Here is a 57,671-nt window from a genome sequence, read left to right on the forward strand (position 1 = left end):
CGATATAAAAAGACTTCCGATGTGGCTTCTTCACGATTCTATTTTGCGAGCGGGGAATGATGCTATTTTCACGTGTTAGAAACATAAAATTGATAGCATGTGCGACGTAAATAGGAACGATTGTGAAAGCGACAATAAAGAATATTTGGCTCAGTGTCAACGAAATTCCTGCAACGACTGGAGCTGCGGGCGCCCATAGTTGTTCTGTTAAAATAGTCGGAAATAGGAAAATCAAAAAGGCGATGAAAATCAGGGCAGTGGCTACAAGCGACATCAAAACGAAAATTGTTACTATACGCCACGTTTGCCAGCGAGTTATGACCCAGCTACGCTTAATTGCTTGGAAAATCGTGCATTCTCCAGTGAGAAAAATCGCCAGCGAGAATAATAGTCGGATATTAATGTAAATCACGACGGCGATGAAACTAAAATAAAGAATCGCACCCGATGTGGATTTCAATAACTCGTTCACGATAAAATTGGGAATGTAGATCCCGTCAGTTAATTCAGAATGCAATCCCATCCCTGCAATTGGTACAATCAATACGAAATATAACAGGAAAATAATAAATTGATAAGACAACAAATATTTCGATTGCCGCAAGATTTTGCGCAGAATCATTTGAATCGTGAATGGAATCTGTTGCTGATGGTAGTAGGTGATAAGAATTAAAACAGATAATTCAATGTATATAAAAAACAAAGCTAACAATCCAAAAATAACAGCGAATAGTAACCCAAGCGGATTCCGTAAAAAATCTAAAATATTCTGATCGGTAATACTATCGTAGCCGAGCGATGTTGTCATGAAGTGGAAAAACAAAGCCAAAAAACGGAAACGCAAGTAAAAGAATCAGTGCTTGTAAAACAAATACAAATTTTATGTAGTACCATGAGTTAAAACGGGTATAAAACAAAGAAGTCCTCAAGGTTTGCCAAATCTTAATCGTGTTCATGTCAATTTCTCCCCCTTATTTCTGCTTTTTATTATACGATAAGTTAACAATAATTAGTAGTCTGAAAAGGAAAGGAAAATAATATTTTTGAAATTTGTATGAAAATGCTTTTGTTGCGGGCTTTTTTTTAGTATTATAGATTATGATGGAATTATTCCGAGTGTTAGGAATGAGCCAAATAGAAAGTAGATGGAGGTCAATATGGATACCCCAGAATATAAACGAGTAGTATTGAAACTTAGTGGTGAAGCTTTAGCAGGAACGGAAGGGTTTGGGATTAACCCGCGCGTCGTGAACTCCATCTCGCAACAAGTGAAAGAAGTTGTAGAACTTGGTGTCGAGGTTGCTATTGTTGTCGGTGGCGGCAATATTTGGCGTGGTAAGCTAGGTAGTGAAATGGGAATGGATCGCGCAGCGGCTGATTACATGGGTATGCTCGCGACTGTTATGAACTCCTTGTCACTACAAGATTCACTGGAAAACGTTGGCGTGGCTACACGTGTTCAAACTTCCATCGATATGCGCCAAATTGCTGAGCCATATATTAGACGTAAAGCCATTCGTCATTTAGAAAAAGGGCGTGTAGTCATTTTTGCAGCTGGAACTGGTAATCCTTATTTTTCAACGGATACAACGGCAGCGCTACGTGCAGCGGAAATCGAAGCGGAAGTCATTTTAATGGCTAAAAATAATGTGGACGGGGTTTACAGCGCCGATCCTAAATTGGATGATACAGCTGTGAAATACGATGAGTTATCCTATCTGGATGTGATTAAAGATAATTTGCAAGTTATGGATACAACGGCGTCATCCTTAAGCATGGACAACGATATCCCACTTGTCGTCTTTTCGTTTGAAGAAACAGAAAACAATATCAAACGCGTTATTTTAGGCGAGAAAATTGGGACAACGATAAGAGGGAGGAAATAACATGAGTAAAGAAGTTTTAGCCTTAGCAAAAGAGAAAATGACAAAATCGGAGCAAGCGTTACAACATCAATTAGGATCGATTCGTGCTGGTCGTGCCAATGCATCCCTACTTGATCGCGTATCTGTCGAGTATTACGGTGCTCCAACACCGATTAATCAATTAGCTGCTGTGAGTGTTCCAGAAGCGCGCTTACTAATGATTTCACCATATGATAAAACAGCACTGGGTGATATCGAAAAAGCGATTTTAAAAGCAGATCTTGGTATTATGCCAAATAACGACGGTGAAGTAATACGTATCGCGATTCCGCAATTAACAGAAGAACGCCGTAAAGAGCTAGTTAAAGAAGTGAAAAAAGAAGCAGAAGACGCAAAGGTAGCGGTACGTAACGTGCGCCGTGATGCGAATGACGATTTGAAGAAGCTAGAGAAGTCTGGTGATATTACAGAAGACGACTTGCGCAACTTCACAGAAGATGTTCAAAAGCTAACAGATGCGAGCATTAAAAAATTAGATGAAATCGCCAAGCAAAAAGAAGACGAGATAATGGAAGTATAGCATGAAAAACGGAGCTAACCAGTAAAAGCTTATTGAGAGGAAGATAGTCTCTTGGTTTATTTTTTAGGACAAGTTTGTGAGAGTTACTTGCTGATTACATGCTATCTTCGTCCTAATATATAAAGGAGACTCTAACTCAGCAAAGTAAGTTTCTTACAAAAGCTTCTCGACAAGAAGGGGGCATTTCCTTGTAAGGAGGTGCCTCTCTCCTTTCTTGGCACGCGAAATTTTAAAAAAAAGTGGATCGTCTCACCAATTTCTAATCTAGACTGAGCAAGTTATAGTACATAATTTCTGTTATTTTTGTTATTATAGGTATAGACGTGCCGACTCTTGGTAATTCTATTGGAGGAAAGAACATGTTTAAGAAGATATTTCGTCAAGATGAGAATACGATAAATAGTGAAATTTCAGTGGAGCTTCCTTTGCCGGCTCACGTGGCGATTATTATGGATGGTAATGGCAGGTGGGCGAAAAAACGTTTTTTACCTCGGGTTGCTGGGCATCGTGAAGGAATGCAAGTCGTCAAGCGGATGACCCGTTATGCGAACTCGCTTGGAATTGATATTTTAACGCTTTATGCTTTTTCTACGGAGAATTGGAAGCGGCCAAACGACGAGGTTGATTTCCTGATGAAGTTGCCAGGTGAGTTTTTTGATACGTTTATTCCAGAATTGATGGAAGAGAACGTGCGTGTAAATGTGATGGGGTACAAAGAAGAGTTGCCAAAGCACACACTGGATGCTGTAGAACGCGCGATTGAGGCAACGAAGGATAATACAGGACTTGTTCTTAATTTTGCGTTAAACTATGGTTCACGGGCTGAGATTGTGACAGCGACTCAAGTTGCGATGCGTGAGTTGTTGGACGCTGGACTTACTGCTGAGGATTTGACAGAGGAGCGTTTGACGAAGCATTTGATGAGTGCAGGGCTTACGGATCCAGATTTACTCATTCGCACGAGTGGTGAATTGCGACTTAGTAATTTTATGCTGTGGCAGTTGGCATACAGCGAGTTTTATTTTACAGAGACGCATTGGCCAGATTTTTCGGAAGATGATTTCAAGCAAGCAGTTGTGGAGTACCAGAATCGTTCGAGACGTTTCGGGGGCTTATAGGGGGATATATTGTGAAAACGAGAATTATTACAGCAATTGTTGGTCTAGCGGTGTTCTTGCCGTTTGTGATCTACGGGAAATTGCCATTTGAACTGCTGAGTATGTTACTCGCAGCGATCGCATTATACGAAATATTAGTGATGACAAAGCAAAGTTTGTTTTCAGTTAACGGTATTATCACACTTGTGTTGACGCTCTCGATTGCAGCGCCGACACGTTTTTTAGAATGGCTGGAAGAATACAGTATTAGACAAATGGAGATTACCTTTGTATGTATGGCGCTACTGCTTTCTTACACAGTATTTTCAAAAAATCGCTATCATTTTGATCAAGTAGGAATTGGAATTCTGGCGGCGTTTTATACGGGGTTTGGCTTTCATTATTTGGCGGAGACACGAAATGAAGGGCTCGAATATGTTATTTTTGCGCTTCTGATTGTTTGGGTGACGGATACAATGGCTTACTTTGTGGGACGTGCGCTTGGGAAGCATAAATTGGCGCCAAACGTCAGTCCAAATAAAACTGTAGAAGGATTTGTTGGCGGTATTGTATTTGCTGTTTTAATCGCTGGCGGGTATTATTTATATATAGGGCTAGATGGAAATCCGCTCGTTATTGCGTTATTGATCGCGATACTATCCATCTTTGGCCAGTTGGGGGATTTAGTGGAATCCGCGTTAAAACGTTATTATGGCGTAAAGGATTCTGGGAAATTACTTCCCGGTCATGGCGGGGTTTTAGATCGATTTGATAATTTGTTATTTGTGTTACCACTTCTTTTGCCATTACTACATATACTTCAAATTTTATAAAATAGAGGTGTACTGATGAGAAAAATTAATTTACTAGGCGCAACGGGTTCGGTTGGAAGCCAAACGCTTGCGATTGTGAAAGAACACCCTGAATTATTTCAAGTTGCCGCGCTTTCGTTTGGACGGAATATGAAACTAGGAATGCAGGTTATTCGGGAGTTTAAACCGGAAATTGTTTCGGTAGAGCATCGTCGTGATTATGAAAAATTAAAACTAGAATTCCCAACAATTAAAGTATATTATGGTGCGCTAGGTTTGCAAGAAGTTGCGACATACAGTCATGGCGATATTTTAATTAATGCTGTGATGGGAAGTGTGGGCTTACAACCAACGCTTGATGCGATTGCAGCGGGGAAAGAAATTGCGATTGCAAATAAAGAAACACTTGTGACAGCGGGACATTTAGTCATGCGTGCCGCGAAAGAAAAAGGTGTTCGTTTAGTTCCTATCGATAGCGAACATTCTGCGATTTTTCAATGCTTGCAAGGCGAGAATTCCGCGAATATTGATAAGTTGATTGTGACGGCTTCTGGTGGAAGCTTCCGTGATAAGACGCGCGAACAGCTGAAAAATGTGACAGTTGCGGAAGCTTTGGCGCATCCGAATTGGTCGATGGGGAACAAGATTACAATCGATTCAGCAACGATGTTCAATAAAGGCTTGGAAGTTATCGAGGCACATTGGTTGTTTGACATCGCGTATGATCAAATTGAAGTGGTCGTTCACCGTGAAAGTGTGATCCATTCGATGGTAGCGTTTAAAGATGGTAGTCATATTGCCCAGCTCGGTTTGCCGGATATGCGCGTCCCGATTCAATATGCCCTCACATACCCTGAGCGAGCGAGTGTTTCATTCCAAAAACCGTTTGATATTACAGAATTCGGCACACTTCATTTTGATAAAATGGACTTTCATCGTTTTCCAGCATTGAAATTGGCGTACACTGCTGGTAAAATAGGTGGAACGATGCCTTCCGTTTTAAATGCGGCAAATGAGATCGCTGTGGCTGGCTTTTTAAATGGGCAGGTAGCTTTTCAAGACATCGAGGCGCTCGTTGAAAATGCAATGAATCGCCATGAAGTAACACCCAACCCTGATTTGGAGACAATTTTCCAAGTAGATCAGGAAACACGTGCATACGTGAAGACACTTTTATAGAGGTGAAACAATGACAACCATTATTGCGTTTATATTTGTTTTTGGCTTAATCGTTTTCTTTCATGAACTCGGACATTTCTTATTTGCTAAAAGATCTGGCATTTTAGTTCGTGATTTTTCGATCGGTTTTGGACCAAAAATATTTGCTTACCGCAAGAAAGAAACACAGTATACATTAAGACTTCTCCCCATCGGTGGCTACGTGCGTATGGCGGGCGAGGATGGCGAAGTAGTTGAGCTTAAACCGGGTTACCGCGTTGGCTTAATTTTAAATGATGATGAAGTCGTTACCAAAATTATCATCAATGGAAAAGATCAATATCAAGATGTGCAACCTCTGGAAGTATCGGGGAGTGACCTTGAAAAAGAACTTTTCATCGAAGGTTATGAAGAATATGATGAGGACAAAATTGTTCGCTATAAAGTCGCGAGTGACGCTATCGTTGTCGATGGCAAAATAGAAACGATCATTGCACCGTATGATCGTGTGTTCCAATCCAAATCACTTGGCAAACGTGCGATGACTATTTTTGCGGGGCCGTTATTCAACTTTATCTTAGCTATTATTATTTTTACAATTCTTGCTTTTGTTTCGGGGAGTGTTCCTTCGAACGATCCTGAAATCGGACAGGTTATGGATAATGGCGCGGCACAACAGGCTGGGCTGAAACAAGGCGATGAGGTGAAGTCTATCAATGGTAAGGCGGTAGACTCATGGCAAGATATTTATTCAACGGTGGAGAAGAGCCCAAATAAAGAATTGGACTTCAAAATCGAGCGCGATGGCAAAACACAAGATATTGATGTGACGCCAAAAGCCGAAAAAGCACAAGATGGCACAAGCGTTGGAAAAATTGGTGTCGCGCAACCAGGTTCAGATTCCTTCTTGACGAAGATAACGTATGGCTTTACGCAAACGTGGTTCTGGATCACACAAATCGGACATGTACTAGGACAAATGGTGACAGGGGACTTCTCGCTGAATATGCTAAATGGTCCGGTGGGAATTTACACTTCGACACAAGAAGTAGTGAGCTATGGCTTCTTGACGTTGCTTAATTGGACGGCAGTTCTAAGTATTAACTTAGGAATCGTGAATTTATTACCATTACCAGCATTAGACGGCGGACGTTTGTTGTTCTTCCTCTACGAATTAATTCGCGGAAAACCAATCGATCCGAAAAAAGAAGGCATGGTGCATTTCATTGGCTTTGCACTACTGATGGTATTAATGCTACTAGTGACATGGAACGATATCCAGCGAGCCTTTTTCTAAAATAAATAGGGAGAATCTGAGGGCGTAATTGTCCTTTAGATTTTAAAGATAAAAAAATAGGGGTGTTAAAGATGCGTCAAACATTGAGTTTTATTCCAACATTAAAAGAAGTACCTGCTGATGCAGAGGTAAAAAGTCATCAGTTATTATTGCGCGCAGGTTTTATCAGACAAACAGCAAGTGGCATTTACAGCTATTTACCACTCGCTAAACTAACGTTACAAAAAATCGAGACCATCATTCGTGAGGAGTTAAATCGAATCGATGCGGTTGAATTATTACTACCAGCATTACAACCAGCAGAGCTTTGGCAAGAGTCTGGTCGTTGGGAAGATTATGGTTCAGAATTAATGCGCTTAAAGGATCGCAATGCGCGTGATTTTGCATTAGGGCCAACACATGAAGAAGTTATTACATCATTACTACGCGATGAGGTGAAATCATATAAACGCTTGCCTTTAACGATGTATCAAATTCAAACGAAGTTCCGGGATGAATTGCGTCCTCGTTTTGGATTATTGCGTGGTCGTGAATTCATTATGAAAGATGCCTATTCCTTCCATGCAACAGAAGCAAGTCTGGATGCAACTTACGATAAGATGTACCAAGCTTATTCGAACATTTTCACACGTTGTGGTCTAGATTTCCGCGCGGTTATTGCGGATTCGGGTTCCATCGGTGGAAACGAGACGAAAGAATTTATCGTGTTATCTGATATTGGCGAAGATACAATTGCTTACAGTGATGCTTCGGATTATGCAGCCAACGTTGAAATGGCACCAGTTATGCATATGGAGAAGAAATCGCATGAAGAAGCAGGTGAGCTTACGAAAGTAGAAACACCAGATCAGAAATCGATTGCCGATATTGTGTCATTTTTCGATATGCCAATGGAGAAAACAATCAAATCGATGCTTTATGTGCTTGATGAAGAAGAAATTATCATGGTTCTCGTTCGTGGGGATCATGAAGTGAACGATATTAAAATTAAAAATGCACTATCGGCTACAACAGTGGAGCTCGCAACGAATGAGCAAGCAATCGAATTACTCGGTTCAGGTTTTGGTTCACTTGGTCCTATCGGTGTACCAGAACATGTGCGTATTTTTGCCGATAATGATGTGCAAGATATTGTGAACGCAGCAATTGGCGCCAATGAAGAAGGGTACCACATCATTAATGCACAACCAAAACGCGATTTCAATGTGCATACGTATTTCGATTTGCGCTTAATTAAAGAAGGTGACCTTTCACCGGATGGACACGGCGTAATTAAATTTGCAGAAGGAATTGAAGTAGGCCATATCTTTAAACTGGGTACGAAATACAGTGAGGCGATGGACGCTACGTTCCTAGATGAAAATGGGCGCAGCAATCCGTTTATTATGGGCTGTTACGGTATTGGTGTTTCACGCTTGCTCTCAGCTATTGCAGAGCAGCAAGCAGATGAAAACGGTCTTGTTTGGGATCGTAGCATCAGTCCGCTTGACCTTCATTTGATTCCAGTAAATATGAAGAGTGAAGAGCAAGTATCATTTGCAGAAGAACTGTATGCTTCCTTGCAAAAAATGGGCTATTCTGTTTTGTTAGATGATCGCACAGAGCGCGCAGGCGTGAAATTTGCGGATGCAGATCTCATCGGCTTGCCAATGCGTGTTACGGTTGGTAAGAAGGCTGCTGAGGGGATCGTTGAAGTGAAGATTCGTAAAACAGGCGAGATGATCGAAGTTCGTAAGGAAGAGCTGATGAACACATTACCAATCCTTTTAGGTGAGAATGCCTAATGTTTTAACTAACCGATCAGATGAATCGGCGGCAAAGGTTCGTCTTCGTCTGATTGTGTAAGTTATAAGTTTAGAAATAGTGAAGAGAAGAGCCGTCTTACGAGTGAAATACAGTCAGGTGTTGTATTTCAAACTGGGAAGACGCTTTTTTTGTTAAGAAGTTTGAAACGAAAAGGAGTTGTCGGGAGTTGTCTATTACAGATGCAGAGAAACAAGAGCGATTCCAAATTTTGTTACAGCAAATTGGATTAGGAAATGATGCCGTATTTCAAGATTTTACGAAAGATGGGAAAATCGAGAAGTTGGTTGTAGATAAAGCGAATAAAATCTGGGAATTTCACTTGGATGTCGCACAAATTTTGCCGTTTGAGTTATTTCAAATGATGCGAGTTGGGATGAACCAAGCGTTTGCTCAGATTGCGCAGACGACAATGCGGATTCATGCGCGAGACGAAACCGTGACGGAACGATTAGTAGACGATTATTGGAACGATACCATTACACCGTTTGCCAAGCAGTCACCGATGATTGGACAGTTACTCATTGAACAGAAGCCAACCTTTGTGGCACCGAATTTCATGGAGGTTCGTGTACATAATGAGATGGAGCAGACGACGATTGCGCAACGTTTTCAGCCAGCGATTGCTGAGAGCTTACGTGAGAAAGGTTTTCCAAATATGATGTTGCGCACGAATTTGCTAGAGCAGTCAGAAACGGAGCATTACAAGGCTTTTGTGGAAGCGAAGGAAAAAGAGGATCAGGCGAAGGCGCTTGAGGCTGTGCAAGTGATGCAAAAACGGGCGGAGCAACAGGCGAATGGCGAAGGTGGCAGTGGACAGGCACCTTCTGGACCGTTCCAAATTGGCTATAAAATTAAAGATGATGAGGAACGCAAGCCTCTTGGAGATATTCATGACGAGGAGCGCCGGATCACCGTAGAAGGCTATGTTTTCGCATCGGAAATTCGTGAGTTGCGCAGTGGTCGCAGTTTGTTGCAATTCAAGATCACGGATTACACAAGCTCGATTATTATAAAAATGTTCTCGCGTGATAACGACGATGCCGCGATGTTCCAGAATATGAAAAAAGGGATGTGGGTGCGCGTTCGCGGAAGCGTTCAGATGGATACATTTGTCCGTGATCTGATCATGATGGCGCAAGATGTGAATGAAATTGCCGGTGTGAAACGCCTAGATACGGCGGAGGAAAAACGGGTGGAGCTTCATGTGCATACACCGATGAGTCAAATGGATGCGACGTCTTCTGTGGCAGATCTCGTGAAACAGGCCGCAGATTGGGGCATCCAGCAATCGCGATTACAGATCACGCAGTGGCGCAGTCCTTCCCAGAAGCTTACGGTGCTGGAAAGAAAAACGGTGTCAAAATTTTGTACGGAATCGAAGCAAACCTGATCGATGACGGCGTCCCAATTGCTTACAATGAGCGCCATACAGCTCTGAAAGACGCAACGTATGTTGTATTTGATGTGGAGACTACTGGCTTATCAGCGGTTTACGATACAATCATCGAGCTTGCAGGCGTCAAAATGAAAGATGGCGAAATCATTGATAAATTCGAAGCCTTTATTGATCCAGGTCACCCATTATCGGCAACAACGATCAACCTGACAGGAATTACAGATGACATGGTGAAAGGCTCCGATCCGATTGAAGTCGTATTAAAGAATTTCAAAGCATTTTCAGCGGATGCGATTCTGATTGCACACAATGCCTCATTTGATATGGGCTTCATCAACACGGCTTACGGAAAAGTAGGTATTGAAAAAGCAGAGAACTCGGTTATTGATACGTTAGAATTGGCACGTTTCCTCTATCCACATTTTAAAAATCACCGCCTAAATACACTGACCAAAAAATTCAATATTATTTTAGAACAGCATCACCGAGCGATTTTTGATGCAGAGGCGACAGCTTATCTTGGGTGGAAATTGATTAAAGATGCAAAAGAAATGCGCGATATCGATTTTCATGATCAACTCAATAATTTCAGGGGAGAGGGAGACGCATATAAACGCGCCCGTCCGTTCCATGCCACCATTTACGCAAAAACAGATGTCGGTCTAAAAAATCTATTCAAGCTTGTATCTATGTCACAAATCAATTATTTCTTCCGTGTTCCAAGAATTCCGAGATCTGAACTGAACAAATTGCGTGAAGGTCTAATTATTGGTTCTGCATGTAATCAGGGTGAAATTTTCGAAGCGATGATGCAAAAAGGAATGGAAGAAGCTGAGCGTATTGCTGCGTTTTACGATTTCATCGAAGTACAGCCAAAACCAGTTTATGCGCCACTCATTGAACGCGAATTAGTTCGTGATGAGAAGGCGCTCGAAGAAATCATTGGTAACCTGGTCAAAGTCGGTGAAAAAATCGGTAAACCTGTTGTCGCAACTGGAAATGTGCACTATTTGAACCCCAATGACAAAATCTATCGTAAAATTTTAATTCACTCGCAAGGTGGCGCCAATCCGCTTAATCGTGCGACGCTTCCAGATGTACACTTCCGTTCCACAGATGAGATGCTCGCCGAATTTGCTTTTTTAGGAGAAGAGAAAGCGAAGGAGATCGTTGTGACGAACTCGAATCTCATTGCCGACTGGATGGAAAATTTGAAGCCGATCAAAGACGATTTGTACACGCCGAAAATTGAGGGCGCAGAAGATGAAGTGCGCAATATGAGTTACACGATGGCGCGCAGTATTTATGGCGATGAACTGCCAGAAATTGTCGAAGCTCGCCTAGAAAAAGAACTGAAAAGTATTATCGGGCATGGTTTTGCCGTTATTTACTTGATTTCGCACAAACTCGTGAAAAAATCGCTGAATGAAGGGTACCTCGTAGGTTCTCGTGGATCGGTCGGCTCGTCGCTCGTCGCCACCATGACGGAAATTACGGAAGTAAACCCATTGCCGCCGCATTACGTGTGTTCTAACTGTAAGCATTCCGAGTTTTTCGATGATGGTTCGGTTGGCTCCGGTTTCGACTTACCAGATAAGGAGTGCCCAGAATGTGGTACGGCATTTACGAAAGAAGGGCAAGATATTCCTTTTGAGACTTTCCTAGGCTTTAAAGGGGATAAAGTGCCAGATATCGATTTGAACTTTTCTGGGGAATATCAACCAGTAGCCCATGCCTATACAAAAGAGCTGTTTGGTGAGGATTATGTGTACCGTGCTGGGACGATCGGTACGGTCGCTGAGAAGACGGCATTTGGCTATGTGCGGAACTATGAGCGTGATATGAACATGACGATACGTGGGGCAGAGGTCGATCGCCTCGTGCAAGGTTGTACGGGTGTGAAGCGAACGACAGGTCAGCATCCCGGGGGAATTATTGTTATTCCAGATTACATGGATGTCTATGATTTTTCGCCGATTCAGTTCCCAGCGGATGCGACGGATTCCGAATGGAAAACGACCCACTTTGATTTCCACTCCATTCATGATAACGTGCTGAAACTCGATATACTGGGGCACGATGACCCGACCGCGATTCGGATGCTCCAAGACCTAAGCGGTATCGATCCGAAAACGATTCCGACGGATGACAAAGAAGTGATGAAATTATTTGGCTCGACAGAATCACTTGGTGTCAAACCAGCGGATATTGATTCAAAAACGGGAACGCTCGGCATCCCTGAATTCGGAACGCGTTTCGTACGACAAATGCTTGAGCAAACCAAACCAACGACGTTCTCCGAGCTTGTGCAAATTTCAGGATTATCTCACGGAACCGATGTATGGCTGGGGAACGCAGAAGAGCTCATCAAAAATGACATCTGTTCGCTCGCTGAAGTTATCGGTTGTCGGGATGACATCATGGTTTTCTTGATTTACCAAGGACTCGATAGTTCCCTTGCCTTCCAGATCATGGAGTCGGTGCGTAAAGGAAAGGGGCTTACGGAAGATATGGAAGCCGCGATGATCGAGAATAAAGTGCCAAATTGGTACATCGATTCGTGTAAAAAAATCAAATATATGTTCCCGAAAGCCCATGCTGCGGCCTATGTGCTTATGGCTGTAAGGATTGCCTACTTCAAAGTCCACCACCCACTGTTTTTCTACGCAACGTACTTTACCGTACGTGCTGATGATTTTGACTTAACTGCGATGGTGAATGGGAAAGAAGCCACGAAAGCCAAGATGCAAGAAATTAACGCAAAAGGCTTAGAAGCTTCGACAAAAGAGAAGAACTTGTTGACCGTTCTTGAAATTGCTAACGAGATGCTAGCACGCGGGTTCTCCTTCCAGAAAGTAGACCTGTATAACTCGAGTGCGGATGAGTTTATTATCGACGGTGATCAGTTAATTCCACCGTTTAACGCGATTCCAAGTCTTGGTACCAACGTCGCAAAATCGATTGTAGAAGCCCGTGCAGACGGCGAGTTCCTATCAAAAGAAGACTTGCAACAACGCGGAAAAGTATCAAAAACAATTATTCAATACATGGATGATCAAGGGTGCTTGGACGGTTTGCCAGATCAAAATCAACTGTCCTTATTCTAGCGATATTGGCTCTATACAAGGCGATGCAAGATCTAACGTTTGCGATTGCGAAATGTTTGTGTTATAGTTAATAATGAAATTACGATAACTCAACCAAGAGTGGGCCGATGCCCACTCTTTCATTTTGCAACTTTGCAGGGTTAGATTGTCGTAAACCACTGGCAATTATAGCTTTGTCAGATATGTAGAAGGAGGCTAAAATGAGTAAAGTTCTTGAACAAATCGAAGAAATCGTGTTGCCCATCGCGACCGAACTTCAACTAGAACTGGTCGATTTAGCGTTTGAAAAAGAAGGAAAGCACTGGTATTTACGGGTATTTTTAGATAAAGAAGGCGGCATTGATATTGACGAATGCGCCTTGGTTAGCGAGAAACTGAGTGAAATCTTGGACAAAAACGACCCGATTACGCAAAATTACTTTCTGGAAGTATCATCACCAGGCGCTGAACGACCATTAAAAAAAGAAGCAGATTTTGAAGCAGCTGTGGATAAATGGGTCTATATCACAAGTTACGAACCAATCGCGGACCGTAAAATGTGGGAAGGTACATTGACAAACTATGATGGCACAACGCTCACTGTCGAAATTTTGGACAAGACACGCAAAATTGTTTGTGAAATTCCAAAGGACAAAGTGGCAAAAGCAAGACTAGCAATTAAATTTTAAAGCAGTAACTTAAAGGAGCTGAAAAAAGAATGAGCTCAGAATTATTAGATGCTCTTCATGTGTTAGAACATGATAAAGGAATTTCACGTGACGTGATTATTGAGGCAATTGAGGCGGCGCTCGTGTCTGCTTACAAACGTAATTTCAATCAAGCACAAAATGTACGAGTAGATTTAAACCTAGATAAAGGTTCGATGCACGTGTTAGCGCGCAAAGATGTGGTCGATCAAGTATTTGATTCACGTCTTGAGATATCGGTGGAAGAAGCACATAAGATCAACCCTGCTTTTAAAGTTGGCGATGTTGTGGAGCTTGAAGTAACACCAAAAGACTTCGGTCGAATTGCAGCGCAAACGGCGAAGCAAGTCGTGACGCAACGTGTTCGTGAAGCAGAACGAGGCATCATTTACGATGAATTTATCGATCGTGAAGATGATATAATGACGGGCATCGTAGAACGCCAAGATTCTCGTTTTATCTACGTTAATCTGGGTAAAATCGAAGCGATTCTTTCTCAAAATGAGCAAATGCCAAATGAGACGTACCGCGCACACGACCGTATTAAAGTGTATTTGACAAAAGTTGAGAAAACAACAAAAGGGCCACAAATTTACGTATCACGTACACATCCAGGTTTATTAAAACGACTCTTTGAAATGGAAGTTCCGGAAATCTATGAAGGCATCGTAGAAATTAAATCTGTTGCTCGTGAAGCGGGTGATCGCTCGAAAATCTCTGTGTATACAGAAAACCCAGAAGTTGATCCAGTTGGGGCATGCGTTGGGCCAAAAGGTGCTCGTGTGCAAGCCATCGTCAATGAACTAAAAGGTGAAAAAATCGATATTGTAGAATGGTCTGCTGATCCGTTTACATTTGTAGCAAACGCGCTTAGCCCATCCAAAGTATTGGACGTTATCGTGAATGCGGCGGAGCAAGCAACAACGGTTATCGTTCCTGATTACCAACTTTCCTTAGCAATTGGTAAAAAAGGGCAAAATGCACGACTTGCTGCCAAGCTAACTGGTTGGAAAATCGACATTAAAAGTGAAACAGTAGCAACAGAAGCTGGTATTTATCCACGTCCAGATGGCCCAGTCATTGAGCGTGTCGATATCGATATGGCAGATGAGGTTGCAGAAGACGAAGAATAAAAGGAGTGACCAACGCGAATGCGTAACAAAAAAATTCCCTTAAGAAAATGTATTGTAACCGGTGAACGCAAACCAAAAGGCGAACTTTTACGTATTGCCTACTCCAAAGACGGTGTACTTACGATAGATCCTAGTGGAAAAGCGCCTGGTCGTGGCTTTTATATCATCATTGACAGCAAGGTTGCTGAAAAAGCAAAAAAGAAGAATAGTATTTTTCAACAGATGAAGATGCCAGAACAAGACGGTTTTTACGATCAATTAATTGCATACGTAAAGACGATTGAAGGAGCAAATCATGGATCATAACAAAGCTTATTCCTTGCTTGGAATCGCTTATAGCGCTCGCAAACTCGTGACTGGCGAAGAACTAGTTTTGAAAGAAGTGAGACGTCAAAAAGCACGTCTAGTCATCATTTCAGAAGATATATCAGAAAAAACCGAGAAAACAATCCGTAACAAATGCCAGTATTACGATGTCCAGCTTGTGAAAGCCGGCACCCGTGAACAGCTAGGCGGTGCGATCGGCAAAGATGCAAGGGCCATTATTGCAGTAATGGATAAAGGATTTGCGGCAAAATTAACGGAATTACTCGGGTGAAATCTTAACGGAGGTGTGTCACATGAGTAAAGTTCGTGTATATGAATACGCAAAAGAACACCAATTACCTAGTAAAAAAGTCATCGAAACACTACAAGCGTTAGGCGTTGAAGTCGCCAACCACATGTCTACCATTAACGAAAATGCATTACGACAACTTGACAAAACATTGCTTGGACCGAAAAAAGAATCTGCCGCGCCAAGCAGCCAACCTAAAGCACCAAACGAAGCAGGTCAAAGTAAGGGGTCTAATAAACCAAATATGAATGATAAATCAAATCAATCGAAACCAAATAATAATTCGAATAAACCAGCGTCACAAGGCGCAGCCAAACCAGCAGCAAGTGCGAACAAACCAACGCAAGGCGGGCAAAATCGCCCGAATAATAGCGGTGGACAAAGCCGACCGGGTGGAAACGCACAAGGTGGAGGAAATCGTAGCCAAGGTGGCAATCGCAACAACCAAAACCGCGGTCGCAAAAACAACACCAAATACAAAGGAAAACGTAATCACAGTACAGTACCACCGACACCACCGAAGCCAAAAGAGCTTCCAGAAAAAATCGTATTCTCAGAGTCACTTACCGTTGGCGAACTAGCGCGTAAATTATACCGTGAGCCATCAGAAATCATCAAAAAACTATTCATGCTCGGTGTCGTAGCAACGATTAACCAAGGTTTAGACAAAGATGCCATTGAACTTGTTTGTGGTGAGTATGGTGTAGAAGTAGAAGAAGAGATCAAAATTGACATCACAGATCTAGATGTTTATTTTGAAGAAGCACCTGAGGAAGATAAAGGTAAAGAAGTAGAGCGCCCAGCTGTTGTAACAATCATGGGTCACGTCGATCACGGTAAAACAACATTGCTTGATTCCCTGCGTAACACGAAGGTAACACTTGGGGAAGCCGGCGGAATCACGCAGCATATCGGTGCTTACCAACTAGAAGTGCACAACAAAAAAAATTACATTCCTAGATACACCTGGTCACGCAGCCTTTACAACGATGCGTGCACGTGGTGCGAAAATTACCGATATTACAATCCTTGTTGTAGCAGCAGACGATGGCGTTATGCCACAAACAATTGAGGCGATCAACCATGCGAAAGCGGCGGAAGTTCCAATCATTGTTGCTGTAAACAAAATCGATAAACCACAAGCCAATGCAGATCGCGTTATGCAAGAATTAACCGAGTACGAATTAGTTCCTGAAGCATGGGGTGGCGACACCATTTTCGTGCCAATCTCGGCGAAATTCGGCGAAGGACTGGACACGTTGCTTGAAATGATTCTGCTTGTTTCCGAAGTAGAAGAATTAAAAGCGAACCCAGACCGTCTGGCTATCGGTAGCGTTATCGAGGCAGAGTTAGACAAAGGTCGTGGTTCCGTTGCGACACTTCTAGTACAAGATGGTACGCTGAAAGTCGGCGATCCAATCGTTGTCGGTCATACATTTGGACGCGTTCGTGCGATGGTCAATGATATTGGACGCCGCGTGAAAAAAGTTGGACCAAGTACACCCGTTGAAATCACTGGACTGAGCGACGTACCACAAGCCGGTGACCGTTTCGTAGTCTTTGAAGATGAAAAAACAGCACGTAGCGTTGGGGAAGCCCGCTCAAGTCGTGCCGTTGTAGCCCAACGTTCTGCGACAAACCGTGTGAGTTTGGAAAATCTATTCGAGCACATGAAAGCTGGAGAAATGAAAGAAGTTAACGTTATCATCAAAGCGGACGTACAAGGATCAGTTGAAGCATTAGCTGCATCCCTACGTAAAATTGAAGTAGAAGGCGTTAACGTAAAAATTATCCATACGTCCGTTGGTGCTATCAACGAATCAGATATTACATTGGCTTCAGCGTCAAACGCTATCGTCATCGGTTTCAACGTTCGCCCGACAACACAAGCACGTGAAGGCGCTGAAAATGAAGGTGTGGATATCCGCTTACATCGCGTTATCTATAAAGCCATCGACGAAATCGAAGCGGCGATGAAAGGAATGCTTGACCCAGAATTCCAAGAAAAAATTATCGGGCAAGCCCAAGTTCGCCAAACAATCAGCGTATCCAAAGTGGGTACAATCGCGGGTTGTTACGTTACTGATGGTAAAATCACACGTGACAGCGGCGTTCGTGTTATCCGTGATGGCATCGTTGTTTTTGAAGGTGAAATCGGCACATTGAAACGCTTTAAAGATGATGCTAAAGAAGTTGCCAAAGGTTACGAATGTGGTATCACCATCGATAAATTTAACGACATTAAAGAAGACGATGTGATTGAAGCTTACATCATGGAGGAAATCGAGCGTAAATGATCCGTTACGTCGAATCCGAGTGGTTTTTGCAGACCCCACAAACATTGAAACAAAAGCGAGCCATTTTAAAACGCGTTCTAACACGCGCTGGCCAAAAATTTAATATCTCCATTGCTGAAATTGGATTCCAAGACAAATGGCAGCGCGCCCTCATCGGGTTCGCTGTTGTCAGTGAATCACATAATCAAGCCGAAAAAATGGCGGATACTGTCCTTGTTTTTCTCGACTCTTTCCCAGAGTGGGAGCGAGGCAAAACAACGATGGAAAGTCTGTAAAATGAGGTGAAAACATGAATGTCCGAGCTAATCGTGTAGCAGAGCAAATGAAAAAAGAACTTGGGGACATCCTTAATCGTAAATTAAGAGATCCGCGCATCGGATTTATAACCGTCACAGGTGTCGATGTCACAGGAGATCTGCAACAAGCAACCGTGTTTGTTTCTGTTTTAGGTGAAGAAAGAGAGCAAAAAGATGCTCTGGCAGCCTTAGAAAAAGCACACGGTTTATTCGCTCTGAAATCGGAAGTCGCATTCGTTTACGCAAAGTACCAGAACTATTTTTTGAAATAGATCATTCTGTTGCTTATGGTAATCATATCGACGACCTATTGCGTGGTCTAAATGATAATGAATAAGAAATAAGTGGAGGGTAGGTGCCGTTTTTACGGATGTCTATCCTTCTTTATGTAGGAAAGGAGTGATTTGCGCGATGGACGGAATTATCCCCTTATGGAAAGAAAAAGGCATGACAAGTCATGACTGCGTATTCAAATTACGCAAAATTCTTCAGACAAAAAAAGTAGGACATACTGGTACGCTTGATCCGGATGTGGAAGGGGTACTACCAATCTGTATCGGACGCGCTACGAAGCTCGCTGAATACATTACAGATGAAGGTAAAACGTATGAGGCGACAGTCACATTAGGAACAGCAACAACGACCGAAGATGCGAGTGGAGAAGTCGTGGCCTCGAATGCGATCACCGAAACCATTCTACCAATCGATGTGGAAAAAGCAGCAAAGTCCTTCGTCGGCGAGATCGAACAAATTCCACCAATGTATTCCGCCGTCAAAGTAAAAGGACGCAAATTGTATGAATATGCACGAGAGGGTATGGAGGTAGAGCGACCGAAACGCAGGGTGAATATTTATGCAATCGAACTCCTAAAGCCTTACGTACCAATAGATCCAGATCAGCATACCTTCCGGATTCGTATTACATGCGGAAAAGGAACATATATCCGAACATTAGCCGTGATGATTGGCGAAAAACTTGGATATCCGGCACATATGTCTGCATTAAAGCGCACACAAAGCGGTATTTTTACAGAGGAACAATGTTTTACACTGGCTGAAATTGAAGACTTGCGAGCCAAAGAAGAAGAGGCGAGCTTCCTATACCCATTAGAGGATGGCTTATCTGACATGGTTAAACAGGATATTTCCGATACCTTATACGAAAAAGTACTCAACGGTGTCGTCTTGCCAGAACAATTTATTAAAGAACGTAGCAAAGGTCGCGTAGCCTTGTTGCACAAAAACAAACTCACAGCAATCTATGTCCAACATCCGGAACGTCGTGATTTTTGGAAACCAGAAAAAGTCATTGAACTACGACCTGGTAAATTAAACTAAAAATGGCATAACGAAAAGAAGCTCCCCATTTTTTAAAACGTGGTAGCTTCTCGTAACTCCGTATTGATTGCGCAGTATAATTTACCCGTGAATTCGCGAGGTAAACATAGCGAGAAAAGAAAGAGAAGGGGATTTCATGGAAACGTATTTTTTGCACCATCCGCCAGAAAAAATGAATCGTGATCCAAAAGTGATGGCACTTGGTTTTTTCGACGGATTGCACCGAGGGCACCAAGAAGTTATTAACACAGCTAAAAAAGAAGCTGAAAAGCGTCGCATAAAAACGGCTGTTTTAACCTTTGATCCACATCCGTCTGTTGTGCTCAGCCAAATGCGTAAGCAAGTGAAATATTTAACGCCACTCGAAGAAAAGAAACGTAAAATGGCAGAGCTCGGCGTTGATATTTTATACATTGTTCGATTTACAACCGCTTTTTCGAATTTAAGCCCTGAAGATTTTGTATCAAATTACTTAATTGGCTTGAATGCGAAGCACGTTGTAGCAGGATTCGATTATTCGTTTGGACGTCAAGGAGCAGGTAAAATGACGGCGCTTGCTGATTATGCACAAGGCCAATTTGACGTGACAATCGTTCAGAAATTGGAAGATTTGCATGATAAAGTGAGTTCGACAAATATTCGCAAATATATTGCAGAAGGCCAACTAGACGAGGCAAACCGACTGCTAGGTTATCCATATACGATTACAGGAACGGTTATTCATGGTGATAAACGAGGTCGAACTATCGGGTTTCCCACTGCAAATATCGCTGTGGATGAAGGATTTCTAATTCCGAAGTTAGGTGTCTATGCCGTTCGATTTAAGGTGAATGGAAAAATTCATCTTGGTATGGCGAGTATTGGCTATAATATCACATTTAAAGACGATCAGGAGATGTCAATTGAAGTGTATATTCTAGATTTTCATCAAGAAATATACGGCGAAGAAATCGAGATCGAATGGTTCCATTATTTCCGTCCAGAACTGAAATTTAATGGTGTTGAAGGTCTGATTGAACAGTTGAAGCAAGACGAAGTAGATACACGAGCATATTTCGCATAAAAACTCTGGCTATTACTTGCTTTTTACAGTGAAATAGTGTATCTTTAACTCTGTACGAAAAAGAACCCTTACTTGGCTTTTTGCGAGTCACCAACGCTTGGCTCAGTATGTGGGGATTAGAAAAGAAGGAGGTGTGTAAGAAATGGCATTGACACAAGAGCGTAAAAATGAAATTATCGCTGAATATCGTGTACATGATACGGACACTGGTTCACCAGAGGTTCAAATCGCTGTTCTTACTGCAGAAATCAACAGTTTGAATGAACACGTTCGCGAACACAAGAAGGATCACCATTCTTATCGTGGTTTGATGAAAATGGTCGGTCATCGTCGTAACCTTTTAACTTACCTACGTAAGAAAGATGTTGCACGTTACCGCGAACTTATCGGACGTTTAGGTTTACGTCGATAAACACAAGGAAAACGGGATATTTTTGTCCCGTTTTTTTTTGAAAAAATAAACAAGAAGCGTCCCACTAGTCATTGACATAGAAAGAAGCTTTATCGCATGAATCCAAAAACGTGCTATTACATAACAAAAGAAGACATTAACTCCATTCATTGAATCCACGGGTGCAAGCCTCAACTTGGTGAGAGAATAGTAGGTTTTTGGATTCATGCGTGTCTTTTAAAAATTTTAAAAGGCGTGCGTGAAGAATTATTATGCATGGTAAAGTTTCTATTGGACAGTGGACGCTCCTAACAAAAAGGAGATCAAAATATGTCTGAAAAACAAGTATTCAAATCCACATGGGCTGGCAAGGAGCTAGTTATCGAAGTTGGTCAAATGGCAAAACAAGCAAACGGTGCTGCATTAATTCGTTACGGTGACACGGTTGTTCTCACTGCTGCCGTTGGTTCTAGAAAACCAAGACCAGGTGATTTTTTCCCACTAACTGTAAACTATGAAGAGAAGATGTACGCTGTTGGTAAAGTACCAGGCGGCTTCTTAAAACGTGAAGGTCGTCCAAGTGACCGTGCAACATTGACAGCACGCCTGATTGACCGTCCAATTCGTCCGCTTTTTGCTGAAGGATATCGTAACGATGTTCAAATTACGTCGACAGTACTTAGTGTAGAGCAAGATTGTTCACCAGAAATGGCAGCGATGCTCGGTTCATCGATTGCACTCTCCATCTCGGATATTCCTTTTGAAGGGCCGATTGCAGGTGTTGATGTAGGTCGCGTCAACGGTGAATATATTATTAATCCAAGCGTTGCCGACCAAGAAAAGAGCGATATTAGCTTGACGGTAGCCGGAACAAAAGAAGCTATTAACATGGTAGAAGCAGGGGCGAAAGAAGTGCCTGAAGAAGCGATGCTAGAAGCCATTATGTTCGGTCACGAAGAGATTAAGCGCCTTATTGCGTTCCAAGAAGAGATAGTTGCAGCTGTTGGGAAAGAAAAAATGGAAATCGAATTATTCGTTCCAAACGCAGAACTTGTAGCAGAAGTGAAGGCTCGCGCAGAAGCAGATATGAAAATCGCGATCAAAACCGAAGAAAAACTAGCGCGTGAAGAAAATATCAACGTGTTAAAAGAAACCGTTATTGCGGAATACGAAGCGAAAGAACTAGAAGATGCTACCGAAGTGATCTCTGAAGTGAAGCATATTCTAGAACTACTCGAAAAAGATGAAATGCGCCGTCTTATTTCTCAAGACAAAATACGTCCAGATGGTCGTAAAGTGGATGAAATTCGCTCGCTATCATCTGAGGTTGGTATTTTACCGCGCGTCCATGGTTCAGGTCTGTTCACACGTGGACAAACGCAAGCACTTAGCGTATGTACACTAGCACCGCTTCGTGAACACCAAATCATTGATGGTCTTGGTTTAGAAGATTCTAAGCGGTTCATGCATCACTACAACTTCCCGCAATTCAGCGTCGGAGAAACCGGACCTCGCCGTGCACCAGGCCGCCGCGAAATCGGTCACGGAGCTTTAGGTGAACGTGCATTACAACAAGTTATTCCAAGCGAAGAGGATTTCCCATACACGATTCGCCTTGTTTCCGAAGTTTTGGAATCAAATGGTTCGAGTTCACAAGCAAGTATCTGTGGATCGACGCTTGCGATGATGGACGCTGGTGTCCCAATCAAAGCCCCAGTTGCAGGTATTGCGATGGGTCTTGTGAAACTTGGTGATGACTATACGATCCTTTCTGACATCCAAGGTATGGAAGATCATTTCGGCGATATGGATTTCAAAGTAGCAGGAACACGCGATGGTATTACTGCACTACAAATGGATATTAAAATCGATGGCCTTAGCCGTCAAATTCTAGAAGAAGCATTGACACAAGCGAAAGCGGGTCGTTTGCACATCCTGGAGCACCTAGAAGCAACGATCAATACACCGCGCGAAACGTTATCCGAATATGCACCTAAGATCGTAACAATCAACATCAAACCAGATAAAATCAAAGACGTTATCGGACCTGGCGGCAAACAAATTAACCAAATCATCGATGAAACGGACGTTAAAATTGACATTGAACAAGACGGTACAGTTTTCATCGCGTCTCAAGATGATGCTATGATTGAAAAAGCGAAAGCGATGATCGAAGAAATCGTTCGTGAAGTACAAGTTGGTGAAATCTATGACGGTAAAGTACGTCGCATCGAGAAATTCGGAGCTTTTGTTGAGTTGTTCAAAGGCAAAGATGGTCTTATCCACATTTCTGAATTAGCACACGAGCGTGTTGGAAAAGTAGAGGACATCTTGAAGATGGGCGATATCGTCAAAGTGAAAGTCACAGAAATCGATGACCATGGTCGTGTGAATGTATCACGCAAAGCCTTAATTGAGAAAAAAGATGGGGACACAGAACAATCTAGCCGTCCGCCACGTAAAGAAGGATACAAAAAACCTTACAATAAGGATAATAAATAAGTATGGAAAGCACTCGTCATTTCGGCGAGTGCTTTCTTTATAATGCACAAAAAAGCCCGCCAAATTGGCAGGCTCGTTTCCATCTATTATTTTTTTCGTGCTTTTAGATTGGACTTATATTGTGTTTCCAGTGCCTTATGAACAGCTTTCCATTTCTGCTTTTCTGCACGTTGTAAGACAGGGTCGTTTTTACGCTCAAAATAAGCCAGTTCTCGCTTTAATTTGAGCCAATTGGAATAATGAGAGTCTCAGGTAAACTACCGTCCTCTAGCGCACTTTGTACGGCGCATCCTGGCTCGCTACCGTGCTGGCAATTACGAAACTTGCAATTGTTCGCCAGTAACTCAATATCTTGGAAAGTTTCACCAAGGCCATGACTTGCTTGCCCGATACCAAGTTCTCGCATACCAGGAGTATCAATAACAAGTAAGCCAGTGGAGAGTCGGTGCAACTCCCGGTGCGTGGTCGTATGTTTCCCTTTAGAATCATCTTCTCTAATCTCACTTGTCTTCATCAATGTTTCTCCTGACAAAGCGTTGATAAAAGAGGACTTGCCGACGCCAGAAGATCCGAGTAACACGGTGGTTTCCCCTTGTTTCAGAAATTGCTCGATATCCTCGAATCCACGCTTTGACAAGTTATCCACGGGAAAAATAGGAACGCCATAAGCCACGAGCTCGATTTCCGTTACAATTTGTGTCACGTTATCGCTCAGGTCAGCCTTGGTCAAAATAACGACAGGTTTCGCGCCACTATCCCACGCGATGGTCAAATAACGCTCTAGCCGATTCATATTGAAATCATGATTGAGTGAACTAACAATAAAGACATAATCGAAGTTAGCAGCCACCAATTGTTCGCCACCAGCAGGATCGCTACGTTTAAAAACGGTTTTCCGATCTAGCACACCGTGAATCAAAGATGTGTCTCGCGGGTGACTTTCCAGTGCAACAAAATCGCCAACTGCTGGTAATTCTGTATTAATCGCCCCCATAAAAGCCACATGCTTTAATTTCGCTAAATGTTCGCCATCCTCTGAAACAACTTTAAAAAAATCCTTGAAAACAGCGGTGACACGTGCAGGAATAAGCCCGCTTTGCAATGTTTGCGACTCAAAAAAATCTGTAAATCCATAATTAATAATAGTCAATGTTTTCGCTCCTTTATAATAGGGGAGCTTTAAATCAAATTAAACACTCCCAAAATGTGATTGCTGTTTGTGTTTAGAAATTCTACAATAGCCATACTTCATCATCCTTTCATACTGGGAATTCTGAATCATTATAACACAAGTAGGGCGTTTTTGCTACAAAAAAACAGGAAAGCGTTGGAATCTGCTTACCTGTTTGACTCGTTAATTTTTATGTTGTAATGATTTTTGCGATTTGATCCGCAGTCATATTGCTTGTTAAAGCATAACTACCATCACGAACGTATTTCTCATAACCGTTTGCGCGCAAGAATTTATCAAACTCAGCGCCAGATTTGATTATACCGGCTATTTGTAATTCATTTCCTGCTTTGGAAGAAGGGTCACCTTTTTTGATAACCAATGTAAACTTCTTGATTTGTTTTGCTTTTTCTTCCTCTGCTTTTTTCTTAGCTGCGACTGCCTTTTGAGCTTCTGCGGCTTGAGATTTTGCTAATTCTTGAGCTGCGAGTAAATCTTCGTATTTCTTTTTGTAACTAGCGTTATTAGCTGATTTTGCTGTGGTTGTTGTTTTGGGCTCCGCCGATTTCTCTGCTTGTGCGCTTGACGAGAAGAATGTATCAAAGACAAGTAGTAGCACTGCTGAGATTAAAAAACCTAATGCCAGCATGCGAAGTGATTGTTTCATTGTATTATTTCCTCCTATGAATTCTCTAATTTAATGAGCTACGTATTCAGCAATTATTTCATTTACTTGGTCCTCTGAAAGCTCCGATTGTGTGACAATTTCTTCTATAGTGACACCAGACGTATACAAAGTGATGATTTGTTTTTTTCTTAAGTCACGAAGTTTCTTGCTAGAAGTGCGAACAGGTGTGACAGAATCAGCATCGACCTTCAATGTATTTTCTAGAGTAGACACGCGTTTTTTTTAATTCGAAGTTCTCTTGCATTAATTGAGATGCAATTTCTTCCATCTCGTTTTCTAACTGTTTGCTATTTCCTTTTTGCATAAATGAAAGCAAGAATAGGACGACAGAACAGGCAAGGAGAATTATGATTAAAACAGTCATTGTGTTAATAACACCTCTTTTCCCTAAACTCTACTTCTATTTATAGCATAAATTCCATCAAAAACATAGTCAAAAATAGATATTGTAAAGAAAATAAAAAAGAAAAGCTCAGGAATCCTTGCGTAAAGCCCTTAAAAATGATATTATAATACAGGTCTGATAAATAAAAAAATCAGTTTGATGAGAGTCTGGAGGGAAATAGAATGCGTGTTAATATCACTTTAGAATGCACTGAGTGTGGCGATCGCAATTATATCACTACTAAAAACAAACGTGAAAACCCGGAACGTATTGAATTAAAAAAATATTGTCCAAGATTGCGTCGTGTTACTTTACACCGCGAAACTAAGTAAGCAGCAGGATTTTCACCTGTTGCTTTTTTTATTGAAAAAACGATTTGGGAGGAGATACTGATGTCAACAAAAGCCTACCTACGTGAGCAAATACTGGAACAACTAAAACAGATGGATGAAGCTACATATAAAAAGCGTTCCCTCCAAATTGCAAATCAACTTTTTCAAGAAGAGGTTTGGCAAAGGGCTCAAGCAATCGGCATTACGATAGCACGCTTTCCAGAAGTGGCAACACAGTCCATCATCGAGCGCGCTTGGCTAGAAGGGAAATGTGTATCGATACCCGAAACAGATAACAAGTCAAAGACAATGCAATTCCGGGAGTATCGGTCCGATGATAAGCTTGTGAAAAAAACTTTAGGATTATATGAGCCGATGACAAAGGCACGGATTTTAGCCAAGGCAGAGATCGATTTACTTATCGTCCCAGGTGTTCTCTTTCGCCCTGATGGTTACCGCATTGGTTTTGGTGCTGGCTTTTACGACCGCTATTTAGCAGGATATGAAGGACGTACGATTTCTCTCTGTTACGCAGAACAAATATCGACAGATTTCACGCCAGAAGCTCATGATTTACCCGTTCAAAAACTAGTACTTGAAAATAATCTGAAATAATAGCAAAAAATCGGCGGAGATTGATTTACAATACTCGCCTTTTTGCGTATAGTAGTACTTATAAATAGGATTTTAAAAGAAAGCAGGGAATTTTTTGAGCCTCCAAGAACAGTATATTTTTTGGCGATTAACTAACTATTTTCTTATTGAGGAAGGATATCGATTGATCCACCTTCATGAAAAGAAGCAAGAATTATGGTTAGATAATCCAGCACAAAAGAAAAGACCAGTGATTCGAATTCAAATGAAGGAGCTCAGTTGGTCCAATGTCGTAGAACGTGATATTGAGCAAGTGATGCATGTATGCGAGGACTTGCGCAAACAGATGGGGCGTTTGAAATTGTCACTCATCAATATTTACATCACGCCTTTTAAACCAGTTGGGGATATTTCGGAATGGTTCGATAAGCCGCTTCAATCAGAGAACGAGAAAATAAGTTTAGATAATATATTAATCGATCAAGAAAACGCGAATGAACAATTGAACCAAATGTGCCTAGATTTAGGCGTACCACCAGAAACTTTTCACGTTCCAAATGAGCTAGATGAAGATAGGATTGCTAAAGAACGTAGCATTGTTATCAACTATATCACTACAAAAGTAAGCGAGGAACAAGTACAAGCTCGCAAAGAAAAGCCTTATGTGACATATATATTGTTAGCGATCCAAATCGCAGTATTTCTAATCATGACCTTCACCGGAGGAACGAGTAATAATACATTTAACCTTGTTCGCTGGGGTGCTAAATTCAATCCGCTCATATATGCAGGGGAATGGTGGCGTTTCATTACACCGATGTTCATTCATATTGGTTTGTTGCATCTGCTCATGAATTCTGTTGTTTTATATATCATTGGCCCGATGGCAGAGAAATTATATGGGAAATGGCGTTACGCCCTGATTTATGTCCTATCAGGTATTACTGGCGTCGTCGCGAGCTTTGTCTTCAATATCAATGTGGCGGCAGGTGCAAGTACGGCGATATTTGGTATTTTTGGCGCTTTGTTGTATTTAGTAGTGTTGAAACCGCATGTATATGCAAGATCATTGGGAATTAGTATCGCTGGATTGGTGGTTGTGAACCTTGTTGTTGATCTATTCTCACAAGGTATTGATTTAGCAGGGCATGTTGGTGGTTTAGTTGGTGGTTTCTTGATTGCAGGAGCCTTATCACTACCACATCAGTACTTCCATTGGCGCCGGGTTGTATACGGAGCCTCTGTTATTTTACTAACGGCATTCTTCCTATGGTTTGGCTTTAATAAAGGGCAAAATCCTTATGAACCACAGAACGCCAATGCCGTTGCAGGAGCCTTTATTCAACATGAGGACTATGCGACTGCGCAAAAAATACTTCAACAACTGCAGTCTTCTGGAAGTGCGGATGAGATCAGTTTTACAAATTTGGCAATCATCGCAACAATTAAAGGAAACGAAGAGGATGCTGCTAACTACGCACGTGAAGCCATTTCACAAGAACCGTTTAACCCGCACGCGCACTTTTTGCTGGCGAGAAGTTATGAAATGCAGGGGGATCTAAAGCAAGCATTGAAAGAGGCGACAATTGCTGTGGAGCAAGAAGACGCAGAAAATTATGTGCAGTATAAGCTATACTTGGAGAATAAAATTCAAACAAGATAAGAGGTATCGTTATGAAAACAGTCTATGATGTGGCTCAACTGCTGAAAAAATACGGCATCATCGTATATCTAGGGAAGCGACAATGGGATATCGAAATGATGGAATACGAGCTGACTGAACTGTTTAAACATAAATTGCTGGATCGTGAAGTCTATGCCCGCGCAAGATCTATTCTGAAAGTAGAATTAGACAAAGAGAAGGCTAAAAATAAAGTAGCAGATTAGGAGATATGTGAAAATGGAAAAGAAATTAATTGGTGTTGACCTTGGTGGTACAACTGCAAAAATCGCGATTCTAACAACCGATGGTACAATTGAAGAAAAATGGTCTGTCGAAACGGATATTTCAGATGAAGGTGGTCATATTGTCCAAAATATTGGTGATAGCATCAATCAGAAACTAAGGGACTTGCAATTAAATAAGGATATTTTCCATGGTATTGGAATGGGCACACCTGGGACTATTAACTATGAAACAGGTACAGTAAAAGGTGCTTATAACTTGAACTGGGCGAAGGAGCAAAAAGTTGCCACGGACCTTAAGAATATCACAGGACTAGATGTGTATTTAGATAATGATGCTAATATCGCAGCAGTAGGCGAAAGATGGCAAGGAGCGGGCGAGGGCTCAGCAAATGTGTTTTTTGTAACACTAGGAACTGGGGTCGGCGGTGGTATTTTTGCAGAAGGAAAGATCCTTCATGGCGCAAAAGGTGCTGCGGGAGAAATTGGACACATCACTGTGGATACAAGTCCAGAAGCGTATGCTTGCACATGTGGTAAAAAAGGTTGTTTGGAAACAATTGCATCTGCCACTGGGATTGTTCGCGTAGCGAAGGATTTAGCTACATCCTTCGCATCAGAATCAGAATTAAAAAGTATAATCAAACAAGGAACAGAGGAAACAACATCCAAGTTGATTTTTGATCTTGCGGCTAAAGGAGATAAGTTGGCAAGCCAAGTCGTGGCTCACATTTGCTTCTATTTAGGGCTTGCATGTAGTCATATTGGAAACATGTTAAACCCAGAAAAAATTATCATTGGTGGAGGCGTTTCAGCGGCGGGAGAAGCGCTATTGAAACCAATTCAAAGCTATTTTGAAGGAATGGTTTTCCCGGCTGTTCGAGAATCAACTTCCATTTCCATTGCTACACTTGGGAATGATGCCGGTGTCTTAGGCGCGGCTTGGCTAGCTTTACCAGCTGAATAATGAATGTATAGCTCTAGATGCATACTGGCGCTGAATTAACGGTGGTAATGCATCTAGTTTTTTTGCCTGTTGGAAGTTTGTTTCATCTTCTTAAAGTCAGGGTAAAATAACAGTAGCTATAAAGCAATTGGAGGGAGAGAGATGGATAAAATACGCATAGGTTTCATCATTACTATCCTTGGACTTTTATTTCTTTCCTATGGGTGTAAGAACGAGGAGATACCCGCCAACAAAGAAACACCAGCTACTACCAATAAAATTAAGACATCCAATATTCAATCTAAGGATTTTCAACGTGTGGTGGGCTGGATTGATGATGAAAATGTTCTTTTACAGTTACGAAAAGATAGAAAAATAATCTTTGAAAGCTTGAATGTATTCACTGGGAAACGGCATCAAATATATGAAACAGCTAATGTTATTTCAGAAGTAATCATCAGTCCAAATCGAGACCGTTTCTTGATTTATTCTGCCAAGAGTAAGGATATGGCTGTGCTAGATATAATATCGATGTCTGGATCGTTGATGAGCTCGAAAGAAGTAAAGCCGCAAAATATCGAGTTTTCTTGGAACCAAGATGATCAAGATAAGATGTTTATGACAACATTTGATACAGACTGGAACTATCAAGTTTTTCAATGGGATATTTCATCTGGTAATGTGGCTAAATTAAACACGCATTCACCGTTTATTTCATGGTACAGTGATAACTTATTTGTTTCTAATCAAAAAGCAACACCACAACAAGATAGAGGAGATCTTTTTTTAGAAGATGCCCGGGATAAGTCGGTTAAAAATTTGATAGTAGCAGATATTTACCAGTTTGCTGTTTCGGCTAATACACTTTTAACAACGGAACCGAGTAAGGACGAAAAATCTATGATATATAACTTTAGGACGATTGGATTTCAATCATATTATAAATACGAAGCTCCTAGAGTGTACGATGAGTTAGGCACATTTTTTCCATTCTATGATTTGAATGTAGAGCAAGAATCCTTTCTTACCTTCGAGCCATACGAGAGTAAGAAATTAACAAACCATGGTGGAGAGTTTAAACTTATAAAAATTGATCCTAAAGCTAAAAGTGCCAAAACGATTTTAGAACTGGTCAATAATGAGCCGATTTTGACATCACCTAACGGCGAATATTGCTTGTATGGCTATTTATTTGACCAGATTATTGACCTAAAAACAAGAGACATGACTTATTTGACTCAGCGTCGTGATAAGATGTATTAAAATGCCAGAGAATACTATCGTAAGGAGATAGTCATTCATCTGGCATTTTTGTTATATGCATTTAAACAGATACGTCTCTCTTCTGGAAGAATATAAAGGCTAGAGCCATAAAAATAAGGTAGTACACAGCTAAGATACTGATAGCTAGCTCTGGTGAAAGCCCTTTTACATCCATTCCTGCTCCATTAGCATTCATGCTGACGTAGTAGAGCGGTGCCATAAAGATATATTTGAACCATTGAAATTGTCCCACTAGCATGAGTGTTATGCCACCAGCAATGCTGTTAACGAATAGAAGGAACAGACCAATACCTACAGCTAATGCTTGGCTGCGTAGTAAAGAGGAGACCATAAAGGCAATTGATGTAGAAAATATAAGCTGTATTGTGAAGAAGCCAAGTTGCGAACCTAGGGCACTTGCTGCTGTTTGCCCACTATTAGTGATGGTTCCACTCTCAGAATAGGCTGGATTAGCGGTGCTAATATCTTGTGTGAAACTAGCAAAAGAAGTTAGTATACCACCAATAATATAAGTCATAATAAGAGTAAAAATAGTTAATAAAATGGCGTACATAAGCACGACGATATACTTTGATAAAAGTATTTGCCAACGTTTATAAGGGCGTATCAAAAGTAATTTTATTGTGCCATAGCTAAATTCAGAAGATACAACAGCACTCGCAATTACAATGGAGAACAGGGCAACTAGAAACATACTAATACTATTTATCGTTAACATCAGTTGAACATTGTTGAGGTCTGGAATAAATGATCTAAAACTTGCAGATAAAGCTAGGATAACAGCCAAAATAATAAGTGGATAAAGCCAAGTGCTGAATCGTAGTGTTAGTTTCTTTGTCTCGTTTGCAATTAATGAAATCATGCCATACTACCCCCATTTGACTTAGTTATTTCCAAGAAACGATCTTCTAATGTCTTAGTGTGTGCTTCTATTGTGAAAATAGAAATATCTTCGGATGCTAATTTCTTTACAAGCTCGGGAATATCAGAAGGGATGTATTGGATAAAGAAGTGAGCAGCTGCGTTGTCATCGAGTATGTAGTCAATATTCCAGTCTGTAAGCAGTTGTTTAGAAAGTTCAAGAGGCTCTAAATGCATACGGAATGTATGGATCAGTTCATTTTCAGTGGCGTTTTCCACTTTCATATCAGCAATATGTGTCAGTTCACCACGTTCGATAATCGCAAAACGATCGCACAACAGTTCCATTTCTGTTAGTAAATGTGAAGAAACAAGGATGCTCACACCTTGGCTAGCTAAAGTTTTCATTTGTAAGCGAAATTCTTTCATTCCTTCAGGATCTAAGCCGTTTGTAGGTTCATCAAAAATCAAAAGTTTAGGATTATGAATCAGTGCTTGTGCGACACCTAGGCGCTGTCTCATTCCTAAAGAATAGGTTTTAACCTTGTTATTTATGGCTTTATCTAAGTGTACTAATTGAATAATCTCATGAATGCGTTCGTTTGAAATTTTAGTGCGTGACATAGATGCGAATGTTTTTAAATTTTGTAAACCCGTCATGTATGGATAGAACTCAGGATTTTCTACAATAGCTCCAACGTGTTGGATGGCTTCCGTATAGAAGTTGTCGATATTTTTACCTAAGATTGTTATGTCTCCACTTGTTTTGCTGATGAGTTTGACAATGCTGCGGATAATAGTTGTTTTACCCGCGCCATTTGGCCCTAAGAGACCGAAAATTTCGCCTTCATTCACGGAAAATGAAATATCTTTAATAATCGGTTTAGAACCAATGGTTTTTACTAAATGATTTATTTCTAGTACTGGTTGTGTCATGATTTCTCCTTCCTTACTTGGAATTCTTTTTTTTATTTTTTTAGCAATTTCTTGTGGTGTTAAAAGATCTGTTTCAATAACTAAATGTGAGGTTGCTTCGTATAATTGGGTCCTTGAATCAAATAAGATTTTTATTTCTTCAGGACTTTTTTCTTGGATGAGAGGTCGTGTTGTATCGCCTTCTAGCCTTTTGAGAAATATATCAGGACTTGTTTTTAAGTAAACAACAAAATCTGCTGATTGAAGTTGGGCTCTATTTTGGGGAGAAAGAATAATACCTCCACCAGTGGATATAACAGCCTCCTGTTGTAAAACTTGCATCAGCATGTCGTGTTCTTCATTTCTAAAGACAGACTCCCCTAGACGAGCAAAGATCTCTGTGACCGACGATTGAAATTTTGACTGGATTTCTGTGTCAATATCAATTAAGGGGAGCGCCAAATTTTCGGCAAGGATTCTGCCAACAGTTGATTTCCCAGCTCCCATAAATCCTGTTAAGACAACTTGGTTCATATAGGTCCTCCTTTGTAATATTTTAATTTGGTAGAAGACTTATTTTTTGCGATTGGATATCCCATATCAGGCTTTGTTTCAGGAGATATCCATTATCTAGCTGTGTCACAGTATTATATCTAATAGTATCTTCCGTACTTTCCGCCCAATTATACCATAAAACAGTATTGTTGTGTTTCTCGGTAAAGGTTTTTTTGCCAGATTTAATTTTGGAGACATTATTATGAATCGATAAATTTAGCAACGTGGATGCGAGATAATAATTTTGTAATTGCTTCTCCATTTCTAGCTTGGAGCTATAGATACTGGTTGCTCCTAACATCATCATAATGCCTAGCAAAGTAATATAGAGAGTTAGAACATAAGTGAAGCCGTTTTGCTGTATCATATTATTTATTCCTCTCTGTATGAATGTAAAAACGTGCAGTTAATTCGTTGCCATCTTCAAAAAGGACCTCATAAACAAGTTGATTATCTGCTTTTTTGAACCATTTATCTTGTTTGATATTTGTTAAGAGTGGTTCGTGGCCTTTATTATCGACAGAACGCCGTGTCATGTTTTGATAGGATGCATAGGTTATTAGTTTTGATTGTGAATAGAAATCTATTTTGTGGTCTGACACGGTAAGTTCCGAACTTGTCATAAGCTCTTTTCTTGTTTGATTGAGGAAAAGTTGCCATTCATAATTCTTATCAATATCCATCACCTTTAATACAGATTGGTAACTTTGAAAGATAAGTGGCACAAAGGAGGCAATGATTACAAAGATTAGTAACGAAAACAAAGATTCCAGCAGTGTAAAAGCGTGGTTACTTCGTAGCATAGCAAATATTTTCTTTAGCATAAGTAGCGCAAAGTTGCTTCACCTCCTGATTGTAAGTTATTTGATAGCTTTGATTTTTGATGATGACGGTGTAGCTGGATGATAAGCTGTTGTTTATATGGAAGATGCTTTCTTCGGCGAGCAGTTGATAGGCTGTCGTTCGTTGATTTTGATAGTGCAAGTTTTCTTTTATCTGCATCATCATGGGCAGAAGTGATAAAATAATAAGTGACAACAGACTGAGTGAAAAAAGACTTTCTAGTAAGGAGAAACCATTATAGTTCATCGATGCGAAACCTGCCTTTCCCGATTTGGAAAATAAGTGCATATTTTTTGCTGTAGCCTTCGATGATGATCGTCTTGAATTTGCTGATATTCCCGAATGGTGGAGAAAAGCGAAAAGTTTGTTCGCTCTTCTCCTGAAACTGTAACGTGGGGGTTAATTTTCTAGATATGACAGATTCGTTAGGTGTAGATAGGCTTCCAAAATACGTATTATTCGTGCCGACGAAAACTAGACTCGTTTCTTGGTTCGCAGTGATTGCTTCTGCTTGCAAGTGCATGATATCTATTTTTAGCTGATCCAGGCTTTGCTTCTCAAGTACTTGTGTCAAGAGATTGCCTGCTGGAAAAATACTTATACTTAATAGAAGTAAGCTAATGGAGAGAACGAGAAGCATTTCGATTAGAGTGAAACCATTTTTTTTCATGGAGCTTCTGTCACTTTCCCACTGCTGTCAATGTTCACGTCTTTGCCGTTAGGGCATTTTTTCTGCTCACCTTTAAGATATCCTCCTGTTAGAAGGTCTTGAAGGGAAGGAACTTTGTTGTTTTCTAGTTGATAAGCCTGTGCTTGTCCCTGTACCATTGTTATGAACGCATCGCATCCCTTGTCGTTAATCGATTTACTTTGTTTCACAATGTTTGGGATAGTTAATAAAAGTAATACGCTGACCACAAGTAGAACGATTAACATTTCGACTAAAGTAAATCCTGATTCATCTTTCCAATCGATTTTTTTTAACATTGAAATCACTCCTATTTTTATTTTATTGTTTAGATGGAATTTACCATGCTAAACATTGGAAACAAGATGGACAAGTAGATCGAGACGATGAGGACACCGATAACCATGAAAACAGCTGGTTGTATGAAGCTGAAGACCTTCGCTATTTTTTCTTCTGATTTTTGGTGGCAAAGCACATAGTAAAATAATAATTCTTCAGCTAGTTGCCCGTTTTTTTCGCCGTGTTGAATAATATAAACCATCTCTTTTTCAAAAATGGAAAAAAAGGAAAGGGACTTAGTGAATGGTGTACCTTCTGCAAAGGATTTTTTCAATTTCTTGGCTAATATATTTGAAAAGTGGTGGGGAGTCTGGCAGGGAAAATACTTGTACCATATCATGAATGGATAGTCCGCTTTTAATTAGATAGCCGCACTCGCGAGCAAATAGTTGGGAATAGTGTAATTTCATGAATTTTTTTACAAAGGGTATTTTGCAATATAATTCGGCACGCTCATAGGAATTCTTTTTTCTCTGTTTAGTTAAGAAGAAAGTACACAGGAGAAAGAGTAGGCCAAGAAAGGCAAGGAAGAGCAATGGTAATTTCTCTAAAATAAAGTAGGTGAAGTTTGATGTTTGATTCTCGCCATGGGTTAGTTGTTGAAATAACATATCGAATTTTGGAAGTAAGAAAATGCGTAAGAGAAAAAACACAACGATAACCGTCATGAATAAAATCAGCGGATATTGAAAGATTTTGCGTAATGCTTTTTGCTGTTCTGCTTTTCTTGTTAAATGGTCGCCCGTTTCTTGTACGGTCTCATTGAAATAGCCATGTTTGCTAGCGTAGTGAAGTTGGGTACAGACAAAGCTTGGGAATTTAGCCTGTAACAGTGCTTCGCTAAAAGGAGCGCCAGAGGCTAGTGTCGCTATCATCAATGTGTTTCTTGAAGCGTCTTTAGGTGTGGTTATGGAAAGAAAGGAAATCGCTTCTTCCATTGTGAAGCCTTTGCTTAATAAATCGGCAAGTCGTATTAGAAACTCACCATCGGCACGCCAGTTATTGCGGAGAGAAAAAGCCATAACATGCTCCTTTCTTCATCTGGTTTTTGATAGTATTTGTTTGTTCGAGTTCTGAGGTGGTGGTGAAAAATTGATTAATCTGTTCTTTTTCTATAAATTCATAAAGTGCTGTTCTTTTTTGAGTGAGATGATTGCATAATGGGTGGCATCTACCTTTGCAAAACAAACAATAGAGGTGGCATAATCGTTGATGAGATATGCCAATTAGACATTGTCGTAGCTCTTCTTGATCCACACCAAGTTCAAGTAATCGAGATAGTACACCATATGTGCTATCTGCATGGACAGTGCTCAGTACAAGGTGCCCGGTTAATGCACCTCGAATAACCATCTTAGCTGTGTGGGCATCCCGAATTTCTCCAACCACTAGGATATCTGGATCGTGACGTAAGGTCGCTCGGATGATATCTGCGTAATCTAAGCCGGCTTTCTCATTTATTTGCACTTGCAAAAAGGAGGGCATTGGGCGTTCGACAGGATCTTCAATTGTTATTATTTGCAAGGGCTCCCGCAAACTTAAGGAATGCGCTAAACTATACATGCTAGAAGTTTTTCCACTTCCCGTTGCACCTGAAAATAAGAGTAGCCCAGTTCGGTTTTGTGCGAGAGATAAAATATGGTGTGTTATCTTATGGAAAATGCTACTTTTTTGAAAAAGTGCGATTTCTTGATCTGAGAAAACACGGATGACCATGCTTTCTACGAAGCGAAAATTAGGAATTGTTGCAAGGCGAACGGATACGTTATTCCCATGTATCGTTGTTTGGAAAGAACCGCTTTGTGGCTTTCTGGTTTCACTAATATCCATAAAACCGCGGTACTTCAGATGGGACAGTAAACGTTCACCGTTATCCAATGGTAAGAAGGTGAAAAATTGTAACCTACCACTGATTCGTAAAAGAATGCGGTATTTCTGCTCAAATGGAATGAGATGAACATCACTTGCAGAAAGCAGAACTGCTTGTTGTAATAGTGTATTAGCTAGATTTTGGATCATGGGGCAGGGCTCCTTATTTGTGTCTATGCTAAATGTATTCGCCATCGATCGCCAATACTCCTTTGTTCGCTTCAAGGGGACAATAGGATATTTGGGCAAGAAAGTTTGTGAAAAACAGAATTTAATCGCGAAATCTTTAGGAAAAAATTTCGATGCAGGGATAAAAAATTTTTTTTCATATTATTCAATTTGCTCTCGTTTTCACATACGTATAATAAAGTTGTTATTTATCGGTAAAGCCCTTTCATTCCGAACTATTATGCTTTATTTATAATTTTATCATCTGAAACTTAATTATTTGCCGAACGATAGGGTCTCGTGGTAACATATAGAAAAGGCAGCTAATACATAAAAGAGCGGATGAAAATAGACAGAGAGACTGCAGATTTTTTGCGGCGCCGACGGGGAAAGCATGTGAATGTGAAACTCTCAGGCAAAAGGATGTTTATGGGACGCAACTCTGGAGGCATTATTCCTTATTTTGGAGCACGACAGAGACTTATTTTAACGAGTAAGTCCTTTTAGTATGCAAAAAAAGAGGAGGATTCGCATGACTGATTTGAAGAAAACACCTGTTTTTCCGCTTTACGAGAAATACGGTGCAAAGACAATTGATTTTGGTGGATGGGATTTACCCGTACAATTTTCGGGGATTAAAGCGGAGCATGAAGCCGTACGAACGAATGCTGGGTTATTTGATGTGTCGCACATGGGGGAAGTTTCGAGTGGAGGGAGCTGGGAGTTTAGCCTATTTACAACGACTGCTTTCCAATGATATTTCGAAGTTAAAAGTAGGCAAGGCACAATATAATATTATGTGTTACGAAAACGGTGGTGTGGTAGATGACTTGGTTGTCTATAAAAAGGCTGATAACGAATATCTTCTGGTTGTGAATGCGGCCAATACAGAAAAAGATTTTAATTGGCTAGCCGAGCATGCAACAGAGGGAGTTAATGTTCAAAATGTATCTGAGGAATACGGCCAGCTAGCGTTACAGGGCCCAAATGCGGAAGCTGTTTTAAGCACGCTTACGAAGGCTGATTTGGGAGCGTTGACGTTCTTTGGTTTTGTCGATAATGTAGAGGTCGCCGGCGTTCCTGCTCTTGTCTCTAGATCAGGCTACACGGGTGAGGATGGCTTTGAAATTTACACGAAAGCGACTGATACACCACGTGTTTGGGAGGCTATCCTTGAGAAAAATGTTCTTCCAATCGGACTAGGTGCAAGGGATACGTTGCGTTTTGAAGCGAATTTAGCATTGTACGGTCAAGAACTTTCTAAGGATATTACGCCACTTGAGGCTGGAGTTGGCTTTGCGGTGAAATTGCAAAAAGAGGCTGACTTTATTGGAAAACAAGCTTTAATCGAACAAAAAGAGGCGGGATTATCTCGAAAATCAGTAGGAATTGAACTGGTTGATCGTGGTATTCCAAGGCATGATTATAAAGTTTTTGCTGGTGACAAGGAGATTGGAATTGTAACAAGTGGAACGCAATCGCCAACGCTTAGCAAAAATCTTGGACTAGCGCTTATTGATATCGATTATACAGTGCTAGATACAGAAGTAGAGGTAGAGGTTCGTAACAAAAAGCTCAAGGCGAAAGTAGTGCCAACTCCATTTTATAAACGCGTGAAATAATGAAGGGGGAAATAAGGTTATGGCTAAACATCGTTTTTTACCAATGACGGAGCAAGATGAGAAAGATATGTTAGATACGATTGGGGTTTCTTCTATTGATGAGCTGTTTACAGATATTCCAGAGTCGATTCGTTTTAATCGGGAATATAATTTAAAACCTGCAAAATCGGAACCAGCGCTTTTGAAAGAACTGGCAAAAATGGCAAGTAAAAACGCAGATTCTGTGGAATATGCATCTTTTTTAGGTGCAGGGGTATATGATCATTATATTCCGACGGTTGTGGACAGCGTGATTTCACGATCTGAATTTTACACGGCTTACACGCCTTATCAGCCAGAGATTTCACAAGGGGAATTGCAGGCCATATTTGAGTTCCAAACAATGATTGCTGAAATAACTGGTATGGATTTAGCGAACTCTTCCATGTATGATGGCGGAACCTCACTTGCTGAGGCTGCAATGCTTGCCAGTGCACATACGAAGCGCAAAAAAATCTTGATTTCAAAAGCGGTACACCCAGAATCCCGTAATGTTGTAAAAACATACGCGATGGGGCAACATATTGATGTTATTGAGATTGATGAGAAAGATGGCGTTACTGATTTGATAGCCCTAGAATCGCAGGTGGACGATACTGTTGCGGCGATTATCGTCCAATATCCGAATTTTTATGGTCAAGTGGAGGCGCTTCAGGAAATGGAACCATTGGCTCATGCTAATAAGGCGTTGTTTGTGGTTTCAAGCAATCCGCTGGCACTAGGGGCGTTGACACCACCTGGCGAGCTTGGTGCGGATATTGTTGTTGGAGACACGCAGGTATTCGGTTATTGCAGAAGCATTTGGTGGACCACATTGCGGCTATTTCGCGGTAAATTCGAAGTTGACGCGTAAGGTTCCTGGTCGTCTTGTTGGTGAAACAGTGGATGAAAACGGGAAACGAGGGTATGTATTGACCTTACAAGCTCGTGAGCAACATATCCGCCGCGATAAAGCAACTTCTAATATTTGCTCGAATCAAGCGTTGAATGCTCTTGCTTCATCTGTGGCAATGAGTGCACTTGGAAAACAAGGCATTACGGAAATGGCCCAACAAAACATTGATAAGTCACATTTTGCTAAAAAAGCTTTTCAGGACAAAGGTTTTGAAGTGATCTCTGGCGATGCTTTTTTCAACGAATTTGTCATAAAATTGGCGAAACCAGTGAAGGAAGTCAATTTGGAACTACTAGAACAAGGTATTATCGGTGGCTATGATTTGGGGATTTATGAAGAAAAGTATGCTAATCACATGCTTGTCGCCGTTACAGAAATGCGTACAAAGGAAGAAATTGAGATCTTCGTAGCGAGTTTGGAGGGTGCAAAATGAATAACAGTGAAACGATGCCATTAGTATTTGAACGATCTGTTCCGGGGCGCGTTGGGTATAGCTTACCAGAACGTGATGTGCCGGAGCTTGATTTAGCTGATTTATTTGGAGCGACTTATGTCCGAGAAAAACCACCAGCGTTACCAGAGTTGAGCGAGCTTGAGTTGATGCGCCACTATACAACGCTTTCAAATCATAACTTTGGTGTGGACTCCGGTTTTTATCCACTTGGTTCTTGTACGATGAAATATAATCCGAAAATTAACGAAAAAGTAGCGAGATTCCCTGGATTTGCTAATATTCATCCGTACCAACCAGAAGAATCTGTGCAAGGTGCGATGGAGCTGCTTTATGATCTTCAGGAAAGTCTTGTAGAAATAACAGGAATGGATGAAGTGACGTTACAACCTGCTGCAGGAGCGCATGGAGAGTGGACAGCATTGATGCTAATTCGTGCTTTCCATGAAGCGAATGGGGATCATCATCGTACAAAAGTGATTATTCCAGATTCGGCGCACGGTACAAACCCTGCATCGGCATCAGTGGCTGGTTTTGAGATTATCACAGTCAAATCTAATGCCAAAGGTCTTGTCGATATTGATGATCTAAAAGTGTAGTCGGTGATGATACAGCGGCATTGATGCTTACAAACCCCAACACGCTAGGCCTTTTTGAGGCGGATATTGTGGAGATGGCAGATATCGTCCATCAAGCCGGAGGGAAATTGTATTATGATGGCGCCAATCTAAACGCAATTATGGCTAAAGTGCGCCCAGGGGATATGGGTTTTGATGCAGTACATTTGAATTTGCACAAAACATTCACTGGACCTCATGGTGGCGGTGGACCAGGTTCCGGGCCTATCGGGGTGAAGAAAGATTTGATTCCGTTTTTGCCGACGCCAGTTTTGACGAAGAAAGAAGATACGTATACATTCGACTATAATTATCCGCAATCAATTGGGCGTGTAAAACCTTACTATGGTAACTTTGGCATTAATGTTCGTGCCTATACGTATATTCGTACGATGGGGCCTGATGGTCTGAAGAAAGTGACGGAATATGCGGTCTTGAATGCAAACTATATGATGCGTCGTTTGGAAGGTGACTACAATTTGCCATTTGATCAAGTTTGCAAACATGAATTTGTGCTATCTGGTAAGCGCCAAAAGCAATTGGGTGTTCGTACGCTCGATATTGCAAAACGCTTGCTCGACCATAATTTCCATCCGCCAACGGTGTATTTCCCGCTTATCGTGGAAGAAGCCATCATGATTGAGCCGACAGAAACAGAGTCAAAAGAAACGTTGGATGGGTTTATCGATGTGATGCTTAAAATTGCAAAAGAAGCCGAGGATAATCCTGAAATCGTTCAAGAAGCGCCATATAACACTTATGTAAAACGTTTAGACGAGACACGAGCAGCAAGAAAGCCTGTTTTACGCTATCAAGAAAAAGTAGAAGATGAAGTAACTAATTAAGAAAAAATGCCATGCCTCCCGCTTCAATTTAGGAGACATGGCATTTTTATTCATCTTCTGTAATCGTAATACCTAAGGCTCGCGCGAAACTAAGCGCTTGTTCAGAGGTGGCGCGACAACCACGCAATTTATCAAGAGATACTGTGATACCCTCAAAGTGATTGATGCTAAGATCGATGCTCTCCATCGCGACATTTGAAAAATTGGCTTCGTTTAGCTGGCAGTTCTTAAGCGCAGATTGCTTGAGTTCGCATTCATAAAAGTCAGCGTTCAGAAGGGCGCAATCCAACCATTCCACGTTTTTGAATTTGGAGAAACCTAGTGAACTCATCGTCATCAAGCAGTTTTGAAATAACGTATTATGTATCAGTGAGTCAGAAAGATCGGCACCAGTTAGTTTGCAGTCGATAAACTGGCAACGATGGATGACTGCCGAGTTAAATACAACATTGGACAAGTTGCATTTCTCGAAAATCACATCAGTCAGTTCGATATTTGGAAACGCTAGCGTCACGAAATTCACATTTCTCAAAATAACTTGATCTAGCACAATGCGTTCCATTGGATCTACATTGAACTCACGATCTTCGATGAGTACTTCGCGTAAGTAAATCTCTTCGGATAACCAGTTGGGGTCGTAAGCTTCTAGTTGTGCTGGTATTTTGGGTGTTTGCATTTTTTTTGACATGGGATATAAGCCTCCTAGAAAAAACCACCAAGCATGGGTGTGCTCAGCGGCTTTGTGTTTATTTTGATTTTGTTTTGCCTGACCATCTTTTGTAGCCGCCTTTTAATTGGAAAAGGTTCGTGTAGCCGTTTTTGTAAAGCATAATGGCTGCACGGTTGCTGCGTTGCGCGCCTTGACAATACAGATAAACCGGTAAATCTTGACGAATTTCTGCTTTTCGCGCCTTCATTTGGGACATAGGAATGTTTCTTGCTCCCAAAATATGACCAGCATCGAATTCATTCGGTTCGCGCACATCGATCAATTGCGCTTTTCGATAATCTTTTTTGAATTCTTCCTCGGTTAAAATGGTTAACGCTTTTTTACGCATGGTAAATTGATACAATTCATAGCCTAGCAAAATAACCAAGATGGCAATTGCTAAAACCCAACTCCAGTCAATATTCAAGCTGATATACCCCTTTCGATTCTTATCCTTCGTTTACTATTATAACTTATTTTTTCTTTCCATCAATGACTTTCAATGAAGTTTTTCTTTTTTTTTGTTTGTGGTTGGTTTTTTGCGCGCAATTTTTGTGATTGTTTCACTGCCGCTTGGTATTTGTCATCTTTTTTTGGTTGGTTACCCCAAAAGCGGAGTAGCAGCCAAAGAATGAGAATGAATATCACGGAAACGACAAGGCTACTAATCAAGCTTTTGAAGCCGACGTAGAAAATGCCAAGGATCGCAAAAATGGCGAGAATATAAAACCAAATGGGAAATCGACGCATTTGCATCACCTCATTCCAGTAGTTCTAAATTTTCAGGTAGTGTTTCTTCTTGTTTCGCATGTTCGACGCGATGTAATTCGTTAAATGATGCAATGGCAACTTCTATTTGATCATCTTGTGGTTCTTTTGTTGTCAAGAGTTGGAGCCATAAACCAGGAACGCCGAGGTATTTCAATATCGGGATGTTTCGGCATTTATTCGTCAGTTGTAACACTTCAAAAGCAACGCCGAGGACGACTGGAATAAGCAAAATTCGGTTGATGACGCGAACCCATAGTGGATCGGTAGGCACGAGCATGTAAATGAACATCCCGACAATGACCGTGAACAAGATAAAGCTAGAACCACAGCGGTAGTGCAGCCGCGATCTGCTTTGAACATTTGCAACGGTGAGCGGAAGATCTGCTTCATAACAATTGATTACTTTATGCTCTGCGCCATGATATTGGAAAACGCGTTTAATAATAGGTGTTTGGGAAACGGCGAAAATATAGCTGAGCAGTAAAATTAATTTGAAAAGAGTTTCCAACATGATTTGCCCCATATCACCGGCTACGATTGGTCGAAACAGGTTCGCGATAAACACGGGAATTAGCGTCATGACAAACTTGGCAAAGATGAAGGATAGCACTCCAACAACTGCGACGCCGAGCCACATCGTCAATTTCGATTCTTTTTTCTCGATTTTTTCGTTTTCTGTCTCATCTAGAGGGTCTTCGTCATAGCGATCGGTCGCGAAAGTGAGATGTTTGGAGCCAATTGCGCTAGATTCAATTAAAGCTACAATACCTCGGATGAAAGGGATGCGCTTCAGCATTTGAACCCAAGCAGGAGGGTTTTTGGTTAGGTAGAAGTATTCGATGGTGCCGTCTTTTCGCCTGATAGCGGTAACGGTCTCTTTTTTGCCGCCAAACATTACACCTTCGACGACGGCTTGACCGCCATATATTCCTTTTGTCTGTTCACTCAAAATCGTTCACCAGCCTTATTTAGTATACATCTGCTATTCTACGCTAATTTGTGAGTTTCGTATAGTTATAACGCATAAAAAAAGTTATTTTACTTCATTTGTGTTAGAATAGCTGTATTCGAGCGGAAAATCAAGTTACATAACATAAAAAATAGGAGGAATTGGAATGACAAAATTAGCAAAAATTCAAGCGTTATTAACAGATCATAAAATCGAAGCAATATTGGTGACAAGTGACTATAATCGTCGCTACGTAGCCGATTTTACTGGAACAACTGGGATGGCTTTAATCACACCGAAAAATGCTTTTTTTATTACGGACTTTCGCTATACGGAACAAGCTGCAAAACAGGCAATTGGTTATGAAATCCGCCAAAATAAAGGACCTATTTTCGAGGCGGTAGAAGGAATTATCTCAGAGCTTGGCATTAAAGTCCTTTCCTTTGAAGAGGCTTACGTCACTGTTGCAGAACACAAGTTGATGCAAAGTTATTTTTCGGCAAAATTAGAGCCGTTTAGCGATCTTTTGGAAGCTATGCGTAAAGTGAAGACAGCATCGGAACTTTCAGCGATCAAGACAGCTTGTGAAATTGCTGATGCGGCATTCAAGCACATCTTAACTTTCATCAAACCGGGTTTGACGGAACTAGAAGTATCCAATGAGTTAGAATTTTTTATGCGCAGAAACGGGGCGTCAGGGTCTTCTTTTGATACAATTGTGGCTTCTGGTCTGCGTTCTGCCTTACCGCACGGCGTGGCGTCAGATAAAATCATCGAAGTTGGCGATTTTGTGACAATGGATTACGGGTGTTACTATAACGGTTACTGTTCGGATATGACGCGTACAATTGCAATCGGAGAACCGAGTCCGAAACTAAAAGAAATTTACGCGGTGACATTAGAAGCGCAACTTAAAGTGATCGAAGCGCTAAAACCAGGCATGACAGGGATCGAAGCGGATGCTATTGCGCGTGATCATATTGCGTCTAAAGGGTATGGAGAAGCTTTTGGGCATTCTCTCGGACACGGTATTGGCTTAGAGATTCATGAAGGTCCAAATCTTTCGATGAAGAGCCCTAATGTTCTTGTGCCAGGGAATGTTGTTACAGATGAGCCGGGTATTTATTTGCCAGGGATTGGTGGCGTGCGAATTGAAGATGATATTTTGATCACGGAAACAGGAAATGAAGTTTTGACACACTCACCTAAAGAACTAATTATTTTATAGAATTGTATAATGGCGCGTTTTGTGGTTAAATAAGTAGGGATGAAACCAACTTAAAAGTAGGAGGATACAAAGATGATTTCAGTAAACGATTTTAAAACAGGTTTAACGATCGAAGTAGATAATGGCATCTGGCGTGTGCTAGATTTCCAACATGTAAAACCAGGTAAAGGTGCCGCTTTTGTTCGCTCTAAATTACGGAACTTACGTACAGGCGCGATTCAAGAAAAAACGTTCCGTGGTGGCGAGAAAGTAGCTAAGGCACAAATCGATAACAATAAAATGCAATATCTGTATGCAAGTGGCGATCAACACGTATTTATGAACACAGAAACGTATGATCAAATCGAGCTACCAGAAAAACAGATCGAGTATGAATTGAAATTTTTGCGAGAAAATATGGAAGTTCAAATCATGATGTACCAAGGAGAAACATTGGGTGTTGATTTGCCAAACACGGTAGAACTAAAAGTAGTGGCGACAGATCCTGGCATTAAAGGCGATACATCTTCTGGTGGCTCTAAGCCAGCGACGCTAGAAACAGGCCTTGTCGTTAACGTGCCTTTCTTTGTAAACGTAGATGATACGCTTGTTGTTAATACAACAGAGGGCGGCTCCTACGTTTCGCGCGCTCAATAAATAAAAATAGTCTGTCTATTCCTGTTTGGAGCCTACTTTTGTAGTTCGCTCAGGACAAGAATCGACAGGGCTATTTTTTTGCGAAAAAACGGTGTTAACCTAAGAGTTTCTATGAAAAGTATGGTACAATAATTAGGATGCGTGACGAATGCATTCGAACTTATATATATTGTATAGATGAATATTGAGGAGTGTTATAAATAATGTTATCAATTAGCGAGATTAAACAACTTGTGAAATTAGTCGATGAGTCTTCATTGACGGAATTCGAATATGAAACAGAACAAGGGAAAATTAGAATGAAAAAAGGTGGAGAACATATAGCTGCACCTGTAATCACGACGCCGACAGTTCAGGCGGTTCTTCCAGCACCATCAATCGAAAGTGAAGCGCCAGTTGTAGCCGCAGCACCTGAGGAAGATCTACACGTTGTCACATCACCGATGGTTGGAACTTTTTATAGTTCGCCAAACCCAGAAAGTCCGGCGTTTGTAGAAGCTGGTTCTGTTGTGAATACAAAAACAGTCGTTTGTATCATTGAAGCGATGAAGCTCTTGAATGAAGTAGAGGCAGACATCGACGGGGAAGTAGTTGAAGTGCTGGCGTCTAATGGGGAACTTGTAGAATTTGGTCAACCGTTGTTTAAAGTTAGAAAGAAATAAGGGGTAATTTATGATGATAAAAAAAATACTGATAGCGAACCGTGGAGAAATCGCTGTTCGTATCATTCGTGCTGCGAAAGAGATGAATATTGAAACGGTCGCGATTTATTCAGAGGCAGATGCTGAGAGTTTGCACATTCAATTGGCTGATGAGGCTTATTGTGTTGGACCCGCTTCTTCCAAAGAAAGTTATCTAAATATGTCTAATATTATTAGCGTCGCTGTTTTAACGAATTGCGATGCGATCCATCCAGGTTACGGTTTCTTAGCTGAGAATGCTGATTTCGCGGAGCTTTGTCAAGATTGTAATATCATTTTCATCGGTCCAAGTGCCAATGCAATCTCACAAATGGGCACAAAAGATGTGGCTCGTGAAACAATGAAAAAAGCAGGCGTACCAGTTGTTCCAGGTTCAACAGGTATTATTAAAGACGTAGAAGAAGCAAAGAAATTAGCAAAGAAAATCGGTTACCCAGTCATTATTAAAGCAACAGCAGGTGGTGGCGGTAAAGGGATTCGTGTGGCAGAAGATGAAGAAAAACTTGTTTCTGGCTTACAGATCACCCAGCAAGAAGCTGAAACTGCTTTTGGAGATCCAGGTGTGTATATTGAGAAATTTATCCAGGATTTTCGACACGTTGAGATTCAAATTATGGCGGACAATTACGGTAACGCGATCCATCTAGGCGAGCGCGACTGTACAATCCAGCGTCGTCTTCAAAAGCTGATTGAAGAAGCCCCGTCCCCAGCATTAGATGAGAAAATGCGTCAAAAAATGGGGAAAGCGGCTGTGAAAGCGGCGAAAGCTGTGAAGTACTCTGGTGCTGGAACGATCGAATTTATCTACGAACCGCATGAGAAATCATTTTATTTCATGGAAATGAACACGCGTGTGCAAGTAGAACATCCTGTAACCGAGTGGATTACTGGTGTCGATATTGTCAAACAGCAAATTTTGGTTGCATCTGGTGAACGTTTAGCGATGAAGCAAGAAGACGTGACTTTAACTGGTTGGGCAATTGAATGCCGCATCAACGCAGAAAATCCAGAGAAGAACTTCATGCCAGCACCAGGCGAAATCAAGTTTTATCTACCACCGGGTGGCAATGGTGTCCGCGTGGATTCTGCGGCATATCCGAATTACAAAATCCCTCCATATTACGATTCTATGGTTGCAAAAGTGATCTGCTATGGCGAAACACGTGAAGAAGCTATTGCTAAAATGAAGCGGGCATTGGGTGAGTTTGGGATTGATGGTATTCCGACGACGATTCCCTTCCATCTGCGCGTCTTAGATCATGAAGTTTTTCTATCCGGAGACTTCAATACGAAATTTCTTGAGAAATATGATGTAATGAATCTATCGTAAGGAGAGATAATCATGGCACTGACAAAAAAATAAAAAACGAGGAAACACTAGGTAAAATTGAAATTGCACCTGAGGTTATTGGTGTTATTGCAGGTCTTGCGGCGGCAGAAGTTGAGAATGTTGCTGGCATGCAGGGCTCGTTTACAAATGAAATGCGTGAACGTTTAGGCGGAGCAGTTAATCATAGCAAAGGTGTCAAAATTGATTTAACGGAAGCGGGTATTGTTATTGACGTTTACTGTTATATTCAGTTTGGTGCCACGATTCCACTACTTGCGCAGAATATCCAAGATAGCATTCGCGAAACAATTTTAAATATGACTGGGCTTGAAGTCATCGAAGTGAACATCCACATTGTGGGTGTCCACTTCGAGCGTCAAGAAACGGTATCATTTGACGAATTAGAAATTTAGTACGAGTTGGGCTAGGCCCTAATTCAGTAATAAGGAGTAGAGCTCTTAATGAAAAGACGAGAAGCACGGGAAAAGGCTCTTCAAATATTGTTTCAAATGGAACTTAATGAGATGCATTTGGATCAAGCGATAGCCAACGTGATGGAAGACGAAAGTGATGCCTACGTAGACAAGTTAGTTGAGGGCGTTGTGGCCAATAAAGCAGCTATCGATGAGCAAATCGCGGGAAATCTTGATAATTGGCGTATGGATCGATTAAACAAAGTCGACCTTGCTATATTACGAGTGAGCGTATTCGAAATGGTGTATTGTGAAGATATTCCGGACCGAGTAAGCCTTAACGAATCATTAGAAATCGCGAAAATCTTCAGCGATGAGAAATCGAGTAAGTTTATTAATGGCGTCTTAGCAAACATTGCGAAAGACGAATAATCCTGATATTTTTTTTCTTTCACACAGTTTCATTTTTAATTTATAAAACCTTTTGTGCAAGCAAGAGGCAGTTTCACTTTTAAAGTAATGTTACCTGTTTCGGGGCTTGTACAGGCCTCGGAATATAAGCAGGTTTCAGATAAAATTCAAGGGGGCTTTTTTGATGGGACAAATTATTGATGGTAAACAGCTGGCAAAGAAAATTCAAGAACATGTAGCAAATGAGGTGGCTGAGCTCGCAAAACAAAATTTACAACCAGGACTAGCGGTTGTTCTTGTTGGTGACAATCAGGCAAGCCGTACATATGTAAGAAATAAGCAGAAGCGCACAGAAGAAGCCGGTATGAAATCCGTTTTAATTGAATTACCAGAAGATATTTCCGAGTCGAAATTATTGGAAACGGTAGAAGCGTTGAACAAAGATGTTACAATCCACGGGATATTAGTGCAATTGCCGCTACCAAAACATATTTCTGAGGATAAGGTGATCGATACGATTATTCCGGAAAAAGATGTCGATGGCTTCCACCCGATCAATGTTGGGAACCTTTACGTGGGTAAAGAAGCTTTTGTTCCTTGTACACCAGCAGGCATTATTGAGTTAATCAAATCAACAGGTGTTGGCATCGAAGGGAAGCAAGCCGTAGTCATTGGTCGTAGTAATATTGTCGGTAAACCAGTCGCTCAGTTGTTGTTACAAGAAAACGCGACAGTTACTATCGCGCATAGCCGCACAAAAGATCTACCAGCCGTTGCTCGTACTGCAGATATTTTGGTAGTGGCGACAGGCCTTGCTAAGTTCATTAAAAAAGAGGCCATCAAACCAGGTGCAGTTGTCATTGATGTCGGTATGGATCGCGATGAAAATAATAAATTATGTGGGGATGTTGACTTCGATGATGTAAAGGATACGGCAGGTTTCATTACACCAGTTCCAGGTGGTGTCGGTCCAATGACGATCACGATGTTGCTAGCAAACACATTGAAAGCCGCGAAACGTATTTGGAATATCCAATTACAGACGAAATAAAGATATAAGGTTGTGGGATGATGGAACAAGATAAATACCTCAGTGTGGAGGCGCTAACTAAATATATCGAGAAAAAATTTGAAGTGGATCCGTACTTGAAGAATATTTATGTTAAAGGGGAAATTTCAAATTTTAAGCAACCTGTCAGTGGTCACATGTATTTTACGCTGAAAGATGAAGGTGCTGAGCTTCGCTGCGTGATGTTCCAAAAATCCGCAACAAAATTGGGTTTTAAGCCAGAAGATGGGATGCAAATTTTATTGACTGGTCGTGTCAGTGTATTTAGTAAAGGTGGTCGCTATCAGCTCTATGCGGAGTGGATGGAGCCAGATGGTATTGGTAGCTTATACATTAAATTAGAGCAGTTGAAGCACCAGCTCGAAAAGGAAGGGCTTTTTGCGCAAAATCGCAAACAGGCGCTTCCTTCTTTTCCTGCCAAAGTTGGGATTGTCACATCGAAAACGGGGGCTGCTATTCGTGATATGATTACGACGATTAAGAGACGGATGCCAGCCACTGAGATTCTGCTGTTTCCAACGATTGTACAAGGAGATACGGCAGCACCTAATATTGTCCGAAACATTGAACGTGCTAATTTTCGCAATGATATCGATGTGTTGATTATTGGGCGTGGTGGTGGCTCTATTGAGGATTTATGGGCATTTAATGAAGAAGTTGTCGTTCGAGCGGTGGCTGATTCGGCTATCCCGATTATTTCGGCGGTAGGGCATGAGACGGATACGACGCTCACCGATTATGTAGCAGATGTGCGAGCTGCCACACCAACAGCAGCGGCAGAACTCGCGGTCCCGGATTATCGAGATTTGCTAGAGCGCGTGGCGGAACGCCGTTTCCGATTAATTCAAACGATACGACAGCGAATTGACATTTCTAAGCAGGAAGTAGCGCGCTACCAAGAACGACTAGTCATGCATGGTCCAAAACGCCAAATGGAGCAATACCAAGAACGGATAGATTATTTTATGGAACGTTTGGAACGAGGATTGAAGCAACATCTTCTGTTGAAACAGCATGCCTTTGAGCGTGTCGCATTTCGGCTGGCACATACAGGGCTAGATCGTGAAATAGCGCAACAACAGCAACTTTTAGCTAGTTCAAGCAAAGATTTGAATCGCCAAATGAGTCGGCTACTCACAACGAAACGGCGTGATTTTTTGCAAAAAGTAGAAGCGTTGGAACATTTAAGCCCGCTAGCATTGCTAAATCGGGGATATAGCGTTGTTTACAAAGAAGATACCATTTTGACAAGTAACGAGAAGGTAGCGGTTGGTGATGAGATTACAGTGAGAATGGCTAATGGTCAGGTTCGAGCAAAAATTACGGAAAAGGAGGACAACTGATTATGGCAACGAAAAAAGTGAGCTATGAAGAGGCAATGAAAGAGTTAGAAAACATCGTCCAAGCGCTAGAAGAAGGCAATGTTTCGCTAGAAGATTCACTTGATATGTACCAACGAGGTATCGCGTTAACAAAATTATGCCAAGAAAAGCTTGCGGCTGCGGAAGATAAATTGGCTAAGGTAGTAACGGAATCGGATGAAGAAGAGCCGTTTCAGGCAGAAGAAGGTACTAAATAATGATGACTTTTGAGCAGTTTATGCAATATTATAAAAAAGAAGTCGAGCGTTGTATGGAGCATGCGGTTACAGCAACAGAATCGGATCAGAAAATAGAACAGTCGATGATTTACTCATTAGGAGCTGGTGGTAAGCGTATCCGGCCGTTACTACTACTGGCAACGATTATTGCTTTTGATGAAAAGCCGCAACTTGGTTACCAAACAGCGGCTGCGATGGAAATGATTCATACATATAGTTTGATTCACGATGATTTACCAGCGATGGATAATGATGATTACAGACGAGGTAAGCTTACGAACCATAAGGTATACGGAGAGGCGACAGCTATTTTGGCAGGGGATGCGTTGCTTACACAGGCATTTGAGCTTATTGCATGCGATACGACTTTGTCTGGCGAAACGCGGCTTCAGTTGGTACAACTATTTGCAAAAAGTGCGGGTTCGAATGGAATGGTAGGCGGACAACAAGCAGATATTTTGGGTGAAAATAGAACACTAACGCTAGCAGAATTAGAGTCTGTGCATCGCCGGAAAACAGGCGCATTGTTAACGGCTTCTGTGCTTGGTGGTGCGATTATTGCTGGTGTGCCAAAAGCGGATCAAGATATATTGGCTTCATTCTCCAACCATATTGGAATTGCGTTTCAAATTTGCGATGATATATTGGATGTCATCGGTGACGCTAAAAAAATGGGTAAAAACAACTGGTGGAGATTCTGATTTACAAAAGAGTACGTATCCAGCATTGTTAACCTTAGACGGTGCTAAAAAGGCGCTCGTAGAACATACAAATGCAGCGAAATTAGCCTTACAAAAATTAGATATAGACGCGACGTATCTGCTAGGATTAACGGATTTAATTGCTGTTCGTGAGTTTTAAAAAATTAAGTATGTCTAAGCGCATCTTCTACTGGTGCGCTATTTTTCTCGTTAAGTGGCTTCTAATACCTGTACAAAAAGTTACTTTATTTGATTGGTGCCGACAATTTAATAGTAATATCCTTTCAACTGGTTTATAATAAAAACAATGGAGACTTTTAAGGTAGCAGGCTTTTTTACGTGTACCAATCGATAATGATGGAGAAATCCTAGAAAGTGAGTTGTTTTGTTTGGATTTATTGAAAGTTAAGGATCCTGCGTTCGTGAAAGACTTGGACGTGACGCAAATGGAAGCGCTCAGTGCGGATATTCGCGAGTTCCTAATTCAATCGACTTCCAAAACGGGTGGGCATATTGGGCCAAATCTTGGTGTTGTTGAGCTAACTGTAGCACTTCACCATTGTTTTAATAGCCCTGAGGATAAGTTTTTATGGGATGTCGGACATCAGTCCTATGTACACAAAATTTTAACTGGTAGAGCAGATAGATTTGATACCCTTAGGCAACATGACGGTTTAGACGGTTTTCCAAAGCGTAAGGAATCGAAACATGACGTTTGGGAAACAGGACATAGTTCGACTTCGCTCTCCGCAGCAGCAGGTATGGCGATCGCACGAGATATTCGCGGTGAAAAATACCACGTCTTACCGATAATTGGTGACGGGGCTTTAACTGGTGGCATGGCTCTTGAAGCGCTCAATCATATTGGCGATATGGGGAAAAATGTGACCGTGATTTTGAATGATAATAATATGTCGATTGCACCAAATGTTGGTGCGATGCATAATGTTTTAGGTAAGTTGCGCACATCTGGTAAGTTTAAACGTGCCAAAAAAGATATTGAAACAGCGATGAAGCGTATCCCGACGGCCGGTGATAAGATTGCTGGTGCTGCTGAGCGAATCAAGGATAGTATCAAATATTTACTCGTGCAAGGAACGTTTTTCGAAGAGATGGGCTACACATATCTTGGTCCTGTGAATGGGCATGATTACAATGATTTGATTACGAATATGGAATTTGCGAAGAAGGTCAAAGGTCCGGTGTTAATGCACGTCGTGACGACCAAAGGAAAGGGCTATCAGCCGGCGGAATCTGATCGGACGGGTAATTGGCACGGCACAGGTCCTTACAAAATTGAAACGGGTGACTTTATCAAGCCTGTTGGTGGACCTCCTGCTTGGAGCGCAGTTATTAGTGATGCGATGTTGGAGTTGGCACAGGGCGACAAACGAATCGTTGCGATTACACCAGCGATGCCTGTAGGTTCTAAATTGGAAAAATTTGCGACGGCGTTCCCGGATCGCTTCTTTGATGTTGGGATTGCCGAACAGCATGCGACAACGATGGCGGCTGGACTCGCTGCGCTTGATATGAAACCATTTTTGGCGATTTATTCGACGTTTTTACAGCGGGCGTATGATCAAGTTGTACATGATATTTGCAGGCAAGATTTGAATGTCATGATTGGGATTGACCGGGCTGGTTTAGTTGGTGCAGATGGTGAGACGCATCAAGGGATTTTTGATATTGGCTTTTTGCGTGGCATTCCGAATATGACAATTATGATGCCAAAAGATGAGAATGAGGCGCGTCACCTTGTGAAAACAGCACATGAATACGACGCAGGTCCAATCGCGATTCGGTATCCTCGTGGCAACGGACTTGGCGTGAAAATAGACGCTGAAATGAAGGCCCTGCCGATCGGTTCGTGGGAAGTGCTCAGCGCGCCAGTAGACGTGGCAATTTTGACATTTGGGACAACGATTCCGATGGCAGCTGAAGCAGCGATGGAACTAAAACGTCAAGGTATCCAAGCTGGTGTTATTAACGCTCGTTTTATCAAGCCGCTGGATAAAGATATGTTACATGACCTCATGAAGCGCGGCATTCCGATTATTACTGTCGAAGAGGCGCTTTTAAAAGGCGGTTTTGGCACAGCGGTGCTTGAGTTTGCAGAGGAACATGGCTACGACCAAACAGTGATTCGCCGGATTGGTCTTCCTGATGAGTTCATTAGCCACGGTTCGGTAGATATGATCCTGGCAGAATACGGTATTTCCGCCCTTGGCATTTTAAGTACAATTCAAAAAATATTACCAGAAAAACAGATAAGGGCGTAGAGATGGCGATAAAAAAAGAGCGTGTAGACGTATTATTAGTAGAACAAGGGTTATTTGAAACCCGTGAAAAAGCAAAGCGGGCCGTGATGGCTGGTTTAGTATATTTAAAAGAAGAACGCGTTGATAAGCCCGGAGAAAAGTTTCCGGTAGAAGTCGAGTTCCAAGTGAAGGGCAAGGTTATGCCTTACGTGAGTCGTGGCGGGTTGAAGCTTGAGAAGGCGTTACAAGTGTTTGATTTGGCGGTTAAAGACAAGTTGCTACTCGATATTGGTTCATCCACTGGTGGCTTTACGGATTGCGCCCTTCAAAACGGTGCTAAACATTCCTATGCGCTAGACGTAGGCTATAATCAGCTCGCTTGGAAACTGCGCAATGATCCGCGTGTCACCGTGATGGAACGCACCAATTTTCGTTACGTTACACCAGCAGATTTTGAGCAAGGCTTGGCTGATTTCGCGACAATTGATGTCTCTTTTATCTCATTGAAACTTATTTTACCAGTCTTGAAAACAGTGCTTGTGAGTGGTGGCGAGGTCATGACGTTGATCAAGCCGCAGTTTGAAGCCGGCAAAGAACAAGTCGGCAAAAAAGGCATTATCCGCGATGCTAAAGTGCATCTGGAAGTCATAGAGAAAATCACCAATTTCGCGATAGCAGAAGGTTATTCTGTGCTTGCTGTCGATTATTCTCCGATTACAGGTGGCGAAGGGAATATCGAATTTATTGCTCACTTAAAATGGGATAATAAGGCTGAAAATCACTTGTCAGAGACGGCGCTCACAGAAATCGTTGCCGAAGCACATTCGAATTTAGAATAATTATGCATACCGAGTCGTCTGATCTAGATGGCTTGGTATTTTTGTATTTTCAGCGTATTTCCCATTATTTCAAGCCTTATTTTGACTTTTTCACATGCATAATGGCTTTCAGAAACTTTTTTCAAGTTAAATCCGTGACTTTATGCTCGTTTTGGGCTAAGATGTAAGAGAGAAAAAGTTCGTGAGGTGAGAAATTATGAATAAAGGTCATCGTCATATTATTATTAGAGAACTCGTGACATCCAATGAAATCGAAACACAGGAAGATCTTGTTGAGTTATTGCTAAAAAGAGATGTCAAAGTCACCCAAGCCACGATTTCCCGAGATATTAAAGAATTGCATCTTGTCAAAGTACCAACACAAACAGGAACATATAAGTATAGCTTACCCGCAGATAATCGATTCAATCCACATCAAAAGTTAAAGCGTTCGCTTGTCGACGCATTTATTAGTGTAGAAGTCGTCCAATTCATGTTGATCTTAAAAGTAATGCCCGGAAATGCCAACGCTATTGGGGCGCTCATTGACAATTTGAACTGGGAAGAAAAAGTAGGCTCATTGTGTGGAGATGATACATGTTTGATCATTTGCCGCAGTGAAGAAGATGCGAAAGTATTATCCGAGCGTTTTATCGAGATGCTCTGAGTTTGAGGTGAATAGATTTGTTACAAGAACTAACGATTAGAAATTTTGCTATCATCGAATCTTTAAATTTATCTTTTCAAGAAGGTATGACGGTATTAACGGGGGAGACCGGCGCAGGAAAATCGATTATTATTGATGCGCTCGGTCTTCTTGTCGGTGGCCGAGGTTCTGTTGATTTTATTAGACATGGGGAAGAAAAGCTTGAGATTCAAGGACTGTTTACGATAAACCCGCACAATAAAGGTTGTTTAGACGCGCTTCATAGTAACGGAATTGATGCCAGTGACGGCATGGTTGTCCTCGAACGTATCTTATTCCAAAGTGGCAAAAACACCTGTCGGATTAACGGGAAACTAGCAACGACCGTTGTTTTGCGGGAAATTGGATCGCGGCTTATCGATATCCATAGCCAGCATGAACACCAAGAATTGATGAACGATGAGTTTCATTTACAGTTACTCGACCGCTTTGCTTGGAATGACATCGCGTCTACTTTGGCGAAATATCAGACGAAATATGTGGCATATACAGAAATGAAGGCGAAATGGCGCAATTGGACCAAAAATGAACAAGAACTGGCACAGCGTTTGGATATGTTGCGTTTTCAACAAGATGAAATCACAAGTGCGAACTTACGTCTAGGTGAAGAAGAGGCTTTGATGGAGCAAAAGCATGTCCTTGCTAATTTTGAGAAAATCAATGAAAGCTTGCAGAATGCTTATACTGCGCTACAAGGAGAAGAACGAGGTTTAGAGTTTATTTCGGAAGCGATGCGTCATGTGGCTTCGGCGAGTGATATTTTACCAGAGTATAAGGCGTTAAGTGAGTCCGTCGCTTCTAGTTTTTATTTACTGGAGGACAGCGCGATGCAAATTCGTCAGGAGCTTGATAAACTGGAGTTTCAGCCAGATGAGTTAGATACGATCGAAACGCGTCTGAATGAATTGAGCCAGCTAAAACGCAAGTATGGAAAGACAGTGGAAGCGATCATTCAATATAATGAGGATATCGATCAAGAAATTGTGGAGCTATCTGATCGAGAGACACACTTAGACCAGCTTGAAAAAGACCTTGAAAAAGCGAAGGATCAGTTGCATGAGCTGGCAACAAAATTAACAACAATCCGTCAGAAGTCAGCAAAGCAATTAGAAAAACAAATCAAGGATGAACTGAATGAACTCTATATGGAAAAAGCGATTTTCCAAGTGAACTTTGCGACACAAGCGAACGAATTCACAGAAAATGGTGTAGATAAAGTCGCATTTTATATGAGTACGAACCCAGGTGAGCCTTTAAAACCATTGTCTAAAGTTGCATCGGGCGGGGAGCTTTCCCGAATGATGTTAGCGCTCAAAACGATTTTTTCGAGGCATCAAGGCATTACATCTATTATTTTTGATGAAGTCGATACGGGGGTTAGTGGGCGTGTCGCACAAGCTATTGCTGAGAAAATTTATGCGGTCGCGGTGGGGTCACAAGTTCTTTGTATTTCTCATCTTCCACAAGTAGCAGCGATGGCGGATCATCATTTCTATATTTCCAAAGCAACGACGGCGAATCGAACGATGACTTCCGTGACGCCGCTGTCAGGAGAGGAAAAAATTGAGGAGATTAGTCGGATGATTGCAGGCATTGAAGTAACAGATGTCACGAAGCAACATGCGAATGAGATGTTGACGCAAGCGATGAAAATCAAAGCACAAAAGCAAACGTAATCTAAAAATGAATTAAATAGCTTGCATCTCAAAAGAAATTTGCTTACAATGATGAGGTAGTATTTTTTATCACCTGGTCATAAAAACAACTACTAATTTGAGATGTAGGTTTTTTTCTGTGAAATTCTCAAAAATTAGGAGGCTTTTTATGACAAGGAAATCGATATTTGATCCGGCGGGACTACGCCAAAAGGTGACCGTTGCGATTGCTGGTGCGGATGACCCTATTATTTTGGAAGT

At 41.4% G+C, this 57,671-nt stretch carries 51 protein-coding genes, 9 pseudogenes and 1 riboswitch (2 of these 61 cut by a window edge); of the genes and pseudogenes, 44 read left to right on the forward strand and 16 right to left on the reverse strand.

The features are described from left to right. A protein-coding gene (locus PGRAN_RS02850; RefSeq protein WP_149023961.1) for a glycerophosphoryl diester phosphodiesterase membrane domain-containing protein crosses the window boundary here: on the reverse strand, positions 1–829 show its 5' end (the start). The gene continues 833 nt to the left of window position 1, outside the view; only the first 829 of its 1,662 coding nucleotides appear in the window; the start codon lies at positions 827–829; its stop codon lies off the left edge, out of view. 328 nt (positions 830–1,157) lie between these two features. Here PGRAN_RS02850 and pyrH point away from each other — a divergent pair, with 328 nt between their 5' ends. From pyrH to pnp, 19 genes and pseudogenes are all read left to right on the forward strand, one after another. Then, positions 1,158–1,886, forward strand: a complete 729-nt coding sequence (pyrH, locus tag PGRAN_RS02855; protein WP_036064902.1) for a UMP kinase — start codon at positions 1,158–1,160, stop codon at positions 1,884–1,886. Position 1,887: 1 nt separating this feature from the next. Further along, the gene (frr, locus tag PGRAN_RS02860; RefSeq protein WP_036064904.1) at positions 1,888–2,445 is read left to right on the forward strand and encodes a ribosome recycling factor; all 558 of its coding nucleotides are present in this window, start codon (positions 1,888–1,890) and stop codon (positions 2,443–2,445) included. Between the two features lie 359 nt (positions 2,446–2,804). Continuing rightward, positions 2,805–3,563 (forward strand): isoprenyl transferase, encoded by a 759-nt coding sequence (locus PGRAN_RS02865; RefSeq protein WP_036064906.1) that lies wholly within the window; start codon positions 2,805–2,807, stop codon positions 3,561–3,563. Positions 3,564–3,574: 11 nt separating this feature from the next. Then, positions 3,575–4,375, forward strand: coding sequence for a phosphatidate cytidylyltransferase (locus PGRAN_RS02870; RefSeq protein ID WP_036064908.1), 801 nt, complete (start codon positions 3,575–3,577; stop codon positions 4,373–4,375). 15 nt (positions 4,376–4,390) lie between these two features. Then, positions 4,391–5,533 (forward strand): 1-deoxy-D-xylulose-5-phosphate reductoisomerase, encoded by a 1,143-nt coding sequence (locus tag PGRAN_RS02875; protein WP_036064910.1) that lies wholly within the window; start codon positions 4,391–4,393, stop codon positions 5,531–5,533. Positions 5,534–5,543: 10 nt separating this feature from the next. Then, positions 5,544–6,809: an RIP metalloprotease RseP gene (gene rseP / locus PGRAN_RS02880; protein ID WP_036064912.1), complete on the forward strand. Its 1,266-nt coding sequence runs from the start codon at positions 5,544–5,546 to the stop codon at positions 6,807–6,809. Between the two features lie 71 nt (positions 6,810–6,880). Further along, positions 6,881–8,593: a proline--tRNA ligase gene (locus PGRAN_RS02885; RefSeq protein WP_036064914.1), complete on the forward strand. Its 1,713-nt coding sequence runs from the start codon at positions 6,881–6,883 to the stop codon at positions 8,591–8,593. Between the two features lie 188 nt (positions 8,594–8,781). Beyond that, positions 8,782–13,118, forward strand: a pseudogene (locus PGRAN_RS02890) (PolC-type DNA polymerase III). A 200-nt stretch (positions 13,119–13,318) separates the two neighbouring features. Next, on the forward strand, positions 13,319–13,786 hold the full coding sequence (rimP, locus tag PGRAN_RS02895) for a ribosome maturation factor RimP (protein ID WP_036064917.1): 468 nt from the start codon (positions 13,319–13,321) through the stop codon (positions 13,784–13,786). Positions 13,787–13,815: 29 nt separating this feature from the next. Next, positions 13,816–14,937, forward strand: coding sequence for a transcription termination factor NusA (gene nusA, locus PGRAN_RS02900; protein ID WP_036064919.1), 1,122 nt, complete (start codon positions 13,816–13,818; stop codon positions 14,935–14,937). Between the two features lie 18 nt (positions 14,938–14,955). Next, positions 14,956–15,243 (forward strand): RNase P modulator RnpM, encoded by a 288-nt coding sequence (gene rnpM / locus PGRAN_RS02905; protein ID WP_036064921.1) that lies wholly within the window; start codon positions 14,956–14,958, stop codon positions 15,241–15,243. Then, positions 15,233–15,535: a YlxQ family RNA-binding protein gene (locus PGRAN_RS02910; RefSeq protein ID WP_036064923.1), complete on the forward strand. Its 303-nt coding sequence runs from the start codon at positions 15,233–15,235 to the stop codon at positions 15,533–15,535. The genes rnpM and PGRAN_RS02910 overlap by 11 nt, the downstream gene beginning before the upstream one ends. A gap of 22 nt (positions 15,536–15,557) precedes the next feature. Next, positions 15,558–17,850: pseudogene (infB, locus tag PGRAN_RS02915) on the forward strand (translation initiation factor IF-2). After that, a complete protein-coding gene (locus PGRAN_RS02920) occupies positions 17,847–18,125 on the forward strand; it encodes a DUF503 domain-containing protein (RefSeq protein ID WP_036064925.1) in 279 nt (92 codons plus the stop codon). Before infB ends, PGRAN_RS02920 begins: the two are co-directional and overlap by 4 nt. Before the next feature lie 47 nt (positions 18,126–18,172). Next, a pseudogene (gene rbfA, locus PGRAN_RS02925) lies at positions 18,173–18,483 on the forward strand (30S ribosome-binding factor RbfA). A 74-nt stretch (positions 18,484–18,557) separates the two neighbouring features. Further along, entirely contained in the window at positions 18,558–19,484 is a 927-nt protein-coding gene (gene truB / locus PGRAN_RS02930; protein ID WP_036064927.1) for a tRNA pseudouridine(55) synthase TruB, read from the forward strand. Positions 19,485–19,620: 136 nt separating this feature from the next. Beyond that, on the forward strand, positions 19,621–20,547 hold the full coding sequence (locus PGRAN_RS02935) for a bifunctional riboflavin kinase/FAD synthetase (protein ID WP_036064930.1): 927 nt from the start codon (positions 19,621–19,623) through the stop codon (positions 20,545–20,547). 142 nt (positions 20,548–20,689) lie between these two features. After that, entirely contained in the window at positions 20,690–20,959 is a 270-nt protein-coding gene (gene rpsO, locus PGRAN_RS02940) for a 30S ribosomal protein S15 (protein WP_036062005.1), read from the forward strand. A gap of 309 nt (positions 20,960–21,268) precedes the next feature. After that, positions 21,269–23,440: a polyribonucleotide nucleotidyltransferase gene (gene pnp / locus PGRAN_RS02945; RefSeq protein ID WP_036064931.1), complete on the forward strand. Its 2,172-nt coding sequence runs from the start codon at positions 21,269–21,271 to the stop codon at positions 23,438–23,440. Positions 23,441–23,526: 86 nt separating this feature from the next. Here the strand turns inward: pnp and rsgA are convergent. Both rsgA and PGRAN_RS02955 read right to left on the reverse strand, forming a co-directional pair. Beyond that, positions 23,527–24,590 (reverse strand): annotated as a pseudogene (gene rsgA, locus PGRAN_RS02950) (ribosome small subunit-dependent GTPase A). Between the two features lie 211 nt (positions 24,591–24,801). Then, positions 24,802–25,278 (reverse strand): MltG/YceG/YrrL family protein, encoded by a 477-nt coding sequence (locus PGRAN_RS02955; RefSeq protein ID WP_036064932.1) that lies wholly within the window; start codon positions 25,276–25,278, stop codon positions 24,802–24,804. A 588-nt stretch (positions 25,279–25,866) separates the two neighbouring features. On the opposite strand from PGRAN_RS02955, the gene rpmG reads away from it, so the two are divergent. The 6 genes from rpmG to PGRAN_RS02985 all read left to right on the forward strand — a co-directional run bounded on the left by rpmG (position 25,867) and on the right by PGRAN_RS02985 (position 30,724). Beyond that, positions 25,867–26,016: a 50S ribosomal protein L33 gene (gene rpmG / locus PGRAN_RS16145; protein WP_003719608.1), complete on the forward strand. Its 150-nt coding sequence runs from the start codon at positions 25,867–25,869 to the stop codon at positions 26,014–26,016. A gap of 60 nt (positions 26,017–26,076) precedes the next feature. After that, a complete protein-coding gene (locus PGRAN_RS02965) occupies positions 26,077–26,631 on the forward strand; it encodes a 5-formyltetrahydrofolate cyclo-ligase (protein WP_036064933.1) in 555 nt (184 codons plus the stop codon). Positions 26,632–26,725: 94 nt separating this feature from the next. Then, the gene (locus PGRAN_RS02970) at positions 26,726–28,273 is read left to right on the forward strand and encodes a rhomboid family intramembrane serine protease (protein ID WP_036064934.1); all 1,548 of its coding nucleotides are present in this window, start codon (positions 26,726–26,728) and stop codon (positions 28,271–28,273) included. Between the two features lie 11 nt (positions 28,274–28,284). Continuing rightward, positions 28,285–28,497: a YqgQ family protein gene (locus PGRAN_RS02975; protein ID WP_036064935.1), complete on the forward strand. Its 213-nt coding sequence runs from the start codon at positions 28,285–28,287 to the stop codon at positions 28,495–28,497. 13 nt (positions 28,498–28,510) lie between these two features. Continuing rightward, positions 28,511–29,482 carry an ROK family glucokinase gene (locus PGRAN_RS02980; RefSeq protein WP_036064936.1) on the forward strand — a complete coding sequence of 324 codons (972 nt, stop codon included), beginning with the start codon at positions 28,511–28,513 and terminating at the stop codon, positions 29,480–29,482. Positions 29,483–29,623: 141 nt separating this feature from the next. Next, a complete protein-coding gene (locus PGRAN_RS02985; protein WP_036064937.1) occupies positions 29,624–30,724 on the forward strand; it encodes a YqgU-like beta propeller domain-containing protein in 1,101 nt (366 codons plus the stop codon). Positions 30,725–30,785: 61 nt separating this feature from the next. Here the strand turns inward: PGRAN_RS02985 and PGRAN_RS02990 are convergent, their stop codons facing one another. The 9 genes and pseudogenes from PGRAN_RS02990 to comGA form a co-directional block, all read right to left on the reverse strand. Continuing rightward, entirely contained in the window at positions 30,786–31,607 is an 822-nt protein-coding gene (locus tag PGRAN_RS02990; protein WP_051998397.1) for an ABC transporter permease, read from the reverse strand. Beyond that, positions 31,604–32,542, reverse strand: a complete 939-nt coding sequence (locus tag PGRAN_RS17690) for an ABC transporter ATP-binding protein (protein ID WP_036065274.1) — start codon at positions 32,540–32,542, stop codon at positions 31,604–31,606. The genes PGRAN_RS02990 and PGRAN_RS17690 overlap by 4 nt, the downstream gene beginning before the upstream one ends. A 33-nt stretch (positions 32,543–32,575) precedes the next feature. Further along, positions 32,576–33,055, reverse strand: a pseudogene (locus tag PGRAN_RS17695) (shikimate kinase); the annotation flags it as partial. Positions 33,056–33,444: 389 nt separating this feature from the next. After that, complete coding sequence (comGF, locus tag PGRAN_RS03005; protein WP_206537351.1) at positions 33,445–33,879, reverse strand: competence type IV pilus minor pilin ComGF; 435 nt, start codon at positions 33,877–33,879, stop codon at positions 33,445–33,447. After that, the gene (comGE, locus tag PGRAN_RS16540) at positions 33,866–34,165 is read right to left on the reverse strand and encodes a competence type IV pilus minor pilin ComGE (protein ID WP_149023962.1); all 300 of its coding nucleotides are present in this window, start codon (positions 34,163–34,165) and stop codon (positions 33,866–33,868) included. Before comGE ends, comGF begins: the two co-directional genes overlap by 14 nt. Then, positions 34,155–34,589, reverse strand: coding sequence for a competence type IV pilus minor pilin ComGD (gene comGD, locus PGRAN_RS03010; RefSeq protein ID WP_036064940.1), 435 nt, complete (start codon positions 34,587–34,589; stop codon positions 34,155–34,157). The genes comGE and comGD overlap by 11 nt, the downstream gene beginning before the upstream one ends. Continuing rightward, entirely contained in the window at positions 34,586–34,906 is a 321-nt protein-coding gene (gene comGC / locus PGRAN_RS03015; RefSeq protein ID WP_036064941.1) for a competence type IV pilus major pilin ComGC, read from the reverse strand. Before comGC ends, comGD begins: the two co-directional genes overlap by 4 nt. A gap of 29 nt (positions 34,907–34,935) precedes the next feature. Then, positions 34,936–35,968, reverse strand: a pseudogene (gene comGB, locus PGRAN_RS03020) (competence type IV pilus assembly protein ComGB). After that, on the reverse strand, positions 35,946–36,965 hold the full coding sequence (comGA, locus tag PGRAN_RS03025; protein ID WP_036065276.1) for a competence type IV pilus ATPase ComGA: 1,020 nt from the start codon (positions 36,963–36,965) through the stop codon (positions 35,946–35,948). Before comGA ends, comGB begins: the two are co-directional and overlap by 23 nt. Before the next feature lie 360 nt (positions 36,966–37,325). Beyond that, positions 37,326–37,420: riboswitch (glycine riboswitch) on the forward strand. A gap of 95 nt (positions 37,421–37,515) precedes the next feature. Here comGA and PGRAN_RS17475 point away from each other — a divergent pair. The 4 genes and pseudogenes from PGRAN_RS17475 (at position 37,516) to gcvPB (ending at position 41,452) form a co-directional block, all read left to right on the forward strand. Next, positions 37,516–37,740, forward strand: coding sequence for a hypothetical protein (locus PGRAN_RS17475; RefSeq protein WP_277619697.1), 225 nt, complete (start codon positions 37,516–37,518; stop codon positions 37,738–37,740). Beyond that, positions 37,649–38,605: a glycine cleavage system aminomethyltransferase GcvT gene (gene gcvT / locus PGRAN_RS03030; protein WP_277619702.1), complete on the forward strand. Its 957-nt coding sequence runs from the start codon at positions 37,649–37,651 to the stop codon at positions 38,603–38,605. The genes PGRAN_RS17475 and gcvT overlap by 92 nt, the downstream gene beginning before the upstream one ends. A 19-nt stretch (positions 38,606–38,624) precedes the next feature. Then, positions 38,625–39,972 (forward strand): annotated as a pseudogene (gene gcvPA, locus PGRAN_RS03035) (aminomethyl-transferring glycine dehydrogenase subunit GcvPA). Continuing rightward, a pseudogene (gene gcvPB, locus PGRAN_RS03040) lies at positions 39,969–41,452 on the forward strand (aminomethyl-transferring glycine dehydrogenase subunit GcvPB). The pseudogenes gcvPA and gcvPB overlap by 4 nt, the downstream one beginning before the upstream one ends. A 46-nt stretch (positions 41,453–41,498) precedes the next feature. Here gcvPB and PGRAN_RS03045 read toward each other — a convergent pair. From PGRAN_RS03045 to PGRAN_RS03060, 4 genes are all read right to left on the reverse strand, one after another. Further along, positions 41,499–42,140, reverse strand: coding sequence for a pentapeptide repeat-containing protein (locus PGRAN_RS03045; RefSeq protein WP_036064942.1), 642 nt, complete (start codon positions 42,138–42,140; stop codon positions 41,499–41,501). A 58-nt stretch (positions 42,141–42,198) separates the two neighbouring features. Further along, entirely contained in the window at positions 42,199–42,582 is a 384-nt protein-coding gene (locus PGRAN_RS03050) for a rhodanese-like domain-containing protein (protein WP_036065278.1), read from the reverse strand. Between the two features lie 68 nt (positions 42,583–42,650). Beyond that, complete coding sequence (locus tag PGRAN_RS03055) at positions 42,651–42,911, reverse strand: hypothetical protein (RefSeq protein WP_051998398.1); 261 nt, start codon at positions 42,909–42,911, stop codon at positions 42,651–42,653. Positions 42,912–42,921: 10 nt separating this feature from the next. Continuing rightward, on the reverse strand, positions 42,922–43,827 hold the full coding sequence (locus PGRAN_RS03060) for a DUF1385 domain-containing protein (protein ID WP_420911964.1): 906 nt from the start codon (positions 43,825–43,827) through the stop codon (positions 42,922–42,924). 220 nt (positions 43,828–44,047) lie between these two features. On the opposite strand from PGRAN_RS03060, the gene PGRAN_RS03065 reads away from it, so the two are divergent. From PGRAN_RS03065 to PGRAN_RS03135, 15 genes and pseudogenes are all read left to right on the forward strand, one after another. Beyond that, positions 44,048–45,109 carry a M24 family metallopeptidase gene (locus PGRAN_RS03065; RefSeq protein WP_036064944.1) on the forward strand — a complete coding sequence of 354 codons (1,062 nt, stop codon included), beginning with the start codon at positions 44,048–44,050 and terminating at the stop codon, positions 45,107–45,109. Positions 45,110–45,181: 72 nt separating this feature from the next. Continuing rightward, positions 45,182–45,745: an elongation factor P gene (gene efp / locus PGRAN_RS03070; protein WP_036064947.1), complete on the forward strand. Its 564-nt coding sequence runs from the start codon at positions 45,182–45,184 to the stop codon at positions 45,743–45,745. Positions 45,746–45,948: 203 nt separating this feature from the next. Then, positions 45,949–46,407 carry an acetyl-CoA carboxylase biotin carboxyl carrier protein gene (gene accB / locus PGRAN_RS03075; RefSeq protein WP_036064949.1) on the forward strand — a complete coding sequence of 153 codons (459 nt, stop codon included), beginning with the start codon at positions 45,949–45,951 and terminating at the stop codon, positions 46,405–46,407. Positions 46,408–46,420: 13 nt separating this feature from the next. Further along, a complete protein-coding gene (gene accC / locus PGRAN_RS03080; protein WP_036064950.1) occupies positions 46,421–47,776 on the forward strand; it encodes an acetyl-CoA carboxylase biotin carboxylase subunit in 1,356 nt (451 codons plus the stop codon). Between the two features lie 29 nt (positions 47,777–47,805). Beyond that, positions 47,806–48,189, forward strand: coding sequence for an Asp23/Gls24 family envelope stress response protein (locus PGRAN_RS03085; protein ID WP_036064951.1), 384 nt, complete (start codon positions 47,806–47,808; stop codon positions 48,187–48,189). 48 nt (positions 48,190–48,237) lie between these two features. Next, positions 48,238–48,621, forward strand: a complete 384-nt coding sequence (nusB, locus tag PGRAN_RS03090; RefSeq protein WP_036064953.1) for a transcription antitermination factor NusB — start codon at positions 48,238–48,240, stop codon at positions 48,619–48,621. Positions 48,622–48,784: 163 nt separating this feature from the next. Next, positions 48,785–49,651, forward strand: coding sequence for a bifunctional methylenetetrahydrofolate dehydrogenase/methenyltetrahydrofolate cyclohydrolase FolD (folD, locus tag PGRAN_RS03095; RefSeq protein ID WP_036064955.1), 867 nt, complete (start codon positions 48,785–48,787; stop codon positions 49,649–49,651). 20 nt (positions 49,652–49,671) lie between these two features. Then, a complete protein-coding gene (gene xseA / locus PGRAN_RS03100; RefSeq protein ID WP_036065281.1) occupies positions 49,672–51,012 on the forward strand; it encodes an exodeoxyribonuclease VII large subunit in 1,341 nt (446 codons plus the stop codon). Between the two features lie 2 nt (positions 51,013–51,014). Then, positions 51,015–51,248, forward strand: coding sequence for an exodeoxyribonuclease VII small subunit (gene xseB / locus PGRAN_RS03105; RefSeq protein ID WP_036064957.1), 234 nt, complete (start codon positions 51,015–51,017; stop codon positions 51,246–51,248). Further along, positions 51,248–52,130: pseudogene (locus tag PGRAN_RS03110) on the forward strand (polyprenyl synthetase family protein). The gene xseB and the pseudogene PGRAN_RS03110 overlap by 1 nt, the downstream one beginning before the upstream one ends. A 229-nt stretch (positions 52,131–52,359) precedes the next feature. Further along, positions 52,360–54,252, forward strand: a complete 1,893-nt coding sequence (dxs, locus tag PGRAN_RS03115; protein WP_036064960.1) for a 1-deoxy-D-xylulose-5-phosphate synthase — start codon at positions 52,360–52,362, stop codon at positions 54,250–54,252. A 2-nt stretch (positions 54,253–54,254) separates the two neighbouring features. Continuing rightward, the gene (locus tag PGRAN_RS03120; protein ID WP_036064962.1) at positions 54,255–55,070 is read left to right on the forward strand and encodes a TlyA family RNA methyltransferase; all 816 of its coding nucleotides are present in this window, start codon (positions 54,255–54,257) and stop codon (positions 55,068–55,070) included. A gap of 196 nt (positions 55,071–55,266) precedes the next feature. After that, positions 55,267–55,716 (forward strand): transcriptional regulator AhrC/ArgR, encoded by a 450-nt coding sequence (gene ahrC, locus PGRAN_RS03125; RefSeq protein ID WP_036064963.1) that lies wholly within the window; start codon positions 55,267–55,269, stop codon positions 55,714–55,716. A 17-nt stretch (positions 55,717–55,733) separates the two neighbouring features. After that, a complete protein-coding gene (gene recN, locus PGRAN_RS03130; protein ID WP_036064964.1) occupies positions 55,734–57,431 on the forward strand; it encodes a DNA repair protein RecN in 1,698 nt (565 codons plus the stop codon). A 148-nt stretch (positions 57,432–57,579) separates the two neighbouring features. After that, a protein-coding gene (locus tag PGRAN_RS03135; RefSeq protein ID WP_036064966.1) for a phosphate acyltransferase crosses the window boundary here: on the forward strand, positions 57,580–57,671 show its 5' end (the start). 784 nt of this gene lie beyond the right edge of the window; 92 of the gene's 876 nt are visible here — the first part of the coding sequence; it begins with the start codon at positions 57,580–57,582; its stop codon lies beyond the right edge, outside the window.

Source organism: Listeria grandensis FSL F6-0971, from assembly GCF_000525835.1.
Classification (GTDB): Bacteria; Bacillota; Bacilli; order Lactobacillales; family Listeriaceae; genus Listeria_A; species Listeria_A grandensis.

What these genes read in the sequence shown, in the direction of transcription:
- pyrH (WP_036064902.1), top strand. Translation starts at nt 1,158, where the DNA reads ATGGATACCCCAGAATATAAACGAGTAGTATTGAAACTTAGTGGTGAA.
- frr (WP_036064904.1), top strand. Translation starts at nt 1,888, where the DNA reads ATGAGTAAAGAAGTTTTAGCCTTAGCAAAAGAGAAAATGACAAAATCG.
- PGRAN_RS02865 (WP_036064906.1), top strand. Translation starts at nt 2,805, where the DNA reads ATGTTTAAGAAGATATTTCGTCAAGATGAGAATACGATAAATAGTGAA.
- PGRAN_RS02875 (WP_036064910.1), top strand. Translation starts at nt 4,391, where the DNA reads ATGAGAAAAATTAATTTACTAGGCGCAACGGGTTCGGTTGGAAGCCAA.
- rseP (WP_036064912.1), top strand. Translation starts at nt 5,544, where the DNA reads ATGACAACCATTATTGCGTTTATATTTGTTTTTGGCTTAATCGTTTTC.
- PGRAN_RS02885 (WP_036064914.1), top strand. Translation starts at nt 6,881, where the DNA reads ATGCGTCAAACATTGAGTTTTATTCCAACATTAAAAGAAGTACCTGCT.
- rimP (WP_036064917.1), top strand. Translation starts at nt 13,319, where the DNA reads ATGAGTAAAGTTCTTGAACAAATCGAAGAAATCGTGTTGCCCATCGCG.
- nusA (WP_036064919.1), top strand. Translation starts at nt 13,816, where the DNA reads ATGAGCTCAGAATTATTAGATGCTCTTCATGTGTTAGAACATGATAAA.
- rnpM (WP_036064921.1), top strand. Translation starts at nt 14,956, where the DNA reads ATGCGTAACAAAAAAATTCCCTTAAGAAAATGTATTGTAACCGGTGAA.
- PGRAN_RS02910 (WP_036064923.1), top strand. Translation starts at nt 15,233, where the DNA reads ATGGATCATAACAAAGCTTATTCCTTGCTTGGAATCGCTTATAGCGCT.
- PGRAN_RS02920 (WP_036064925.1), top strand. Translation starts at nt 17,847, where the DNA reads ATGATCCGTTACGTCGAATCCGAGTGGTTTTTGCAGACCCCACAAACA.
- truB (WP_036064927.1), top strand. Translation starts at nt 18,558, where the DNA reads ATGGACGGAATTATCCCCTTATGGAAAGAAAAAGGCATGACAAGTCAT.
- PGRAN_RS02935 (WP_036064930.1), top strand. Translation starts at nt 19,621, where the DNA reads ATGGAAACGTATTTTTTGCACCATCCGCCAGAAAAAATGAATCGTGAT.
- rpsO (WP_036062005.1), top strand. Translation starts at nt 20,690, where the DNA reads ATGGCATTGACACAAGAGCGTAAAAATGAAATTATCGCTGAATATCGT.
- pnp (WP_036064931.1), top strand. Translation starts at nt 21,269, where the DNA reads ATGTCTGAAAAACAAGTATTCAAATCCACATGGGCTGGCAAGGAGCTA.
- PGRAN_RS02955 (WP_036064932.1), bottom strand. Translation starts at nt 25,278, where the DNA reads ATGAAACAATCACTTCGCATGCTGGCATTAGGTTTTTTAATCTCAGCA.
- rpmG (WP_003719608.1), top strand. Translation starts at nt 25,867, where the DNA reads ATGCGTGTTAATATCACTTTAGAATGCACTGAGTGTGGCGATCGCAAT.
- PGRAN_RS02965 (WP_036064933.1), top strand. Translation starts at nt 26,077, where the DNA reads ATGTCAACAAAAGCCTACCTACGTGAGCAAATACTGGAACAACTAAAA.
- PGRAN_RS02975 (WP_036064935.1), top strand. Translation starts at nt 28,285, where the DNA reads ATGAAAACAGTCTATGATGTGGCTCAACTGCTGAAAAAATACGGCATC.
- PGRAN_RS02980 (WP_036064936.1), top strand. Translation starts at nt 28,511, where the DNA reads ATGGAAAAGAAATTAATTGGTGTTGACCTTGGTGGTACAACTGCAAAA.
- PGRAN_RS02985 (WP_036064937.1), top strand. Translation starts at nt 29,624, where the DNA reads ATGGATAAAATACGCATAGGTTTCATCATTACTATCCTTGGACTTTTA.
- PGRAN_RS02990 (WP_051998397.1), bottom strand. Translation starts at nt 31,607, where the DNA reads ATGATTTCATTAATTGCAAACGAGACAAAGAAACTAACACTACGATTC.
- PGRAN_RS17690 (WP_036065274.1), bottom strand. Translation starts at nt 32,542, where the DNA reads ATGACACAACCAGTACTAGAAATAAATCATTTAGTAAAAACCATTGGT.
- comGF (WP_206537351.1), bottom strand. Translation starts at nt 33,879, where the DNA reads ATGCTACGAAGTAACCACGCTTTTACACTGCTGGAATCTTTGTTTTCG.
- comGE (WP_149023962.1), bottom strand. Translation starts at nt 34,165, where the DNA reads ATGAACTATAATGGTTTCTCCTTACTAGAAAGTCTTTTTTCACTCAGT.
- comGD (WP_036064940.1), bottom strand. Translation starts at nt 34,589, where the DNA reads ATGAAAAAAAATGGTTTCACTCTAATCGAAATGCTTCTCGTTCTCTCC.
- comGC (WP_036064941.1), bottom strand. Translation starts at nt 34,906, where the DNA reads ATGTTAAAAAAAATCGATTGGAAAGATGAATCAGGATTTACTTTAGTC.
- comGA (WP_036065276.1), bottom strand. Translation starts at nt 36,965, where the DNA reads ATGATCCAAAATCTAGCTAATACACTATTACAACAAGCAGTTCTGCTT.
- PGRAN_RS17475 (WP_277619697.1), top strand. Translation starts at nt 37,516, where the DNA reads ATGACTGATTTGAAGAAAACACCTGTTTTTCCGCTTTACGAGAAATAC.
- gcvT (WP_277619702.1), top strand. Translation starts at nt 37,649, where the DNA reads ATGCTGGGTTATTTGATGTGTCGCACATGGGGGAAGTTTCGAGTGGAG.
- PGRAN_RS03045 (WP_036064942.1), bottom strand. Translation starts at nt 42,140, where the DNA reads ATGTCAAAAAAAATGCAAACACCCAAAATACCAGCACAACTAGAAGCT.
- PGRAN_RS03055 (WP_051998398.1), bottom strand. Translation starts at nt 42,911, where the DNA reads ATGCGTCGATTTCCCATTTGGTTTTATATTCTCGCCATTTTTGCGATC.
- PGRAN_RS03060 (WP_420911964.1), bottom strand. Translation starts at nt 43,827, where the DNA reads ATGTTTGGCGGCAAAAAAGAGACCGTTACCGCTATCAGGCGAAAAGAC.
- PGRAN_RS03065 (WP_036064944.1), top strand. Translation starts at nt 44,048, where the DNA reads ATGACAAAATTAGCAAAAATTCAAGCGTTATTAACAGATCATAAAATC.
- efp (WP_036064947.1), top strand. Translation starts at nt 45,182, where the DNA reads ATGATTTCAGTAAACGATTTTAAAACAGGTTTAACGATCGAAGTAGAT.
- accB (WP_036064949.1), top strand. Translation starts at nt 45,949, where the DNA reads ATGTTATCAATTAGCGAGATTAAACAACTTGTGAAATTAGTCGATGAG.
- accC (WP_036064950.1), top strand. Translation starts at nt 46,421, where the DNA reads ATGATAAAAAAAATACTGATAGCGAACCGTGGAGAAATCGCTGTTCGT.
- nusB (WP_036064953.1), top strand. Translation starts at nt 48,238, where the DNA reads ATGAAAAGACGAGAAGCACGGGAAAAGGCTCTTCAAATATTGTTTCAA.
- folD (WP_036064955.1), top strand. Translation starts at nt 48,785, where the DNA reads ATGGGACAAATTATTGATGGTAAACAGCTGGCAAAGAAAATTCAAGAA.
- xseA (WP_036065281.1), top strand. Translation starts at nt 49,672, where the DNA reads ATGGAACAAGATAAATACCTCAGTGTGGAGGCGCTAACTAAATATATC.
- xseB (WP_036064957.1), top strand. Translation starts at nt 51,015, where the DNA reads ATGGCAACGAAAAAAGTGAGCTATGAAGAGGCAATGAAAGAGTTAGAA.
- PGRAN_RS03120 (WP_036064962.1), top strand. Translation starts at nt 54,255, where the DNA reads ATGGCGATAAAAAAAGAGCGTGTAGACGTATTATTAGTAGAACAAGGG.
- ahrC (WP_036064963.1), top strand. Translation starts at nt 55,267, where the DNA reads ATGAATAAAGGTCATCGTCATATTATTATTAGAGAACTCGTGACATCC.